Genomic DNA, 49400 nt, shown 5'->3' on the forward strand with positions numbered 1-49400 from the left:
TTTGTGGTCGGTTTTGCCTATTCCCACTCCAGCCGTTCCGGGCTGCTTGACGACGCGTTCCACTCTCACAACACACAGGCCGGGCAGGTCGCGGGCGTGCGCGTGGACGCCTGGGTCACACCGCCCGAATACACCGGAAAGGCCCCCCTGTTCCTCACCGGCAGCAGCAGGGACCTGCCGGATACCATTCCAGTCCCGCAGGGCAGCGAGATGCTGGTTCGCATTGTCGGCGGGACCGGCGGCGAACAGGTGATCTACCGGTCCGGCGATGAAGAAATCTCCGTCGCGGTCGATGATCCGGCCGCCGATTCGCCGGTTCAGCCGGTTGGCGCAAATGCATCCAGCTACCGCTTCGAAGCACCCGCGGACGGGATCCTCGAAGTCCGCAGGGGAACGCAGCTGGCCGAAAGCTGGCGCTTCGAGCTCATTCCCGATACCGCGCCGCAAATCGCCTTTGACGGCGGGCCCGGACGCGCGGCGAACGGGGCGCTCGAAATCGGCTTCGTACTCAGCGACGACTACGGCGTCCAGCGTGCCTTTGCCGAAATCGTCCCGGCCGAAACGCAGTCCGGCGACGCGAGGCCGCTCTACGAGCCGCCGGAATACCCGCTCACACTGCCGCGCAAGACGGCACGCGAGCGAAAGGGACGGGAAAGCCGCAGTCTGACCGAACATCCGCTTGCCGGAAAGCCGGTCAGGGTGACCCTTGTCGCCGAGGATTTCATCGGCCAGACGGGACGCAGCAAGTCGCATGAAATGATCCTGCCCGGACGGTTCTTCAGCAATCTACTCGCCGGCGCGGTCGCCGAACAGCGTCAGGTCCTGGCGCTCGATGCAAACCGCATCGACCGCGTCATCGACCTGAACGACGCCATCACCACCGCGCCCGAGGAAACCATCAGGAACAGCACGCATTTCCTGCTCATCAAATCGGCGCGCGCCAGGGTCAAGCAGGCCTGGGACGACGACATGCTGCGCGATGCCGCCGATCATATGTGGGACATCGCGCTGGGTATCGAGGATGGCGACCTTTCCTTCGCCGAGCGCCGGCTGCGCGATGCGCAGCGGGCCCTGTCGGAGGCCCTTGAAAACGGCGCTTCCGACGAGGAAATCCAGGCACTGATGGACGAGCTGCGCGCGGCGATGAACGAATTCCTGCAAGCCCTTGCCCAACAGATGCAGCAGAATCAGAATGCCCTCCAGCAGGTGCCGCCCGAGGCGCTGCAGAATATTCTGCGCCAGCAGGATCTTGACCGCATGCTCGACCAGATCGAGAACCTTGCCCAGTCGGGCGCCCGCGATCAGGCCCAGCAGCTCCTGTCGGAACTGCAGCGCATGATGAACAATCTGCAGACCGGCCAGCATCAGCAGGCTCCCGGCGACAATCCCATGCGCCAGCAGATGGACAGGCTGGGCGAACTGATGCAGCAGCAGCAGCAACTCATGGAGGAAACCTACGGTCTGGAACAGGCGCTTCGTGAAAGACAGCGGCAGGAATATTTCCAGAACGAGGAAGGCCAGCAAAACCGGAGCGGCGAGCAGGGCGAGATGACCGAGGAACAGTTGCGCGAGGCCTTGCGCCAGCTGCGCGAACAGCAGGAAGGCCTGCAGCAGCAGCTCGGCGAGCTGCAGGAAAAACTCGAGGAATTCGGCCTTGGCCAGAATGAGGGCTTCGGCGAGGCCGGCGAGGCCATGGGCGAGGCCGGCAAGGCGCTCGGCGAAGCCGAGGGCGGCACGGCGGTCGAAGAACAGGGCCGCGCGCTCCAGGCTCTGCGTCAGGGCGCACAGCAGATGATGAACCAGATGCGGCAGGCCATGGGCGAAAGCCCCGGTCAGCAGCCCGGAACGGCGCGCAGGGACCCGCTCGGCACGGATCCGCTCGGACGGCCGCGCGCCAATTCAGGTCCTGATTTCGGCGAGGATGTGAAGGTTCCCGAAGAGGCCGACATCCAGCGCGCGCGGCGCATTCTGGAAGCCATCCGCGAACGTCTCGGCGATGCCTTCCGGCCTGAAATGGAGCGGTTTTACCTGGAGCGGCTGCTCGACAACCGGTAGGGCGTTGCAGCGCCCGTCAGGCGGCGAGCGCCCCGGCCACGACCCCGCGAATATCGGGCAGCGTGAACGGTTTCGGCACGACATCGACAATGATATCGGAAAGCGAATCGGCGCGTTCGCGCTGTCCGGCAAAGCCGGTCATCAGCAGGATCTTGAGTTCGGGGAATTCCGCCGCGGCGGTGTGCGCCAGCTCGATGCCGTCCATCACCGGCATGCGGATATCCGACAGCAGGAGATCATAGGCCGTGTCTTCACGCAAATAGCTCAGCCCGTGTGCGCCGTCCTCGGCCTCCACGACGTCATGCCCGTCCATTCTCAATGCCCGGCTGACAAAACGACGAAGCGATTCCTCGTCTTCGGCAATAAGGATCTTTGCCATTCTTTCCCGTCCGACTTGTCCGAACACCGGTTGTCCGATGCTCTCCCTTTATCATTTGCGGCACCGCCGCCGCCCGCAGATATGTCCCGGCCCACAGCAAACCACTCAAACCTTGTCACAGGGTAAATGCGCATCCGTTGCGCCATCAAACATCATGCGCCGGACGACATTCGCCATTTCATGCTTAACAGAAGGTTGGCCGCACAAGGCCTATCCGGCATCCCCGGTCACGACGCCCACAAAGGGCAGTTCGCGAAACGCATAGGCAACGTCCATACCGTATCCGACGACAAAATAGTCCGGGCATTCGAAGCCGACAAAATCGGCATTGAGCGTGCCTTCCCGGCGGCTTGTCTTGTCGAGCAGCACCGCGATCGAGACGTTGCGGGCGCCGCGCTCATACATGAGATCGCGGGCAAATCGCAGCGTGTTTCCCGATTCGAGGATGTCGTCGATCAGCAGGACATCGCGGCCGCTGACCTCGCTGTCGATATCCTTGATGATCCTGACGCCGCGGCTCTTGGTCCCCTTGCCGTAGCTCGACAGCGTTATGAACTCGACTTCCGGCTCAAGTCCGGCCGCGTGCAGGGCGCGCAGCAGATCGGCGGCGAATATGAAAGACCCTTTCAGGATGGAAATGACCAGCAGGTCTTCTTTCGGTTCGGCGGCAATCTGTCTGGCAAGACCCAGATTGCACTCGGCAATCTGTTCGGGCGAAAACAGGATGTCGATATTCTTCCCGCGGACAACAGGCATATGGGCAAATCCGGATCAAGGCTCTTCAGCGGCACAGCCGGCACGCCTGACGCGCGGCCATCCCGTTGCCGGTGTAGAACATGCATCGGCAAAGGAAAAGGGGCAAAGGAAAAGCCAAAACGGAATTATTAGCGATGTTTCCCGGCATTATGGGCCCGGGCGGCGGGCGCGTTCACATCAGCGGGCGGTGCCGCCGCCGGCGAGCGATACGCTCAGATTGCCGTAATCGCGCACATTGCTGGGCACACGGACGCGAAACCGCGTGCTTTCGCCGGCCGCCAGCCTTTCCTTGCCGGCGCGGGCGTAAAGCGGCATTTGATCGCCCTGCGCCTCCTGCGCAGAGATTGTCAGCAAAGGCACATCCTGCGCATCGGTCGAGTGGTTCCTGATGACGCCGTGGACGACGAAATAGGATGTGTCCCACACACGCAGCGGATCGACGCTGACATCGGAGAGGCTCAGGCCGTCGCCCGCACCCGTCCCGCCGGAAAACAGGGCATGGCCGCCTGAGATCCAGAACGCCAGAAGGCTGACGACGGCGACAAGCCCCGCAAAGCCGGCAGCCGGGCGCTTCGCGACATCCTTTCTTCCAGACGGTTGATTTGTAAAAAAGTTCACGCCGCGCTGTGATTCCGTGGCGGTGCCGGAGAAATCCGTTGCCCGTACCTGCGGACGCACAACAGGCGCCGGATCGCGCACCGGTCTTGCCGGGCGGATGTCGTCTTCGACATGCTCGAACTCGGCATCGATGATGTCGTCCGCGAACGCGGGTCCGGACAATTTGACCCGGTGACCGGGTGTTTTTTCGTTGCTATGTCGCGAAGGCTGTTTCGCAAAACGATTTCGCGTACTATAGCCGAATCTGTGTTTGCCGCTGCCGCTTTGCATGAGCTGTCTGCTGTTCCCCTGGCCCGGCCGTTGCGGGAATTCCTTAGCCTTCGTAAACGGATTTGGTTAACAAAGAAGAAACCCGGCGGCTGGCGCGTGCACAAAAGGGCCGACTTTTACCCGGCATTAACCGTGGCGGCAGGGCGGGCGGGTATCGGTAATGCAGGAACGAGGCGGGCGTGATCGACTTTGACAATGTTGGACTGCGATATGGCATGGGACCGGAGATCCTGCGCGATCTGACATTCGACGTTCCGCGACGCTCGTTTCAGTTCCTGACCGGACCGTCGGGTGCCGGCAAGACGACGCTTTTGCGCCTGATGTTCATGTCGTTGCAGCCGACACGCGGTTTCGTGCGCATTTTCGGCCATGACATCACGGCGATCCCGCAGCAGGAACTGCCCAAGCTGCGCCGCCGCATCGGCATCGTTTTTCAGGATTTCCGCCTGCTCGATCATCTGACGACCTATGAGAATGTGGCCCTGCCCCTGCGGGTGCGCGGAAAGGACGAAACAAGCTACCGCACCGACGTTGTGGAGCTCTTGAAGTGGGTCGGGCTCGGCGACCGGATGAACGTGCTGCCGCCGATCCTCTCGGGCGGTGAAAAACAGCGCGCCGCCATCGCGCGCGCCCTGATCGACCAACCCGAAATCCTGCTGGCGGATGAGCCGACCGGCAATGTCGATGCACCGCTTGCCCGGCGGCTGCTGCGGCTCTTTATGGAACTCAACAAACTCGGCACGGCCGTTGTTATCGCCACCCACGATCTGTCGCTGATGGATCAGGTGGACGCGCGGCGCATGATCCTCTCGGGCGGACGGCTTGAAATCTATGAATGACGTAACGCAAAGCGAAACCGGCCTGCAGGACAGCCGGCGGGAAATCGTACTGAGACCGACGGCGCCGATCGTGCCGGCGTCGAACATTGCCGGCAGCTCGCTCATGCTGGTGATATCCATCATGTCGTTTCTCGCCTGCCTGACGTTGGGCGCCGTGATCATGGTGCAGGACACGGCAAGCAGCTGGCAGAGCCAGATCTCCCGCGAGATCACCATCCAGATCAAGCCCGAGCCGGGTCTGGACCTTGATGCGGAACTGATGAAGGCGCGTGACATCGCCCTGAGTTTCACCGGAACGACGGCCGCGAAGATCGTCGATGCGGCGGCAACCGCCCGCCTGCTGGAGCCCTGGCTCGGCGAGGGCCTCGACATGGAGGAGCTTCCGGTACCGCGCCTGGTCATCGTGACCATCGACGAGTCCTCGCCGCCGGATTTCGCCGGCATGCGGGCCGCGCTGGAGGAGTCCGTTGCCAATGTCTTTCTGGACGATCACCGCACCTGGGTGGACCGGCTGATCGCCATGGCCAATACGACGGTCATCATCGGGCTGGGGGTCCTCGCCCTCGTCTTCACGGCAACCATACTGACTGTAGTCTTCGCAACGCGCGGCGCGCTGTCGGGCAATCATCACATCGTCGAAGTTCTGCATTTCGTCGGAGCGGAGGCGAGTTTCGTCGCGTCCAAATTTCAAAAGCACTTCTTCCTGATCGCATTGAAAGGCGCGCTGGCCGGCGGTCTCGGGGCGACACTGTGTTTTGCGGTCGCCAGCCTGTGGGCAAGCGTCAGCCTGGCAACGCCGGAGAGCGACCAGGCCACAGCGCTTTTTGGCGGTTTTTCCATGGGTGCCGGCGGCTATATCGGCGCGCTGGCGATCGTGGTCATCACCGCCGTTCTCACCGCCCTGACGACGCGCATTACGGTGATCCGCACGATCGCGGAAATCGATCTCATCCGGTCCGATCCGACCTATTCGATCTAGATGTGAGTTCTCACCAGGTTGTTCACAGCGTTCTGGCGCTTGCCACAAAGGCGCTGTATGGAAGACTCATGAACACCGAACAAAGCGGCGAATCGGTATCCTCCGATCCGCCGCAAAAGCACGGCGGGGGCGTGCGCTGGCTCATGCGGCTTGCAGGGATAACCCTGCTTCTCGTCGCCGTGGCGGTGGGTCTTGTTGCCGGCAGCTTCCTTCGCTTTTCGCGCGACGTCATCGAACTGGCGCCGCCCGGGACGCTTGCCAAGGCTGACGGTATCGTCGTCCTGACAGGCGGAAGCCAGCGCATTGACCGGGCGGTGGAGCTTCTGGCCGACGGGACGGCCGCGCATCTGCTTATCTCCGGCGTAAACCCGTCGACCACGGGCAGCCAGATACAAAGGCTGACACGGGCGGAACCGGCGCTTTTTGAGTGTTGTGTCGATATCGGACATGACGCCATCGACACAATCGGCAACGCCAACGAGGCCGCCCTTTGGGTCCGCAAGAACGGCTATCGCGACGTCATCGTCGTCACCAGCAACTACCACATGCCGCGCAGTCTTCTGGAACTGAGGCGCGTCGATCCGCAGACAAACTTCATTCCCTATCCGGTCGTCATTCGCGACCTGACCCACCTGCGCTGGATGCAGGAGCCGGGGATTATGCGCATGCTTGCCGCCGAATATGCCAAATATCTCGGAGCACGGCTGCATCTGTCCCGCGGAACCCATTCGAGAGACGGGCTGCGTTCAAGCAACCGGGATGTGGCCGCCGGCCGGACCGCCAAGTCAGAGTAACTCAAGGGCGATTGACACCGCCCCGCCCATCGTCACAGTAGGCACTGAAAATCAATCTGGCCCGACTTGTCGATGCTCATTGTCCGTTCCGCGCTGTTTAACCTGGCGTTTTATCTCAATCTGATCGTCCGGATGATCATCTTCACGCCGCCCTATTTCCTCATGCGCAGAAAAGCGGCCTGGGTTATCCCCAAGAACTGGGTGCGTTCGAGCAACTGGCTCATGGAGCATATTGCGGGCACGACCCACTCGGTCGAAGGCCTGGAAAACATTCCCGAGGGCGGCTACATCATCGCGCCCAAACACCAGTCGTTCTGGGACGCCATCGGCCTGCTGCCTTACCTCGACGATCCGTTCTACATCCTCAAGCGCGAGCTCACCTGGATTCCGCTGTTCGGATGGTACGTCAACAAGATGCGCATGGTGCCGATCAACCGCGGCAGCCGTGAAAAAGTCATGCCGGCCGTGCTCGAGCAGACGAGGCAGCGGATGGCGGACGGACGCCAGCTCATCATCTATCCCGAAGGCACGCGGCGTCCGGTCGGCGCCGAACCCGCCTACCGCTACGGCATCGCCCGCATCTACGCGGAACTCGACGTACCGGTCATGCCGGTGGCGGCCGTTGCCGGCCTTTTCTGGCCAAGGCGTAAATTCCTGCGCTACCCGGGAAACATAAAGGTGCGTTTCCTACCGCCCATCCCGCCCGGCCTGCCGCCGGAGGAGTTCATGCAGCGCCTGATCGACGTGACCGAGACCGCCGTCGACGAACTGCTCGTCGAAGCGGTCGAGGACAATCCGGACCTTCCGCTGCCGGACCTTGCCCGCAAGAGATATGAGGAACTGACGAAACGAAAAACGCTCAGCGCGTAGGCGCGTCCATGCGCCGGGCCACATCCTCAAGCCAGTGATCGCGGATATTCATGTCTTTGAGATGCGCGACCGTGCTCGCGACATAATCGACATTGTGTCCGGATTGTCCTTGCGAAACGGAAACGCGCCGGGCCGCATCGTCGGCCGACAGATGCCCGGCAAACTGATGATGGCGCGTGTCGGCGACATAGCAAACCGCGATGATGCGCCGCCCGTCCGACAAATGAACCGGCGAGGTGCGTTCCAGATAGACATTGGTGACCAGTTCGCGCGCCCGCAGATAGGACATCACCGGCTCACGCTTGTCGCCGCTGACGCGGTAAACCATGCCGGTGCAGGAACCGCCCTGATCCAGCCCCAGCACCAGACCCGGCTTTTCCGGCGTTCCGCGATGAACGTGGGAATAGATGCAAAGCGCTCTGCGGTAGCCGAAAAGGCGTCCGCGCTTTGCCTCCTCGAAGTCAAATCCCGGCCGCCACATGAGCGAGCCGTAGCCAAAGACCCAAAAATCATCCATATCGTTGGTCAGCATCCCGAATACGCGGCCCTGCCGCGCTGGTTTGTCATTGTCAGGCAGGCCGCACAATTGGAGAACCGAATGGCAAGGTCAAGTGACAAATCGCCGGCGAACCCCTCGCGCAGATATCTGTGGCTGGTGATCCTGATCGTTGTGGCCATCGCCGGTTACACAACCGTCTGGTTCTACCTTGCCGGTCAGCTTGAAAACCGAAGCCGCTTCCTGCTCAGCGACCTGCAGAACCGGAACGTGTCGGCCGACTGCCGGGACCTCGACGTCCGTGGTTATCCGTTCCGGCTCGGCCTTTTTTGCACCTCGGTCGTTGCCCAGGATCAAAAGACCGCGACAACCGTTTCGACCGGCGGCTTCCGTTCCGCCGCTCAGATCTACAGGCCCAACCATATTGTCTCGGAGCTCGACGGTCCGGTGTCGGTCGAGGCGCACGCCGACCTTCTTGCCGATCTGAACTGGGACACGCTGCGCTCCAGCACCGTCTTCAATCTGGAAGGCCTCGACCGCGCCTCGCTGGAAAGCAAGGACTTCCGGGCAAATGTGACATTGGCGGGTGCCTCCGACCCCGTTGAGGTAACGGCTGAGACCTCGCAATTTCATGCCCGCCGCAACAATGCCGATCTCGACGCGGTCTTCCGCCTCAACACCGCGGTTCTGCGCTTCGGCGAACAGCTTGCAAACGCCCCCGCCCTCGATCTCCAGGCGGATGTGACCCTTGCCGACAGGGCGTGGCTTCTGACCGGCGGCAACCGGCCGCGGCATCCCTGGCGCGATCTCAGCGCGTCGCTCAACAACCTCAATGCCGATATGGACAATGGCGCGGGCCTCAGCATGGAGGGCCCGTTCTCGATCAATCAGGACGGCTATCTGACCGGCAAGTTCAATCTGGAAATCCGCAACATGCAGGCCTGGCAGGAGGTTCTGACGGCCGCCTTCCCGCATCTCGCGGAGGAAATCGGCAACGCGGCCGGTATTGCCGCCGGCATTGACAGCGGCAACGGGTCGCTGTCGCTTCCGCTCAATATCGACAACGGAACCGTCCGGATCGGTTTCATCCAGCTCGGCAAGCTGCCGCCGATCTGATCAGGACCCTTCTTCCGCCTGCCCCTCGGTCTGGGCGACATGGCGGCCGAAATCCGGAACGTCCACATCCTGGCCCGCCTCGATGATCGACTTGCGGATATGGCGCGTGCGGCTGAAGAGGTCGAACAGCTTGTCGCCGTCGCCCCACCGGATCGCCCTTTGCAGCGACGAGAGGTCTTCGGAGAACCGCGCCAGCATCTCAAGGATCGCCTCCTTGTTGTTGAGGCATACATCGCGCCACATGGTCGGATCCGAGGCCGCAAGACGGGTGAAATCGCGAAAACCCGACGCGGAGTATTTGATCACTTCGGACTTTGAGATGGTCTCGAAATCATTGGCCGTGCCGACGATGTTATAGGCGATGATATGCGGCAGGTGGGAGACGATCGCCAGCACCATGTCGTGATGCTCGGGATCCATCCTGTCCACCATCGATCCGCAGGCCTGCCAGAAACCGGTCAGCGTATCGATGGCCGCCTCGTCGGTGCCGGGGATCGGGGTGAGGATGCACCAGCGGCCGTCAAAGAGCTCCGCGAACCCGGCATCCGGGCCCGACTGCTCCGTACCGGCGATCGGGTGCCCGGGGATGAAGTGCACGGTGTCGGGAAGCACGGGGTTCATCTGCCCGACAACCGATTGTTTGGTCGATCCGACATCGGTGACGATGGCGCCCGGCTTCAGGCTGCCGGCGATATCGCGCGCCACCCTGGCCGACGCGCCGACGGGAACGCTGACGATGACAAGATCGGCGTCGCGCACGGCCTCCGCCCCCGACGTCGTATAGCTGTCGCCAAGCCCCAGATCGTGCGCGCGCTCAAGCGTCTCGGAACTTCTGCTCGTCACGGCAACGGTATCGGCAAGGCCGCGCGCCTTGATGACGCGGGCAAGCGACGAACCGATCAGACCGATCCCGATCAGCGCAATCTTTTCAAAACGGATATCACTCATGCCTCGTCCATGAACTCCCTGAGCGCCGAAAGCACGCCTTTGTTGGCTTCTTCACTGCCCACCGTCATGCGCAGCGCATTCGGGAAGCCATAGGCCGTGACACGCCGAAGGACAAAACCCCGGCCGGTCAGGAAAGCATCGGCATCGGCCGCCGTCCTGGACGTACCGTCGAAATGCACCAGCACGAAATTGCCGACCGACGGCGTGACCTTCAGGCCCAGCTCTTCGAAACCTTCGATCAGACGGCCGCGCCAGTCCTCGTTATGGGCAACGGCGCGCTCGACATGGTTGCGGTCGCGGATCGCCGCCGCCCCCGCGGCGATCGCGGCCGCGTTGACGTTGAACGGGCCGCGAATCCTGTTGAGCGCATCGATGACGGCCGTCGGAGCATAAATCCAGCCGATGCGCAGCGCCGCCAGGCCGTAGACCTTGGAAAAGGTGCGCGCCATGACGACATTGTCGCTGCCCGACACCAGTTCGATGCCGGATTCATAATCGTTGCGGCGCACATATTCCGCATAGGCCGCATCCAGCACCAGCAGCACATGTCCCGGCAGGCCGGCCTGCAGCCGCCGCACCTCATCGACCGGAAGATAGGTGCCGGTCGGATTGTTCGGATTGGCGAGGAACACGATCTTCGTCCGCTCGCTCACGGCATTGAGGATCCCATCGACATTCGCCCGGCAATCGGTCTCCGGAACGCTGACCGGCACGCCGCCGGCACCGGTGATCTGGATCTTGTAGACCAGAAATCCGTGCTCGGAAAAAATACCCTCGTCGCCGGGCGACAGGTAGGTCTGGCACAACAGGCCGAGCAATTCGTCGGACCCGTTTCCGCACAGGATATTGGCAGGGTTCAGCCCGTGCACTTCGGCGATGGCGTCCCGCAGTGCATTCGAGGCTCCGTCCGGATAGATTTCCAGATGATCCAGAACGTCCGACAGCGCCTTCACCGCATTGGGGCTGGGCCCGAGCGGCGTCTCGTTGGCGGAGAGCTTGTAGACGCGCCCGACACCGGACGCGGTTTCCTTTCCGGGCACATAGGCCGCGATATCCATCACGCCCTTCTTGGGTGCCGGCACTGTTCTGGCACTGGTCATCTTCACGATTCCCTGTTTGCGCCACGGGATCGGAACCGCGGCGAGCGGTAACAACCAGCGGGGCATAGCCCCATGGGGCCTGAATGTCGAGGCCCTGGCGGCGTTGCGGCAACCCCGGCAGCCGCATCCAACCGCACGAAGCGGCTGTGAACAATGGACAAAATCCGCGACGCAGGCACCAGGAAGCGCTTGCCGGACCTGCTGGCAGCATGCTGCAATGCGGTGTTTACGGACCCCGGCCGCACTGGAGACCTTCATGCTCGATCTTCTCATCACCAACGCCAATCTCCCGGACGGCAGAAACGGCGTCGACATCGCGGTCTCCAACGGGCATTTCGAGGCCATCGAACCGTCGATCGATGCGGAGGCGCAGGAGACACTCGACGCCGGCGGAAAGCTGGTCTCGCCGCCATTCGTCGATCCGCATTTTCACATGGACGCGACGCTTTCACTCGGCCGGCCGCGGCTCAACCGTTCCGGGACGCTGCTCGAGGGGATCGCGCTTTGGGGCGAACTCAAACCGCTTCTCACCCATGAGGCGGTGGTTGAACGCGCGCTGCGCTATTGCGACCTTGCCGTATCGCGCGGCCTTCTGGCGATCCGCAGCCATGTCGACATCTGCGATGACAGACTGCTGGCCGTCGATGCCCTGATCGAGGTCCGCGAAAAGGTCGCGCCCTATATCGACCTGCAACTGGTGGCCTTCCCGCAGGACGGGCTTTTCCGTGCGCCGCAAGCCGAGGAAAACCTGCTGCGCGCTCTCGACAAGGGCGTCGACATCGTCGGCGGAATTCCGCATTTCGAACGCACCATGCTCGAGGGCGCCGCATCCGTGCAAAGACTCTGCGAAATCGCCGCCGAGCGCGGATTGCCGGTCGACATGCATTGCGACGAAACGGACGACCCGCATTCGCGCCATATCGAGACGCTGGCCGCCGAGACGGTGAGGCTCGGCCTGCAGGGCCGTGTCGCCGGCTCGCACCTGACCTCGATGCATTCGATGGACAATTACTACGCCTCCAAACTGATACCGCTGATCGCGGAGGCCGGGATCCACGCCATTCCGAACCCGCTGATCAACATCACGCTGCAGGGCCGGCACGACACCTATCCGAAACGCCGCGGGCTGACTCGGGTGCCGGAAATGCTTGCCGCGGGCATCAATGTCGCCCTCGGCCAGGATTGCTGCATGGACCCCTGGTACGCGATGGGCAGCGCCGACATGCTGGAGGTCGCCCATATGGCCGTCCATGTCGCGCAGATGACGTCGATCGACGCGATGAAACAGGCTTTTGACGCCGTCACCGTCAATTCCGCCCGCGCCATGGGTCTCGACGATTACGGCATCGAAAAAGGCAAGCCCGCAAACTGCGTTCTCCTGCAGGCCCGCGACCCGGTGGAGGCGATCAGGCTGAAGGCAAACCGGCTCGCCGTGTTGCGCAACGGACAAATCATCGCGCGGACTGAGCCGCAGGTGGCGGCCCTCAGTCTTCCGGGCAGGCCGGATTCGGTCGATGCGTCCGCCTATGCGCCGGTGGAAAACCCTGCGGAGGAGAGCTGAGCATCCGCTGCGCGCAATCCCCGTGTTGACAAATAACGGGCCCCGCTACCATTTTGACCATTGGGACAAAATTAGAAAATCACGCGCTCTCAGGCATTCGCCTGGACAGGGAAACGTCCGCAATCCAGATGAACACAACCATGATAATGAATCTGACACGCAGGCATCTATTGGCGATTGCATTCGGGACCGCGACGGCGTTCCCCGCACCGTCCCTTGCCGCCGACAAGGCCAAGGTCGCCGGGATTTACCGCTAAATGAAAGGCAGCGTGCAAAGGGATGCGTCGACAGCCGCTTCGTCCTTGATCACGGAAACCTCCTGACCGGGCGCGAGGTCGGATGAAACGAGGCCGAAGCCGATATTGCGCTTGAGCCGGTAGGACCAGGCGCAATTCGTCAGATCGCCGACTTTGCGTCCGTCATGAACGATATCGAACCAGAGTGAAGACAGCGCCGCCGGCGTGTCGCCCTCAAGCAGCACGCCGAGCTGCTGGCGTTCAGGCCCCTCGGCCTCGATTGAACGCAGCGCCTTTATGCCGATGACATCGTCGTCCACATCAAGATCGACAAATCCGCCAAGTCTCACCTCGAACGGATTGGTCCGGTCATCGGTATCCCCGCCCCAGGAAAGCAGGCCGCTTTCGACACGTTCGCTCGGATTGGGGTTGCCCGGGCCAATATCGAAGGGAGCGCCCGCCTCCCGGACGAGGTTCCAAAGGGCCGTGCCTTTCGAGCCGTCGAGAAGATAGAGTTCAAACCCGCCCTGCTTCGACCAGCCCGAGCGGGCAACGGCAACCGGAATGTCCTCGATAACGGTCTCGCGGAACCAGAAATACCTGATATCGCGGACCCAGTCGCCGAAAAGCGCGGCAACGACATCCTCCGCCTTCGGGCCCTGAACCGCCAGCGGCGACGCATCCGCCTCGAAAACGGTCACGTCAAGGCCCCGCTCGGCGGCAATCGCACGCGCCCAGAACAGGATGTTCGAATCGGCAATCGAGAGCCAGAAGCGGTTTTCCGCGTGTTTCAGAAGGATCGGGTCGTTGATCAGCGTGCCGGCATGGTTGCACAGCGCCACATATTTGCCCTGTCCGATTCTGCACGAAGACAGGTCACGCGGCGACAGGATCTGTGCAAGGCGCGCCGCGTCCGGCCCGTAAAGCTCCACCTGACGCTCGACCGCGACATCCCACATGGAGACACCCTCGATGAGCCGCCAGTATTCCGCCTCCGGTTCGCCGTAACCGGTCGGCATCAGCATATTGTTGTAGGTCGAGAAGCTGCGCACACCGGCCTCGACGGTCGCGTCGAAGAAGGGAGAGGGCCGCATGCGCGCCGACGGTGAGATCGAGAACATCGCGTCTGTCCTGTCCGTTATGCCGCAGCCGATTAGAAGCACGTCGCGACGTCCGGTCAAACAAAGCTTTTGCAGCCAATGCCTCAAAAATTTTCACCCGCCGCCGTCCGCACTGCAGGACCGTCAGGCACCGGAATTTGCCTTGATGTTCGCCCTGTTTTTGTATGGATGGTCACGATCAAAGTCCGCACGGCAAAGCACGGTCCCTGCTCTACGCCAGAACCTTTCGTGCCGTATCGAGAGGCAACATGAGCACCAGCGGGTCGATCGGCGACCTTGAAAATCCGTTGTGCAGGTAGAATGCGGCAGCGTCCTCATCGAGCGCGTGAACCAGCAGCGCGCGCATTCCTGCCACATCGGCAGCTTTCAACGTCCGGCAAATTGCATCTTTCAAAAGCCCTCTGCCCAACCCCAGCCCCTGCCGGGAGCCATCAACCGCCAAACGCCCCATGAGCATCACCGGGATTGGGTCCGGCATATTACGCTTGACCTTTCCAGGCGTCTGCTTGCTTTCAATTGACCCGTTTGAAAGGCAGTAATATCCCACAACACGAACATTCTCACAGACCACGTAAGTCCGCGAGGCCCCCGAAACCTCGTTCTTGATTGCCCGTTGCCTCAGCCAGTTATCAAGGACAGGTCGACCACTATCGAACTTTGAAAAGTCGTGATCGGTCTTTACTGGTTGAGGTGGTGTTAAGGTCACCGCTCCCAAGGAGATGGTGCAAAGAGAACCTTCCCAAGGGCCTCTGTCGGTTCAACCGGTGCATCGAGACAAGCGACGAATTCCGCATATTCAGAATCGTCAAGAAAAAACAGTCTCTGATCCAATAGCGTATTCTCCGCCGCTTCCCGGGCGCTGTCGAGCATGAATTCCGTGCGCGTCTTGCCCAGGCGACGGGCTGCACGGTCGATCAGCGCCTTCTGCTCTGCTGAGGCACGCAGATTGATCGTCTCCCGAAGCGAAGTTGTCTCCTCACGCCGTGCTTGTGAAGTCATGGAACTCACTCACTTCCATCTGATTTGAGCTTTGCGGTCGGCTTGTAATGACATTGTATATATCGCCGTGTGCGCACAATGTAAAGACAAACGGCTTTCGAGCAAGCGAAAACAACAGAAAAATTCTCATAAGTATTTGAAAAATTTGGTGATCCCGACAGGATTCGAACCTGTGACCTATTGATTAGGAATCAATCGCTCTATCCTGCTGAGCTACGGGACCCCGCTCGCTGTTTAGCAAAAGCATTCGCCGCTGCACAGAGGTCAATTGACCTCAATTGGCGCTCAGCCCGTGAGCACGATATGCGGAACTCACGAAGCGCAACCGCCATCTTCTCGTCATTTCAGAAACGATAAAATTCACGGCAAGGTCGCGGTCTTCCAGTATCGGAAAAAAGAAGACCCCCGATGAAAGGGATCTTCAGCCGCGCCTGGGTAAAAGGTCAGGGGTAAGGCGCAGAAACAGATATATACGAACGGCTGTATCCGGAGGCCTTCTCACACGCCATTGGAGCCGAACCCGGCCCTTTATGGGAATAAAATCGTGATAGTGCACCTATGCCCGAATTTTAACGGGCAGTAGCAGCCCCCGACAACCGGTCCGTATCCTCCATGCGGTATTGCGCCAGCACGTCGGGGCAGGGATAAAGCTCGTCCATCGCCACCGACTTGCCGTTGTCCTGCACGATGCGCACATGCATGCGCCGCAGCAGCCGCGGACGCTTGACGCCGCAGGAATGGGCCAGCACCTCCACCTCGTGGATCATGTTCCGGCAGTAACCGGCCACGCGAACCGCCTTGCTTTCCGGATTGAGACCGCGCTGCAGCCGTTTGTTGTGGGTGGTGATGCCGGTCGGGCAGGTATTGCGGTTGCATTTGAGCGCCTGGATGCAGCCGAGGGAGAACATGAAACCCCGTGCCGACGTGACGAAGTCGGCGCCGGCGGCAAGTGCCCAGGCGACCTCGGACGGCGTGATCAGCTTGCCCGACGCAATGACGCGAATCCGGTCGCGGAGCCCGTATTTCTGCAGGATATCGACCACCAGCGGCAGTGCCTCCTTCACCGGCAGGCCGACATTGTCCATCAGCGGCATGGGCGCCGCGCCCGTCCCGCCATCGCCGCTGTCGATGGTGATGAAATCCGGCGCGTTCTCAATGCCGCGTGAGTGAATTTCCTTGCACATGGTCTCGATCCAGCCAAAAGCGCCGATCACAGCCTTGAAGCCGGCCGGTTTGCCGGTGACGGATCTGATCCGTTCGATCACATCGAGCATCTGCCCCGCATTGTCGATTTCCGGATGCCGGTTCGGCGAGATGGAATCCTCGCCGGCGGGGATGCCGCGAATGGCGGCGATCTCGGGTGTCACCTTCACGCCCGGCAGGATGCCGCCCTTTCCCGGCTTGGCGCCCTGGCTCATTTTCAGCTCGAACATCTTGACCTGTGGATGCGCCGCCACTTCCTTCAGCTTCTCGTCGCTCATCAGCCCGTCTTCGCCGCGCACACCGTATTTGGCCGTGCCGATCTGGAAGACGATGTCGCAACCGCCTTCGAGATGATGCGGCGACAGTCCGCCTTCCCCGGTGTTGAGCCAGCAATCGGCCATGCGCGCACCGTTGGAAAGCGCCCGGACCGCCGGAGTCGAAAGCGCGCCGTAGCTCATGCCCGATATGTTGAACAGCGACGGTGCGTTGTAGGGCTCGCGGCAATAGGGGCCTATCTCGAGCGGCACAAGCTTCGAGGCATCCTCCGACAAGGTCGGAAACGGACAGTTGACGAAGATCGCTGTTCCGGGCGGCATCAGGCTCTTGGTGGACCCGAAGGCGACCGTATTGTCCTTGCTCTTGGCGGCCCGGTCGATCCATTCGCGCTCCGCCCGGTTGAACGGCATTTCCTCGCGGTCCATGGCAAAGAAATACTGCCGGAAAAACTCGCCGAGCGTCGAAAACAGATAGCGGAAACGTCCAAGCACCGGATAGTTCCGGCGCACGGCATCGCCCGTCTGGCTGACGTCGAGGATAAAGAGCACCAATGCCACCAGCACCGCGGTGCCGATGGCAAACACAAAAAGCGTCGACAGGAACTGAAGCGTTCCCACGACAAACTGGTTCGAAAGACTGTCCATTTGCTGCCCCCTGCTAGCAGGTCGGCCACAGGTTAAACGCACCAGCGGGCGAGATTGCGGCCCGCCCGGCGCGCCATGGGCCGACCTTCACAGCATGCTATCCCTTGGCGGTCAACCGCAAGACATATTCGGGTGAGCGGATCGTGAATATCGCGCCCTTGCCGTCGCCGCGGTCAGAACGGCAGGCCGACATAATTTTCGGCAAGAGCCGTGGACGCGGCCTTTGACTGGACCAGCTGAAAAAACTCCGCCCGCTGTATATGCCGGTCAAAGCCGCTCATATCGGGAAAGCGGTGCATGACGCTTGTCATCCACCAGGAAAACCGTTCGGCATTCCATATCCGGTGCAGTGCTTTTTGCGAATAGGCATCAAGGCCGGCCTCGCTTTTGTCCGCATAATACGCACGCAGCGCCTCGAAAAGATAATGCACATCGCTTGCGGCGAGGTTCAGGCCCTTCGCGCCGGTCGGCGGAACGATATGGGCGGCATCGCCGGCAAGAAACAGCCTGCCGAAACGCAACGGTTCCGAAACCACGGACCGCAGCGGCGCAATGGACATCTCCAAAGCCGGACCGGTCGTCACCCTGTCCGCCGTGTCTTCGGGCAGGCGCCGGCGCAATTCGTCCCAGAATGCCTCGGCGGTCCAGTCCTCGGCCCTCTCATCCGCCGAACACTGCACATAATAGCGGCTTCGCGTGTTGGAACGCATGGAACACAGCGCGAAACCACGCCGGTGATTGGCATAGATCAGCTCGTGATGCACCGGCGGGACATCGGACAAAAGCCCAAGCCAGCCAAAGGGGTAGACCTTCTCGAAGGTCTCCATCGCACCGTCGGGCACGACCTTGCGGCATATGCCGTGAAACCCGTCGCATCCGGCAATGAAATCACAGTCTATCCGACGGCTTTGGCCCTCATGATCGAACGTCACATAAGGCCTCGATCCGTCGAAATCGTGGGGGAGCACATTGTCCGCCTCGTAGAAGGACTGCAGCCCCTCGGCCCCGCGCGCATCCATCAGATCGTGGGTAATCTCCGTCTGACCGTAGACGTGAACACGTTTTCCGCCGGTCAGGCCAAAGAGATCGATGCGGAGGACCTCGTCGTCGAACACCAGATCGAAGCCGTCATGCGGCAGGTTCTCGCGTTGCAGCCGCTCACCGACGCCGGCCTTGTCCATCAGCCAGGCCGTGCCCTCCTCAAGGACGCCGGCGCGGATGCGTCCGAGAATATGCGCCCTGCTGGAGCGGTCGAGAACGACATTATCGATCCCCGCCCGATAGAGCAATTGCCCGAGGAGCAGCCCGGCCGGGCCCGAACCGATAATGACGACTTGCGTGCGCATGGTCACGTCTCTCCCACCTCCTGCAAACGGCCCTTCCAGAAAAACAGGGACGCGCCGGTTCCGATTGCGATAACGAACATCAGGGACGACATGCCGATGGCGCTGTCATTGCTGAAATAGACAAGAAAGGAAACGATGGCCGCACCGCCCATCTGCGTGACGAACCCGAACAGGGAGACCGCGAAGCCGGCGCGTTCCTGATGCGGATCGAGTACGAGGCTCATCGCATTGGAATAGAACACAAGAAACGCCGCGTTGGACAGCGCCAGAATGACGGGCAGCATATAGACCGTCAGCAGCCCCGATACGGAAAGGAGCAGCAGCAGGCCGGACATCGCGATCATGACGGCAGCGGCAGCCGCAATCGACGCAAACACCCCGATGGACAGGATCAGGCGCCGGTTGAGGATCTGGCCCGCGACGATGCCCAGCCCGTGGAGACCGAAAAGCACTGCAAAGGTTATTCCGGTCATGCCGAACTCGGTCTCGTAGACCGGGGCCGCGCCGGTCAGGATCAGCAGCATGAAGGCCATCGCGAGGATCGATACGATCATGAAGAAACGCGATTGCGGGTGAGCGAACACCGCCGTCATGTTCGAACGAATCCGTATCGCGTGTAACGCCTGCTCGTCTTTCTGCGGCGACGTTTCCTCAAAATAGGCAAGCAGCACAAGCAGCAGCGTCGCCAGCACCCCAAGCGCGACAAAAATGAAGCGCCAGCCGGCAAACTCCGTCACCAGCGCGCCAAAAAGAGGGGCGAGCATGGGCCCGATGGCGAAAACCGCGGAAGCAAACGCCATCGCCCGTGCCAGTTCCTGACCGCTGAACAGATCCCGCAGGACAGCCCGGCAACTGACGATCGCCCCGGCGGCGCCCAGCCCCTGTATGATCCGCGCGACAAGCAAGGTGCCGATCGTGGGCGCCGCGATTGCCAGCATCTGACCGGCGAGCAGCGTGATCAGTCCGATAAAGAGCGTCGGCCGGCGGCCGAAGCGGTCCGAGAACGATCCCCAGACAAGCTGGCCTATTCCCGTCGCGAACAGAAAGGCGGTCACCGTCCACTGCACTTGTGTGAACCGCGTCGAAAACTCGTCCATCATCTGCGGAAAGGCGGGCAGGGTGATATCGACCGAAAATGCCGTCACGGACATCAAAAGCCCGCAATAGACCACGATGGCGCGCCGGCCCATCATGAGTGCGGGTCTCCCGCACTGCCCGAGCCCATCGCGGTCACGCTTCCGGCAAGGTCCGTCGCGATGCGCAAGGCGGCGCCGGCGGCGGCCACCATCTGCGGCAGCACCATCCATTCAAGTGTCCAGGCAGCGCCCGATCGCTCGTTTTCATGCACGAGCGCCGTGTGCATCCCCGGCAGCAATGTCGCATTGAAGGCCGCAAGCGTTATGAGCGTTTCTGCCTTCACCGGGTTTTTCTTGTGCGCCATGGCGGATGACCCGCCACCACTGGAAAGCGCGATCTCGCCAATCTCGTCTTGCGCCATGAGCGTGATGTCACGGCCGATTTTCCCGAGCGCGCCGGTCAGGCGCGAAAGCAGCCCGGCAAGGTCGGCAAGGGATTGACGGTCGGTGTGCCAGCATCCCTCACAGGAAAGCCCGAGCTCGGCTGCGAGCCGTTCGGCAACGTCAGGGCCGTCTGAACCAAGGTCGTCGAGCGTGCCGACGGCGCCGGCAAACTGCAGGCAGGCCACCTTGCCTCGAACCGCCGCAAGGCCGGCTTCAAGGCCTTCGAGCGGCCGGCGCCACGCCGCGATGCGGTCGCTGACGCGGATGGCGCGTGCCGCCTGCATGCGTGTGCGGCCCATCAGGCTGTTTTGCCCATGGGCACCGGCAAGCGCGTCCAGTTGCCCGCAAAGCGCACCCAAACGGTCGGACATGATCGTCAGCGCCGGACGCAGACGCAGCACCAGCGCCGTGTCGACGACGTCCTGGCTGGTTGCACCGAAATGGACATGGTCGCGGAAGGCCGGATCGACATTCTCGCGCAATTGCCGCACAAGCTCCGGCACCGCGACACCGTCGCGCGCGGTCGCTGTCTTGAGCGCTGCGACATCCGGCTTGAATGCCTCACAGGCCTTTTTGATTGCCGCCGCCGCGTCATGCGGAATGATCCCGGCCTCTGCCTCCGCCACGGCGAGAGCCGCCTCGAAACGCAGCATGGCCGCGATTTCGCCGGAAAGCGAAAAGCAATTCTGGAGCGCATCGTCGCCCAGCAGTCCTGACAGGAGCGGGTGTTCGAATACGGAAACGCTCATGGGCAAACCCCGCACACTTTCCCGCTCGAAGCAGAAGCGGGGCTGACGCCTGCCGGCCTATTCCCCGGGCAACAGATCGGCAAAAGCACGAAGTGCATCGGTGAAGACTTCCGGCTGCTCAATGCACGGCAGATGGCCGGCTTTCGGTATGACCTGATAGCGCGCATCGGGAATGAGTTTCGCCAGTTCGCCGACAAGCTCGGGCGGCGTCGACAAATCCTGGTCGCCGACCAGGCACATGGTCGGTACATCGATAACCGAAGCCTGATGGGTGAAATCGGCATCCCTGATCGCAGCCGCAGTGCCGGCATATCCGGACGCCGTCGTCCGGCACATCATGTTGCGATAGCCGGCCAGAGCCTCCGCCTCTTCATCGCGGAACGCGGCGGTGAACCATCGTTCCATAACCTGATCGGCGATCGACTCAAGCCCGCCCTGCTCAATTGCCTCGATACGGGCGTTCCACAGTTCGGCGGTGCCGATCTTGTGCGCCGTGTCGCAAAGGATCAACGCGCGCACGAGGTCGGGACGGACGGCATAAAGGCCCTGTGCGATGAGACCGCCGACCGAAAGGCCGCAGATGATCGCATCGCGCACGCTCAAGTGGTCGAGCAGTCCGGCAAGGTCGGCCACATGGTCGTCGATACGATAGGGCGACTCGCCGATATCGGACAAACCATGACCGCGTTTGTCATAGGTGACGATGGCAAAGTCTCCGACCAGCCGCACGATAACGTCACGCCAGATCCGAAAATCCGTGCCGAGGGAATTGGAAAACACCAGCACCGGCTTGCCCTCCGGCGCCCCGATAAGCTGGTAGTGCAGCGTCACCCCGTTGATTGTCGCAAATTGCACCGCACGCTCCTTTGTTCAGCGGCGATGAAAGCAGATTGGACGGAAGAGGTAAAATGAAAAAGCCCGGCCCACTCATATCAGGGCCGGTATGATTGGCTTTCAGGTCACGGCGCCTTTGACCTTGAAGCGTTCCTCCTGCCACTCGCCCGACCGAAGCACATCCCGCAGATGCTCGACGGCGTCGTAAACGTCCACAAAGCGCACATAAAGCGGCGCGAAGCCGAAGCGCAGAATGTCCGGCGCCCTGAAATCGCCTATGACGTCGCGCGCAATCAGCGCCTGCATGACAGGAAAGGCATCGGCATGTCTGAAGCTCACCTGACTGCCGCGCTTCGATGCCTCGCGCGGGCTCGCAAGCGTCAGGCCGAGACCCGCGCAGCGCTCTTCGACGAGTTCGATGAAGAGATCGCACAATCGCACCGACTTTTCCCGGACCACGTCGATGGACACCGAATTCCAGATGTCGAGCGCCGCATCCAGAGCGGCAAGCGACAGCACCGGCGGCGTGCCGGTCAGAAACCGCTGGATGGTCGTCGCCGCTTCAAAAGACGGCTCCATGGCGAAGGGGGCCTTGTGCCCGAACCAGCCCGACAGAGGCTGCGACACCTCTCCGTGCAGATGCGGCGCGACATAGATGAATGCCGGCGCGCCCGGACCGCCATTGAGATATTTATATCCGCAACCGATGGCAAAATCGGCATCCGCGCCTTGCAGATCGACAGGCAGGGCACCGGCGGAATGGGCAAGGTCCCATATCATCACGGCGCCGGCATCATGGGCGGCCTTCGTCACCTTTGCCATATCGTGCACCGCGCCGGTGCGGTAATTCACATGGGTCAGCATGACGACCGCGACGTCATCGCCGAGTGCGGCATCAAGCTCCTGTGGCGCATCGATCAACCGAAGCTCATGGCCCTTGTCCGCAAAGGCGGCGACACCCTCGGCGATATAGAGATCCGTCGGGAAATTGCCGCGCTCCGACACGATGACTCGCCGGCCGGGCCGCATCTGCAAGGCGGCGGCAACCACCTTGAAGAGATTGACCGAGGTCGAATCCGTCACCGCCACATCATCGGCGCCCGCTCCGATCAGCGGCGCGATCTTCGCACCCACCGTCCGCGGCATCGGATACCAGCCGGCCTTGTTCCAGGAGGCAATCAGATCCTCGCCCCACTCGGCGCTAAGGCAGTGCTCGACGCGCCTTGCAACGGCATGCTGCATGGGCCCGAGCGAATTTCCGTCGAGATAAATCAGTCCGTCACGCAGACGGAATGCGTCGCGCAGGCCGGACAGCCCGTCCTCAAGGTCCAGTTTGAGGGCTCCTTCCCGGTCCATCACGATCGGCTGCTCCATTGTTCGAGATCAGTTGCTTTAGGTTTAAAGTATTTTCGCACCGATTGACAATGCCTGACGCGCCCGGGCTCAAATAAAAGCCCCGGCGACATTGACGCGGCCCGCCGCATCTGGTTTCTCGGCGGCAGTGAAACATTTGAATTGCATTCCATGACGGAACGATCCGGGTCGGCCCCGCGCCGTATAAGCATATTTGGGTCGACGGGATCGATCGGCTGCAACACGCTGGACGTGATCCGGCATCTCGGCGGTCTTGAGGCCTACAGGATTTGCGCGCTGACGGGCCGGGACAATATCGATCTGCTGGCGAAACAGGCTGTCGAATACAAAGCGGACATCGCCGTCACGGCCAACGCCAACCGCTATCGGGATCTGAAAGAAGCGCTCTCGGGCACCGGGATCGAGGCGGCCGCCGGCGGGGCGGCGCTCATCGAGGCGGCCGGCCGTGAGACCGACTGGGTCATGGCGGGCATCGTCGGCATGGCGGGTCTTGCTCCGACACTCGCTGCCATACAGACCGGCGCCGATATCGCCCTTGCCAACAAGGAGTGCCTGGTATCGGCCGGCGAGCTGTTCAACCGGGAAATCGAGCGGGGCGGCGGACGGCTGCTGCCCGTCGACAGCGAGCACAACGCCATTTTCCAGGTGTTCGAAGCCGATCAGCGCCATTCCATCGAGCGGGTCATTCTGACCGGCTCCGGCGGGCCGTTCCGCCAGAAGAGCCTTGAAGATATGGCCGGCGTATCGCCCGACATGGCGGCGGCCCATCCCAATTGGTCGATGGGTCTGAAAATCTCGATCGACAGCGCCTCGATGTTCAACAAGGCGCTCGAGATGATCGAGGCCATGCATCTGTTCGACATGGATTGCGACCGGATCGAGGTTGTCGTCCATCCCCAATCGGTTATCCATTCCATGGTCGGCTACAGCGACGGTTCCGTTCTGGCGCAACTGGGTGCCCCGGACATGAGAACGGCGATCGGCTATTGCCTGACCCATCCCAGGCGGCCTTCACTGCCCGTGGAGCGGCTTGATTTCGCGCGGCTGGCCCGGCTTGATTTCGAAGCGCCCGACGAGACGCGTTTTCCCTCGCTGAGGCTTGCCCGCCAGGCGATGCGCGCCGGCGGCCTTTCCGGAGCGATCCTGAACGGCGCAAAGGAGGTGGCGCTGGACGCATTCATCGCCAGGCAGATCGGCTTCCTGGAGATGGCCGATATCGTCGAATCCGTCATGCAGACGCTCGGCGCAATGGATATGGCGTCCATCGACGCCGTTTTCGAGGCGGACAAGACCGCGCGGGTCCTTGCCGCGGAATGTGTCGCCGGCCGGACGTCGCGCTCCGTTGCCACGTGACGGCCACACCGCCGCATTCACGGTGCGTTCATCGCGTATCGATTATTGATTTGCCGCTTCGCGGTTAAGCCGGTTCAAGGAACCGCACGCGGAACATCCGTATTCGCTTCGCCGGAAAATTACCGCAAATGGGTGCAAGCGATGCAAAATATGTAGTGTGCAAACAACTTTCCTGCGGTGAGAAAGATTTCGGAGGCTTGAACATGAAAAAAATTCTCGCGCTGTCTATCGTAGGGCTTGCCGTCGCAGGCTGCACGCCGACGCAGCAGGGGGCAACCATCGGCGCGGCATCCGGCGCGGCCATCGGCGCCGTTGCCACGGGGACTGCCGAAGGCGCACTCGTCGGTGCCGCGATCGGCGGTGTCGCGGGCGCCGTCATCGGCCGCGTCGCGGAAAACTCGGACGATTGCTACTATCGCGACCGCTACGGACGCCGCTATACGGCGAGATGCCCGCGGGGCTACTGACCGGTCAAAGGCGCGCCGGCCCAATGCGGGCGCGCCTTCCTTACAGGAATATATCCGTGCCGAGCTGCTTCTCGACGGCGGCAAGGCCCTTGTTGAGATCCCCAAAACTCTGTTCGCCCAGCATGTCCTTCAACCCCCGTTCGAAAGCATGGGCGAGTTTCGCAAGGTTGCGGTAATTGCGCGCGCCTTCCCTCGTCAGCATCAGGTGCTCCACGCGCCTGTCTTTTTCATCCGTCGTCCTCGTCAGCCAGTTGCGGTCCTCCAGGGACTGAACGGCGCGGCTGACCTTGGTCTTGTGCATGGATGAATGGGCGCCGATGGATGTGGCCGTCAGCGTGCCGTATTGGCCGAGTGTCGCCAGCGTTCGCCATTCCGGCCGCGTCAGCCCGGCATGATCCTTGTAGATGGTCGCAAAACGGCGGCTGACCAGCTCGGCGGCACGATTGAGCTTGTAGGGAAGGAATGCCTCAAGCGAAAGCGGGACATCGTCTTGCTGCTTCACGTTATGCTCCGTTTGATAGTTACAAATTTAATTGTTACATACGAAACAAAATTAGAAAAGTTGTAATGAGGGATTCAAAATGTCTGATGCCTATATGCCGGGCTTCGGCAATGACTTCGAGACGGAATCATTGCCCAACGCCTTGCCCCAGGGGCAAAACAGTCCGCAAAAATGCAACTACGGTCTTTACGCGGAACAGCTTTCCGGCTCGCCTTTCACCGCCCCGCGCGGCACCAATGAACGATCCTGGCTCTACCGGATTCGTCCGAGCGTGCGGCACACGTCGCGTTTTTCCGTGCATGAAAACACCTATTGGAAGACCGGCCCGCATATCAGCGATCCGACCGTTCCGATCAGCCAGCTGCGCTGGAATCCGGTGCCGATGCCCAATGAAAAGACCGACTTCATCGAGGGCGTTCGCACCATGACCACCGCGGGCGATGTGCACACGCAGGTCGGCATGGCGACGCATGTCTATGTGTGCAACACCGCGATGGTCGACGACTATTTCTTCAACGCCGACGCGGAACTGCTGATCGTTCCCCAACTGGGAACACTCGAGATCTTCACCGAGATGGGCCGCATGACGGTCGAGCCGCTCGAAATCGCCATCATTCCGCGCGGGATGATCTTCCAGGCCAGCCCGGTCGACGGCGAGGCCCGCGGCTATATCTGCGAAAACTACGGAGCGAAGTTCACCCTGCCCGATCGCGGACCGATCGGCGCCAACTGCCTTGCCAACCCGCGCGACTTCAAGACGCCGGTGGCCGCCTGGGAAGACAAGGAGACCGGCTGCCGCGTCCATGTCAAATGGTGCGGCAACTTCTACGTCACCGAAATCGGCCATTCGCCGCTCGACGTGATCGCCTGGCACGGCAATTACGCGCCCTACAAATACGATCTGCGCACCTATTCACCGGTCGGCGCGATCCTCTTTGACCATCCCGACCCGTCGATCTTCACGGTGCTGACCGCGCCGAGCGGCGAAGAGGGCACGGCCAATATCGACTTCGTCATCTTCCCGCCGCGCTGGATGGTGGCAGAGCACACCTTCCGGCCGCCCTGGTACCACCGCAACATCATGTCGGAGTTCATGGGCCTCATTCACGGCCAGTATGACGCCAAGGAGGAGGGCTTTGTGCCCGGCGGCATGAGCCTGCACAACATGATGCTGCCGCACGGCCCCGACACGATGGGGTTTGAGAAAGCATCCAAAGCCAATCTCGGACCGGTCAAGCTGGACGAAACCATGGCCTTCATGTTCGAAACACGCTTTCCGCAGCATGTCACGTCCTATGCCATGAATCTGGAGACGCTTCACGACGACTATCTGGACTACTGGAAAGGTCTGAAGAAGCGCTTCGACGGAACAATTCAAGGGAACTGGGACTGACATGAAACTGGCTACACTGAAAGACGGCACGCGCGACGGGAAACTGGCGGTCGTGTCCAAGGATCTGGCCTATTGCACCATCGTCAACCACATCGCGCCGACGCTGCAGGCCGCGCTCGACGACTGGGCGAATGTCGCACCGCGCCTGGAGCGCGCCGCCGAGACACTTGAATCCGGCTCGCAACCGACCGAGCGGTTCCACGAGCACGACGCACACTCACCGCTGCCCCGCGCCTATCAATGGGCGGACGGCTCGGCCTACGTCAATCATGTCGAACTGGTGCGCAAGGCCCGCAACGCGGAGATGCCGCCGAGCTTCTGGACCGACCCGCTGATGTATCAGGGCGGCTCCGACGCGTTTCTGGCGCCGCGCGACCCGATCCGGATGGGTGACGAGGCCTGGGGCATCGACATGGAGGGCGAAATCGCCGTCATCGTCGACGACGTGCCGATGGGCGCGAGCATCGATGAGGCGCGCGATGCGATCCGGCTGATCATGCTGGTCAACGACGTCTCGCTGCGCGGCCTCATCCCGGCCGAACTCGGCAAGGGGTTCGGCTTCTTCCAGTCGAAACCGTCATCGGCCTTCTCGCCGGTTGCCGTCACGCCGGACGAGCTCGGCGAGGCATGGGACGGCGGCAAGCTGCACCTGCCGCTCCTCGTCGATTACAACGGCGCCCCGTTCGGCTGCGCCAATGCGGGTATCGACATGACCTTCGATTTCCCGCAACTGATTGCCCATGCGGCCAGGACAAGGCCCCTGTCTGCCGGCGCCATCATCGGCTCGGGAACCGTCTCCAACAAGATGGAGGACGGCGGCCCCGGCAAGCCCGTCGCCGAGGGCGGCGTCGGCTATTCCTGCATCGCCGAAATCCGCATGATCGAAACCATCGACGACGGCAAGCCGACGACCGGATTCATGAAATTCGGCGATAAGGTCCGTATCGAAATGAAGGACGGCGAGGGGCATTCCATCTTCGGCGCCATCGAACAGACCGTCGAACAGTACAAGAAGGACGCCTGACAATGGCCAAGGAATTCGCATCCCGCGGGGACATGACCGAAAAGACCATCACCTTTTCGGAAATCGGCCGGGATCTGTGGGCGTTTACCGCCGAGGGCGACCCCAACACCGGCGTCATCATCGGCGACGACAGCGTGATGATCATCGATGCGCAGGCCACGCCGCGCCTCGCCGCCAAGGTGGTCGAGAAGGTCCGCAGCGTCACCGACAAGCCGATCAAATATGTGGTCCTGTCGCACTATCACGCCGTGCGCGTTCTCGGCGCTTCTGCCTACGGAGCCGGGCAGATCATCGCCTCTGAAAAATGCCGCGCCATGGTGGCCGAACGCGGCCAGGAGGACTGGGACTCCGAATTCGAGCGCTTCCCGCGCCTCTTCCAGGGGCATGAGAGCATTCCGGGCCTGACCTGGCCGACCATGACCTTCACACGGAAGATGACGGTCTATCTCGGCAAGCGCCGTGTCGACCTGATGCATCTCGGCCGCGCCCACACGGCCGGCGACATTGTCGCCTGGGTGCCGGACGAAGGGGTCATGTTCACCGGCGACATCGTCGAATACCACTCCGCCTGCTATTGCGGAGACGGTCATTTCGGCGACTGGGGCGGCACGCTCGATGCCATCCTTGCCTTCGACCCCCGCGCCATCGCACCCGGGCGCGGCGACGCGCTGATCGGCGACGAGATGGTGAATGCAGCGATCGAAAACACCCGCGATTTTGTCGCCAGCACCTACCGTCCGGCAGCCGCCGTCGCCGCACGCGGCGGTTCGCTCAAGGAAGCTTGGGATGCGGTGCGGGCGCAATGCGATCCGAAATTCGCCGACTACGCAATCTATGAGCATTGCCTGCCGTTCAATGTCGCCCGCGCCTATGACGAGGCGCTCGGCATGGACACGCCGCGGATCTGGACCGCCGAACGGGACAAGGAGATGTGGGAGGCCCTGCAGGGCTGAGGAGCAGCAATGAACGGGAGGCCATTTTGAGCAAGATATTCGAAACGCCGCTCTATCCCTATGAGCGGTCCGCCGACCAGGACGCGGCGGCACCCGTGCGTCACCCGGTGATCGTCATCGGCGCCGGCCCGATCGGCCTCGGCGCGGCAATCGATCTTGCGCAGCAGGATGTGCCGGTCGTCATTGTTGACGAAAACGACAAGGTGAGCTGGGGCTCGCGCGCCATCTGCTACGCAAAGCGGCCGCTGGAAATCCTCGACCGGCTCGGCTGCGGCGACGAATTCGTCGACAAGAGCGTCGAATGGAAACTCGGCAAGGTCTTTTTCGACGACCGGAAAATCTATGAATTCGACCTTCTTCCGGAAGAGGGACACAAGCGCCCGGCCTTCATCAATCTGCAGCAATACCATTTCGAGGAATATATGGTGCACCGCGTCAGGACGCTGCGGGCTGAAGGCAAGCAGATCGAGATTCGCGGCAACAGCCGCGTCGCCGGCATCGAACCGCGCGACGACCATGTCGCCCTGACGGTGGACACGCCCGAAGGCTCCTACAAGGTCGAATGCGACTGGCTGATTGCCTGCGACGGCGCAACGTCACCGGCACGCAAGATGCTCGGCCTCGATTTCATCGGCCGCGTCTTCGAGGACAATTTCCTGATCGCCGACGTCATTATGGAGGCCGGCTTTCCGACCGAGCGCTGGTTCTGGTTCGACCCGCCCTTCAACCGCGACCAGTCGGCGCTGCTGCACAAGCAGCCGGACAATGTCTGGCGCATCGACCTGCAGCTTGGCTGGAACATTGACAAGGAAAAGGAAAAGAAGCCGGAAAACGTCATCCCACGGCTCAAGGCGATGCTCGGCGAGGACGCCAGATTCGAGCTCGAATGGGTCTCGATCTACACGTTCCAGTGCCGGCGCATGGAAAAGTTCCGCCACGGGCGGGTGCTGTTTGCCGGCGACTCGGCGCATCAGGTCTCGCCCTTCGGCGCGCGCGGCGCAAATTCCGGCCTTCAGGACACCGACAACCTGATCTGGAAACTGAAACTCGTCATCGACGGGCGCGCCCCCGGGAGCCTGCTCGACAGCTATGATTACGAGCGCATCCTCGGCGCCGATGAGAACATCCTGAATTCCTCGCGCTCGACCGATTTCATCACGCCCAAATCCGAGATCAGCCGCGTGTTCCGCGATGCCGTCCTCGATCTGGCGGAACGTTACGAATTTGCCCGCCCGCTGGTGAATTCCGGACGCCTGTCCGTGCCGAGCGTCTATGACGGCTCACCGCTCAACGGCGATGACAGCGCGCAGCTTCCGCCACGCACCAGACCCGGCGCACCGGTCGTCGACGCACCGGTGGGCGGCGGCTGGCTGACCGACATGCTCGGCAACCGCTTTCAGCTCCTCGGGATCAACACAAATGTTCCCGCAAACCTCGATATCGACGGCATCGCCATTGAGGGATTGCGGGTCAACACGATCGACGATCCGGCCGGTCATCTTGAAAAACGCTATCTGGGCGACGAGGAACAGGCGGTTTATCTCTTCCGACCCGACCAGCATGTCGCCGCCCGCTGGAGCGGCTATGACGAGGCGCTGGTGCGCGCTGCGCTCAACACCGCAACGGCCCGGGCTTGAGGGAACGTCATGAGCAAACTCAACACACACAAGAACATCGGCAATCCGGACGATTTCTATGCCGAACTGCTGGCCGCCCATGAGGGTCTGAGCAAGGATGAGAGCGACGCGTTCAACGCCCGCCTGATCCTCATCCTCGCCAATCATATCGGCGAGCGCGAAACGCTGCGCGAGGCGTTAAAGGCCGCCGCAAAGAGATAGATCGCGGATCGGGCCAGGATGGAAACACGCCAATAAAACCTGGATAGTTACATTCGCAACTATTATTGTTCCCGCAATTGAACAAGGGAGACAATGCAATGAAGATCGATCAAATCCACCACGTGGCCTATCGCTGCAAGGACGCCAAGGAAACGGTGGACTGGTACACCAGGATGCTCAACATGGACTTTGTCCTCGCCATCGCCGAAGACAAGGTGCCGTCCACCCACGAGCCCGACCCCTACATGCATCTGTTCCTCGATGCCGGCAACGGCAATATCCTCGCCTTCTTCGAGCTGCCGACGAAACCCGAGATGGGCCGCGACGAAAGCACCCCGATCTGGCTCCAGCACATCGCCTTCAAGGTCAAGGACCGCGACATGCTGCTCGAATACAAGGATCATCTGGAAAAGAACGGCGTGGAAGTCCTCGGGGTCACCGACCATTCCATTTTCCACTCGATCTACTTTTTCGATCCCAATGGCCACCGGATCGAACTGGCCTGCCCCGATCCGGAAGAGGACGCCATGCTCGAGCGGCTCGATGCGGTCAAATGGGACATGCTTGAAGAATGGAGCAGAACCAAGAAGGCCCCCAAACATGCCGACTGGCTGCATGCCAGAGAACTCGGTAAATAGGAGGGACCAAAAACGCGGCGCGCTGTTCAACGGGCGCCGCACCTTCCGGAGGGATACCATGAAGCCGGTCCTGTACGACTACTGGCGCTCCTCGGCGAGTTACCGGGTGCGCATCGCGCTGAACCTCGCCGATATCGACTATGATGCGGTTTCGGTCGACCTCCTGAAAGGCGAACATCTGGGTAAGGCGCATCTGTCCCGTCATCCGCAGGGCCTCGTCCCTGCACTGGAGATCGACGAACAAATATTCACCCAGTCGCTGGCGATCGTTGAATATCTGAACGAGACGCGCTCCTTTGCGTTTTTACCGGATAAGGCCCTCGAGCGGTCAAGGGTGCGCGCCCTCTCCTATATCATCGCCATGGAAATTCACCCCGTCTGCAACTCGTCCGTTGCTGCCGATGTGATGGAGCGCGCCGGCGGAGACGAGGCCGTGCGTGTCGACTGGATGAAAAAATATATCCGCAAGGGCCTTCTTGCGTTTGAGAAGAGGCTCAGTGACGGACAAGGCGGCACGTTCTGCCACGGCGATACGCCGACCATGGCCGATGTCTGTCTCATACCGCAACTCTACAATGCCCGTCGCTGGGGCGCCGAGATCGCCGATCTGTCACGCATCGCCGCCATTGAGGAAAACTGCGCCAGGCTCGAGGCCTTTGCCGCCGCCCATCCCGACCGCGTCCAGCCGGCCGGCTGATTTCCTTCGTCCTTGACAACAGTTCGAAAACTGCCTCTCCCGTATTGCATCGCAACAAACTTGGTCATATGTCGACATAATTGACATAATACCAGGCTTGGCTAATCTTCTCCGTGTGGTTGAATCAGTCCGGCACCGGATTGCGATGAACGGAGACGCCGCATGGCATCGATGCAATACACCGCCTTGACCGAGGAAACGCTGAGCAGCCGCATCGGCGCCATAGAGCCGATTGCGCAGCGGCTTGGCGGCGATTCGTCCGGATGGTCGATCAAGGAGGTGGGTGACGGCAATCTCAACCTGGTCTTCATTGTCAGGGGCGCCAGGGATGCCGTCATCGTCAAGCAGGCCCTGCCCTATGTGCGCATGGTCGGCGACAGCTGGCCCTTGCCGCTTTACCGAGCGACATTCGAGCATCACGCGCTTGTCCGGCAGGCGGAACGAGACCCCGGCTCGGTGCCACAGGTGCTGCATTTCGACGAGAGCCAGGCCCTGATCGTCATGGAGTATCTGACGCCCCACACGATCCTGCGCAAGAAGCTTATTGACGGCGAACGCGTGGAAGGTCTGGGAGAGTTTCTCGGTAATTTCTGCGCCCGAACGGCCTTTCGGGGGTCGGAACTGAGTATGGCCAGCGCAGACAAGAAAGCCGATGTCGGTGTCTTCAGCGGCAATGTGGCGATCCCCGCCATTACCGAAGCGCTGGTCTTCACCGACCCCTATTACGCTGCCGAGATGAACAATCACAATGCCGCCCTCGATCCCGTCGTCTCCGCCCTGCGGAGCGACGTCGCGCTCAAGGTCGCCGCCCAGCGGATGCTGCAGGCCTTCGCCTCCAATACCGAAACGATGCTGCATGGCGATCTGCACACCGGCTCGGTGATGTGCACGGACACACAAAGCAAGATCATCGACCCGGAATTCTCGCAATACGGCCCGATGGGTTTCGACATCGGCATGCTGATCGCGAATTTCCTCATGAGTTTTTTCAGCCAGCCGGCCCATCGCACCTCTTCGGAGCTCGCGGATTATCAGGGCTGGCTCATGGCCGAGACCATGACCGTCATCAGCCGGTTCAACAGCGAGTTCACCCGGCTGTGGAACACCGAAAGGACGGGCATGCTCTACCCGGCTGCCCTGTTTGAGGACCAGGGGCACAGCAGCCAGCCGGCGCTGGACGCCGTGCTTGCCGCCATCTGGGAGGATGCGCTCGGCTTTTGCGGCATAGAGATGCATCGGCGCGTTCTTTCCCTGGCGCACAATGCCGATTTCGAGACGATCGAGGATACCGGCGAGCGCGGAAGTCTTGAGGCGCGCAACCTGATGATGGGGCGTGACCTGATCCTGCAGCGCGCCGTATCGGATCCGGCCGGGCTGATCGAGAGACTGGCATCCCGCTATGCTGAGGAGGACGTGATATGAAGGTCGACGGCATCCACTACCGCTCCCTCTGGTATGACCATGACGATGCGGTCCTGAAAATCATCGATCAACGCTGGCTGCCGCACAGATTTGTCATCCAGGCGGTGCCGACACTGGAAGACTACGCCGCGGCGATCAAGGAGATGCGCGTGCGCGGCGCGCCGCTGATCGGCGCAACGGCGGCCTATGGCGTCGCCCATCAGATGGGCAAGGACCCGTCCGATGCGGGCCTCGATCATGCACGCGACGTCCTGATCCGGACACGACCGACCGCCATCAATCTGAAATGGGCGCTGGACCGGTGCCGGTCGCATCTGGCCCCGCTGGCGCCCTCGGACCGGGCGGCGGCGGCCTTGCAGCTGGCCCATGACATTGCCGACGAGGATGTCGAGATAAACCGGATAATCGGCGTCCATGGCCTGGAGCTCATCAAGGATATCGCGGCGGGCAAGGACAAGGGCGAGCCGGTCCGGATCCTGACCCACTGCAATGCGGGCTGGATCGCGACGGTGGACTGGGGCACGGCGACAAGCCCCATGTACCAGGCGCACGATGCGGGCATCCCGGTTCATGTCTGGGCCGGGGAGACGCGGCCACGCAATCAGGGCGCGCTCACCGCCTGGGAACTCGGCCATCACGGCGTACCGCACACCTATGTGACGGACAATGCCGGCGGGCATCTCATGCAGCATGGGCAAGTCGATCTGGTTATCGTCGGTGTCGACAGGGCGACACGCCAGGGCGATATCTGCAACAAGATCGGAACCTATCTCAAGGCGCTGGCCGCCCGTGACAACGACGTTCCGTTCTACGCCGCGCTCCCTTCGCCGACGATTCACTGGACGGTGCGCGACGGCATCTCCGAAATCCCCATCGAGGAGCGTGACCAGCGGGAAACGACCCATATCTGGGGCCGCAACGACCAGGGAGAGGTGGAACAGGTTCAGGTCAGCCCCGACGGAACGCCGGCGGGCAATCCCGCCTTCGACGTGACGCCCGCCCGGTTGGTGACCGGGCTGATCACCGAGCGTGGCATCGCACAGGCCAATGAAGAAGACATGCTTCGGCTGTTTGCCGAACAGCGCGAGGCAGTCTGAAGCATTGAGCGACTTGACACGAAACGGCAGCCGCAGACGGTCCCGGATCGAGGATCAGATCCTTGAGGTCGCCTGGTACTATTTTCATCAGGACCTCAATCAGGCGGACATCGCCGAGAAACTGAATATCTCGCGCTCGACCGTGGTCAATTACCTGGCCGAGGCACGGGCGCGCGATTACGTCCGGGTTTCCCTGCGTCCGAATGTGTTCACGCAAAGGGAAATCGCCGAAGCTCTCAAATCGGGATTTGATCTGAAGGACGCGCTCGTCGTGCCGGCGGTGGCCGATGATACCGCGCAGTCGCTCGCCCGCGTGGCGCGGGCCACCGCCGATTGGCTGCCGTTGCTGCTCGCATCCGGCGACCGGCTTGGCGTGTCGTGGGGCGAAACGGTCTACAAGATCTCAACATCGGCCGAGCGCCTCGATATGCCGGAGCTTCAGATCGTTCAGCTTGTGGGTTCGCGGGCAACGCCGCTGGGTTTTGCGGCGGAGGCCTGTTCATCGAACCTTGCCGAACGTTTCGGTGCGCACTGCATCAACCTGCACGCTCCGCTCATTGTCCAGAACCCAAAACTGGCAAGGCTGCTGAAGCAGGAGCCGGTTATCGCCGAGCAGTTCGACGCGATAGAAAACTGCAACAAGACGCTGTTTGCCGCCGGATCATGCACGGTCGAGAGCCATGTGGTCAAAAACGGCGTGGTCAGCGAAGAGGCGCTGTCCGATTATTTGAAAAAGGGCGCCCGGGCAGTCATCTGCGGACGTTTCATCGACGGCGACGGCCGCCCGATCCCCGGAGAAATCGACGATCGCATCATCGGAGCCTCGCTCGATACGATGCTGGGCAAGGAGATGGGCCTGCTGGTGTCGGCCGGCCCCGACAAGGTCGCCCCGATGCGCGCGGCCATCAGGGGCGGTTTCGCGACCCATGTCGCCACATGTTCGCAAACGGCGGAGGCGCTGCTCGACGCAGCCTGAAGCGGGGCGATGATCACACCAACATGACGTCCAGAAGCTGCGCGCGGGTGACGTCGTCCTTGCTGCCATCATAAACGACGCGCCCGGAATCGAGCCCCAGGAAACTGTCCGCCAGCGCCAGCAGCATATTGAGGTTCTGTTCGATGAGGACGATGGCGCAGCCTTCGTCCCGTCGCCGGCGGATGAAGGCCTCCATACGGGCGATGTTCTCCGGCTGCACACCCTCCGAAGGCTCGTCGAGCACAATCACGTCGGTCTCCTCCAGCATGGCGCGCGTGAAGGCGACCAATTTGCGCTCGCCGCCGGACATGGATCCGGCTTTCTGATCCTTGCGTTCGCGCATACGCGGAAAAAGGTCGTACAAATCGGCAAGCCGGTCACCGCTTCCCGCCAGGGAAAGGTTTTCAGACACGGTCAAATTGTCGAAGACCATCGATGTCTGCGGCATGTAGCCGAGACCGGTCCTGCGCCGTTCAAACGCCGCCATCGCATTGACATCCCGGCCTGACAGAAGCACCGAACCGCCGGCCATCGGCAACGATCCGGTGAGCATCCGGGCAAGTGTCGTCTTGCCGACGCCGTTGCGGCCGAAAATTCCCAGCACATGACCGGGCCCGACCGCGCCCGAGACGCCATGAAGGATTTCGACCCCGCCATAACCGCCCGAAAGATGTTCGAATTGGAGCGCGGCGGACATTACTTCGTGCCTCCCGAATAGACGCTCTGCACGGCGGGATCGGACCGTATTTCCTCATAGGTGCCGCGCGCCAGAACCTCGCCCTGATGAAGTACCAGAACCTGGTTGGAGAGGGACTTCACGATGCTCATGTCATGCTCGATGAGCAAAATCAGGCCACCATTCTTCTCCTGGAACCTTCTGACAAGCCGGGTCATCAAATGGGTTTCGTCCGGCGACAGGCCGGCGCAGGGCTCGTCGAGGAGCAGGATGCGGGGCCCGGCTGCGATCGTCATTGCGAATTCGAGAAACTGGCGGTGTCCCTGGGCGAGGGCTGATGCCGGGTCGTCCAGCCTGTCGGCCAGCGGAAATCCGTCCGTCGACAGCAATTCGTCAAGGGTCCCGCTTCTCCAGCCAAGCGCCGAAGGCCGGAAAAAATCGGCAGGACCGGCACGGCCGGCCAGCATGGCAAGGCACAGGTTCTGCGAAACGGTCAGCGACTGGAAGACGGAGGGCACCTGCAGCTTCCTGCCGATCCCGCCCTTGAGCGCCTGGTATGGCGGGCGGTTGGCGGCATCGCCTCCGTTGAAGGATATCGCCCCGCCGGAAACCGGCAGACCGCCGGTCATCGCATTGAGCAGCGAGGTCTTGCCCGCTCCGTTCGGCCCGATGATGCACAAAATGCCCTTGTCCGGCGTCGTGAATTGGACCCCGTTCAGGATACGGACCGGCCCGACCTTTACGCTGACGTCGTCGAAGTGAACAGCCTTTGCCGCATCGTCAAATACGGTCGCAGGAGGCTCGCTCAATGCCGCAGGCCCGGCTTTTCCTGCGGGCAGGACGCGCGACAATGATGTCGTGACAAGGTCCGCCACGCCGCCGGGCGCCTTCAAGACGACCAGGATGAACAGGCAAGCCAGAAGAACCTCCCAATACTGAAAACTGTCCCGCAGTTCCGATGTGAAGTAGCCGATCAGCACGGCTCCCAGAAGCGGTCCGAGCACATGATACCGGCCGCCGACCGCGGTCCAGATCACGAGATTCGCGGAGAGAAGAAACCCCGTCGATGTCGGGGTGACAATGCCCTGATGGTTTGCGAACAGGATTCCGGCAAGACCCGCCAGCACGGCGGACAGGGCAAAGACGGCGCCCTTGATGAGGTGGGTTCTGAAACCGAGAAGCTGCAGGCGCCGCTCATTGTCGGCGACCGCCCGGCCCACAAGCCCGACGGGAAGCCGGTCCAGCACCATCAGCACAACCGTGGACGAGACAACGGCTGCGACGATGACGAAATAGAACCCGCCGAACTGATCCAGCCCGCCGATGGTCCCGAAGCCGCTCAAGCCGTTGAAACCGCCGGTCAAGCCGGTTGCCGTTCCCGCCACCTGCTCGCTGATCATGACGAGCGCAAGCGTGATCAGCGAAAAGAAGGGGCCGCTGTCCGAGCGTCCCCTGAAGATCACCGACGCGACGACAAAGGCGATGAGGCCGGCTACGATCAGCACACAGATGAGCAGCAGGATCTGGAGGCCCAGCCCGTCGACACGCATCAGGATGATGGCGCAGGCATAGGCGCTCAAACCGAAGAACATGGCCTGCCCCAGGGGCAGGATCCCGGCGCGTCCCCAAAGATATCCGATCCCCTGAGCGGCAATGCCGTAGATCAGATAGAGGCCGATCTGATAGGCGAAATACGGATCGAACAGCAACGGCACAGCCAGCAAGACGGCCAGCAGGACCGCATTAACGAGCGCGATGGATACCATGGGGCCGCAACCACAAGAACAGGATGGAAAGCATCAAGATGCAAAGATAACCGTAGGTCTGATTGAACAGGGCGCTGAACACCGATTGGGTCCCGCCGATGATCGCAACACCAAGGAACAGGCCCTCAAGGCTGCCCAGACCGCCGACGACAAGCGAAAAGAACGAGCGCACCAGATAGTCGAGACCCATCATCGGCTCGATCCGGATGGTCGGCGCGAGCACCATACCGGCAATGCCTGCCGTCACCGCGCCAAAGACAAAACAGCCGGTGGAAAGCCTCTCCGTGTTGATCCCGCAGGCCTGTGCAAGCTCCGGGTTCTCGACCATGGCCTTGATTTCCGTGCCGACCGGCGAGCGGCGATACCACAGGGCAAGAGCTGCAAAGAACAGGATGATGCCGACAATAACCGCGATCCGGTAAACCGGATAATCCGTTCCGAAGACCGACATGGTTCCCGGCAGCGGCGAGGCCACGGATTGGTAGCCGCGGCCGAAGATGAGTTCGACGATTTCACGCAGCAGAATGGATATGCCCCAGGTCGCCAGAAGGCTGTCGAAGGGCCGCGCATAAAAGTGTCTGACGATCGTGCGCTCCAGCACGAAGGCTGTCAGGGCTACGGTGAGAATGCACACCGGCACCTGAAAGACGGCCGGCAGACCCATATTGGCCGTGATGACCGGGGCGTAAGCCCCGATCATGACAAGTTCGCCATGGGCCATGTTCATGATCTTCAACTGACCGAACACGATGGCAAGGCCAAGCGTTACCATTGCAAGAACGCTGACCTGCCAAAGCACATTCAGGATCAGTACGGACGACATATCCGGATGACCTTAGTTCGCGCACCCCTCGGATGTCACGACGCCGGGAAACGACTGAACGACCGTGAACGAGCCGCCCGTTCCGTCGGCAAGGTAGATGGTCTGCGTGACGTGACCGCCTTTCAGCATGCCTTCACCGCGCGGGGAATCATAGGTCGTTCCTTCCGCGGCGGCATCCATCGCGCCGACGTCAAGACTGCCTGCCTTGTTGGCGATGGCCGCCAGCAGTTTCAGCCCGTCATAGGCCGATTGGCCGAGCGTGTTGAGCGGTGCGGCATCATCGCCGAAAGCGTCCGCGTAAGATGCCGCGAAATCCTTCGCCGCATCCGTGTCGATCGAGGCAAAATAGCCGGCTGACGAATAAAGCCCGTCGGCATTCGCCTCACCGATGCCGGCGAGCGTATTCTCCTCGATCAGCGTCCCGAGCCGGATCGCCTGCTTGTCGAGGCCAAAACCGGCAAACGCCACGTTGAAGCCGACGGAACCCCCGCCGACCAGCGTGATCAGCACGCCGTCCGCGCCGCTTTCCTTGATCTTCTGCAGAGAGGAATCGAAATCGGAAACCGTGAAGGGAAGATATTCCTCGCCGACGACTTCACCGCCGGCATCGGCGATATAGGTCTTGGCGAGCGCATTGGTGTCACGCGGCCAGTTATAGTCGTGGCCGATCAGGTACCATTTGCTGGCACCCTTTTCCTGCATCAGATGCGGAATGACCGGCGCAAGCTGCTGGCTGGGCGTCTCGCCAGTCACATAAAGGCCGTCGCCGCAGGCATTGCCCTCATAAACAGGCGTATAGACATACGGAACCTGACCCTTGAAAAGCCCCATCAGCGCCGAGCGAACGGCGGAATCGTGCATGCCGACAAAGGCTTCGACGCCTTGGCCCTTCCACAATTTGAGGGCTGCCTGTGCCGCTTCCGCGGGCGGCACGCCCACATCCGCGAAGACCAGTTCGATAGTCTCGCCATTGATGCCGCCGGCAGCGTTGATTTCCCTGGCGGCGAGCATGGCCGATTTCCGGGTGGATGGGCCGAAGAGGCCTCCGGGTCCGGAATCGGGCACCAGCACGCCGACCTTGATGTCGGCAAAGGCGGTTCCCGCGAGCGCCGTTGTCGCCAGCGCGGCGGTCAGCACGGTTTTGATCATGGTTGACGTCATGGCGTCTTCCTCCTGTTCCCCTGATTATTGTGAGAGCGCTGCTTCGGCAGCCCGGGCAAGCGAGAGCAGATCGGCATCCCGGCCCGCCAGCCCGTCGAATTCGATCCCCACCGGAAGCCCGGTGACATTGCGGCAGGGCAATGAGATTCCGGGCACACCGAGGTTGGAACCAAGATCGGTGTTGCGGATATAGGTTGGAAATGTCGACACCTGCGCGCCGTTGAGTTCAACGGTTTCGTCAAGACCGATATCGCGGGCCCGCAGCGGCGTCGTCGGAAACACGATCGCCGACAGCCCGTGCGCCCTGAAGGCATCCTCATAGATCGCCCGCATGGCCGGCCGGTGAACGTCCATGGCCGCCCGGTAGGCTTCCTCCGGCATCGCATCGTCGCCGAGCTGACTGCCGATCGCACCGGCCACATCCGGCGAACCGATCGTTTCCACAAGCGCACCGAACGCCACATGCGGCGCATGTTCTTCAAGATAAGCCGGCAAGTCACGCATGACTTCGTAAAAGACGACCGGAAAGCTGAAAGCCTCGTTATGGGGCCAAAGATCCGCAAGCGTCACGTCGACCAGCGTTACGCCCGCCTTCTCAAGCGCCCGCAGGCTTTCCTCGACCGCGGTCTCCACCTCCGGTTCGAGGTTCTCGAAAAGAACCTCTGCGGGAACGCCCAGCCGCACGTCCGTCAGATCGGTTTTTCCGTTCAGCGGGTCCTGCCCGCTCAAGACGCCGTCGAGCAAAGCTACATCTTCGAGCGACCGCGCCAAAGGCCCGGCGGTGTCGCGCGTATGGGAGATCGGCACGATGCCGTCACCGGCATAGCGTCCGATCGTCGGGCGGAAGCCGACCACACCGCAAAGCGCGGCCGGAATTCTGCATGAGCCGCCAGTATCCGTGCCGAGCCCGGCCGGGAAAATGCCGGCTGCAACGGCCGAGGCCGTTCCTCCGGACGAGCCGCCGGGGATCTTCGAGGGATCATGCGGGTTCCGCACCGGTCCGGTCACCGCATTGTTCGATGTGATGCCGAAGGCCAGCTCGTGCATGCCTGATTTGGCGCCGATGATGGCGTCTTCGTCAAGCAACCGCGAGATTACGCCGGCATCTGTTTCGGGCGTACAGTCCTGCAGCGCGGCGGTGCCGCCGGTGGTCGGATAGGCCGTCGTGTTGATATTGTCCTTGACGATCAACGGCAGCCCGCACAGTCGCCCGCCTTCTCTCCTTGCCCGTTTTTCATCCGCGTCAAGCGCAAACTTGGCGAGCAGATCCGGATCAAGGAAGGAAACCGCATTAAGACCGACGTTCTCGCGCCAGCGCCTGACCGTGTCCTGCGCATATTCCCGCGCAGAAAGCTGCCCGGCATCAAGACGGCGCAAAAGCTCCGCGGCACCGAAATCAGACGCTTGTGCCATGTCTTCCTCCCTTATGGGGAAGAAGCCTAGCTAAGATGCTCCGGCAACGGCATCGTCATTAATGATGATTTTGGTCTGTCAGGTACCGCGCAAGCTGTGTACGCCGGTTGAGGCCCGACTTGCGGAAAATCGCACTGATATGGGTTCGCAGCGTCGGCTTCGAGATCAGCAGCTTTTCGCAGATATCCTCATCGGTGGAGCCGATGACCAGCATATCCGCGATCTCCGCTTCCCGGGCCGTGAAACCCAGCCGCTCTCTTATTTCACTGAACCGCAGAGCCTGTGCGTTCGAGCCGAATTTCTGCGCGCGGATCAGCGCGTTCACGAAACTCGGGCCGATGGCATCGACGATGAACGCGTCGCGTTCGGAAAAATCCTCGCCCCGGTCACCGCGCCATATCCGCATGTCGCCGATATTGGTGCCGCGGTCATAGGCAAAGTAGTTCAGCCCGTAACACAGGCCGTCGCGCTTGAGGAAATCGTTGAAGAATTCCGTGCGCACAAGCTGCTCGTGCCGCATGATCCGGCTGACGGGCGTCGCCCTGCGCCGTCTCTGCAATGTCGGCGTTATCGGGTCGCGGAACTGATAATAGCGCTCATAGCGTTCCAGATTGTCCCAGCTCATATTGACCTGGACCGCGGAGACGAATGTCTGCGTGTTCTCGTCCCAGATATAGGAGGCGAAATAGTCGGCGCGCAGCAGTTCCAGGAGCCGTTGCCCGACGCGCTGACGCACCTCGACATGATCGTAGTCGCCGCTCAGATCGCGCATGATCGAGAAGACCAGATTTGCTTCATGACTGGTCAGATTCATGCAAAGGCCCTCCCTGTCCCGTGTTCCGGCCGGCAAATCATAACCAAACCTGGAGCATTTGACGACTCGCCGCCGTCCCGGCCGCCATGCCGCACACATTCGGGGCAAAGAAAAACCCCGCCGTCTCGACAGCGGCGGGGTCGGATGTTCGCCTGCCGGAAATCCTATTCGGCAGCATCCACCTTAAGCACGCCGCGGCGGATCTGGTCTTCCTCGATCGACTCGAACAGGGCGCGGAAATTGCCCTCGCCGAAGCCTTCGTCACCCTTGCGCTGGATGAACTCGAAGAAGATCGGACCGATGACGGTCTTGGAGAAGATCTGAAGCAGGATCTTGGTCATGCCGCCGTCGACCACGCCTTCGCCGTCGATCAGGATACCGTGTTTCGCCATGCGCTCCAGTGGTTCGTCATGGCCGTTCACCCGCTCCCGGGATTTGTCGTAATAGGTCTGCGGCGGGCCGGGCATGAATTTGAGCCCGTTGGCGGCAAGCTTGTCCGTCGCATCGTAGATATCCTCGGTGCCGACGGCGATATGCTGAATGCCCTCGCCCTTGTATTTGCGCAGATATTCCTCGATCTGGCTCTTGTCGTCGGTCGACTCGTTGAGCGGAATGCGGATTTTTCCGCAGGGGCTGGTGATCGCGCGCGAGACGAGGCCGGTCATTTTTCCTTCGATATCGAAGAAATGAATCTGCTTGAAGCCAAACATCTCGCGATAAAAGTCCCACCATTTGTCCATATTGCCGCGAAAGACGTTGTGGGTGAGGTGGTCGAGATAATAAAAGCCGACGCCGTTCGGTTTCGGATCCTTCTCGCCCAGCCACTCGAACGCGCCCTCATAGGGCGAACCCTTTTCGCCATAGGTGTCGACGAAGTAAAGCAGCGAGCCGCCAATGCCGACAATGGCCGGGACATCCAGCGCCTTGTCATCGCCCTCATAGGGTGTCGCGCCTTTTGAAACGGCATGGTTGAACGCGTGATCGGCGTCGACCACCCGCCAGGCCATGGACGGCGCGCACGGGCCGTGCAGATCGATGAACCGATCGGCAAAGGAGCCCTTTTCGGCATTCAGGATGTAATTGACATCGCCCTGCCGCCAGACGGTGATGTTCTTCGTCTTGTGGCGTGCGACGGGCGCGTAACCCATACACACGAACAGCGCTTCGAGCTTTTCCGGCTCCGGGTGGGCAAACTCGACAAATTCGAAACCGTCGGTTCCGGCCGGATTGGCCTCATCGATCTTTGCCGGCGGTGCGTTGTGTGGAAACGGACCCATGCGAGCACTCCTCATCTGTTTATGTTTGTGTCATTATCTCGCAAATCTGCCGCACAATGCTTGCAAAATTCGCTCGCTTCGATATTTTTTCGCACAGTTTTCGCAGATAGATCACAAAATACACACAGATCATGCTCGACCAATTTGACCGGAAAATTCTCCGGGAGCTCCAGAAGGACGCCCGGCTGACCAATGGGGAACTGTCGGAGCGGGTAAACCTGTCACCGTCACAATGTTCGCGCCGCCGCTTGCGGCTGGAGGAGGAAGGATATATCCGCGGCTATTTCGCCGGCCTCGACCGCATGCGGCTCGACCTCGGGATCGTCAACATCATCACGGTGACGCTCGACACGCATAACCGCGACAACGCCAAGCGGTTCGCCGAACTGGTCAATCGGCTTCCGGAAGTTCTTGAGGCACACGCATTGACCGGTGAGATGGATTACATGCTGAAGGTGGTGACGGCTGACCTCAAAGCCCTTTCGGGATTCGTCAACGATATCCTGCTGCCGCATGAATCCGTCAGGCATGTCAAATCGGCTATCGTCCTTGAAACCATCAAGGACACACATGCCCTGCCGCTAAATTAGGTTTGCGAAACCGGCGCATGGATCAATTCGTCACGACGGCCTGGACAGTTACAAAAATAGGCATTTCCATGCCGTCCGCGCGGAGGCCGAACCGAAGGGCACTGACGAACAAGGCGGCGCAAGGCCGCCGCGGTTTAAAAAGGGGTACCTGGGAGAAAGCAGACAGGCCTGTGGTCATGCGGTCGGTCTGACTGCGTGAATTCATAACCGGTCCGATATGGATCGACCGGCACTTTTCATTTTACCTCCACCATCGAAACTGCTTTCATGCTCAAAAGCGTGCCGGCAGCCGAGGACATAAATGAGGGGACCGGCAACAAGTTTCAATTCGTTGCGGGATTTCAGGGAGGATACCGATGAAGAAACGCACACTGATGAAATCGTTCGCGGCAGCCGCCTTTGTCGCGGCAGGGCTTGGGGCGGGCATGCTGCCGGCCATGGCGCAGGAGGTGACGCTGCGCCTGCACCAGTTCCTGCCGCCGCAGGCCAATGTGCCCAAAAATGTCCTCATGCCCTGGGCGGAGAGCATCGAGAAGGCATCCGACGGACGCATCAAGGTCGATGTTTTCAGCGCCATGGCGCTCGGCGGAACGCCGCCGCAACTGATCGACCAGGCGCGCGACGGTGTCGTCGACATTGTCTGGACGCTGCCGGGCTATTCGCCCGGGCGCTTCCCCCGGGCCGAAGTCTTCGAACTGCCTTTCATGATGACCAATGCGGAGGCCGGTTCGCGGGCCTATTGGGAACTGTTCGAATCCGACATGAAGGACACCGACTTCAAGGACCTGAAGATCCTCGGCACCTGGATGCACGGACCCGGCATGTTCCATGTCCAGGGCGACGGCATCACCAGGCTTGAGGACATGCAGGGCAAGAAGCTGCGTGGTCCGACCCGTGTCATCAACGGGCTCCTGTCCGAAATGGGCGCGACACCCGTCGGCATGCCGGTTCCGGCCATACCGGAAGCGCTTTCCAAGGGCGTGATCGACGGCACCGTCATTCCGTGGGAAGTGACGCCGGCGCTGAAGATCCCGGAACTGGTCGGCACCCATACCGAGTTCTCCGGCGACCGCGCGCTTTACACGGCCGTCTTCGTTCTCGCCATGAACAAGGCCAGGTATGACAGTCTTCCGGACGACCTCAAGCAGGTCATCGATGACAATTCCGGCCTTGAATTCTCGGCCTTCGCCGGCCGCACCATGCAGGAATTCGACGCGCCGGGCCGCGAGATTGCCGAAAAGGCGGGCAACACCATCATCGTCCTGGACGATGCGGAAGTGGCGCGCTGGCAGGAAGCGGCACAGCCGGTTATCGACAACTGGATCGCCGAAATGGATGCCAGGGGCATCGACGCCCGCGATCTCTATAACCGCGCCAAGGCCGCGATAGACAAGAACACCAACTAGGGCCTGCGGGCGGGTGCCCGTTCTTTGAGCGCCCGCCCCGGCACAGCCCGAAACACCTCCGCCCGTTCGCAACTGCCCGCGCCCGCCCCGGCCGGCGGGCCACGTGAGTAGTGCGCAAACGGGCCACTGGATAACCGGAGCCCAGGATTGTCACGGCCCGCCAGGAGCGCGATAACTGACACTCGGGAAAAGGCCGACCGGGTCGACAGGGGCGACAAAGGCCGGATGGGGTAGCAGGATGGCAGAGCGAATTGACCGCTGGATACAGGCTCTCGCGCGCCTGACGGCTCTGGCGGGCGGTCTGGTTCTGACCGCATTGATCGTGGTGACGGTGATCTCCGTGTCCGGCCGCGCCCTGGTCTTCGCCGGCCTCGCTCCGGTTCCGGGCGATTTTGAGCTGGTCGAGGCCGGAACCGCCTTTGCGGTCTTCGCCTTCCTGCCCTGGTGTCATTTGCGGCGCGGACACGCGGTTGTCGAAATCCTCACCATGCATTTCAGCGACAATCTCGACCGCCTCATCGAGATCGTCGCCAATTTCCTGATGTTCCTGTTCGCGGCCCTCATCTGCTGGCGTCACTGGCTCGGAACCATCGACAAATACAGTTACAGCGAAACGACGTTCATCCTGCAATTTCCCATCTGGTGGGCCTATGCGGCCGGGCTTTTCGGCGCCGTGGTCTTTGTCATCGTGTCGGCCTGGTGTTTCCTGCGCAGCATCCGCGAATACCGCACCGGATCAAGTGTCGCCATCGGCGGAGAACTGCCGTGAGCAATCTTGAAATAGGCATCTGGTCGTTTCCCGTCCTGCTTCTCCTGATCTTCCTGCGCATACCGATCGGCCTTTCCATGCTCGCCGTCGGCGTGCTCGGCAGCTACATGATCAACGGGTCCTTCCTGATGATCTTCGGGCAGTTGAAGAACCAGACCTACGGAACCTTTTCCAGCTACTCGCTGTCCATCGTGCCGCTGTTCCTCCTCATGGGCCAGTTCGCCCGGCTGGGCGGCATGTCGACGGCGCTTTTCAAGGCGGCGGAAACATGGCTCGGCCACCGGCGCGGCGGCGTCGCGATGGCCGCGGTCGGCGCCTGCGCCGGCTTCGGCTCCATCTGCGGATCGTCGCTTGCGACCGCCGCCACCATGGGGCAGGTCGCCTTGCCCGAACTCAAGCGCTACGGCTTCTCCGGTCCGCTCGCCACCGGCACGCTTGCCGCCGGCGGCACGCTCGGCATTCTGATACCGCCCTCGGTGGTCCTCGTCATCTATGCGATTCTGACCGAGCAGAACATCGCCAAGCTTTTTGTGGCGGCGGTGGTTCCGGGCATTCTTGCCGCGCTCGGCTATATGCTCGCCATCTCGATTTACGTGCGCATCCGGCCGAATTCCGCCGGCACCCGCGAACGCGTGCCCTATGGCGAGCGTTTCCGTGCGCTGCTGGCGGTCTGGCCGGTTCTCGCCGTCTTCCTGCTCGTTGTCGGCGGCATCTATATGGGCATCTTCACGCCGACCGAGGCCGCCGCCGTCGGCGCGGCCGGCACCGGCCTCATCGCACTGGTCAATGGCGGGCTGACCTGGTCGACCCTCAAATCATCGATTCTCGACACCGCCAACTCCACCGGCATGATCTTCCTGATCATCCTCGGCGCGGCCATTTACAACGGCTTCCTGGCGCTGTCGCAACTGCCGCAGGAGGCAGCGCTCTACGTGACAGAACAGGGTCTGTCGCCCTGGCTGGTGCTGTCGATTATCCTGATCCTCTACCTGGTCTTCGGCTGTGTCATGGATTCGCTCTCCATGATCCTGCTGACGGTCCCGATCTTCTTCCCGATCGTCATAGGCCTCGATTTCGGCCTGTCGCCGGAGGAATTCGCCCTTTGGTTCGGTATTCTCGTGCTGATCGTCGTAGAGGTCGGACTGATCACCCCGCCCGTCGGCATGAACCTCTTTGTCATCAATTCCATGGCGCCGGACGTTCCGCTCGCCCAGACCTATCGCGGCGTCTTTCCCTTCGTCGCGACCGATCTTCTGCGGGTCGTTATCCTGGCGCTGTTTCCGTTCATCACGCTCGGCCTCGTCCGCTGGCTCTATTGATGCGAGCGGTCACGGCAGCGGCTCGCGGATCCATCCGTCCGCATAATCGATCCGCGCGCAGCCGGCGAAGCGGCGGATCCGGTCGAGCTCCGCCTCAAGACGTTCAAGGCGCCCGCGTCCGAGCTTCACCTTCGGCTCCGGCCAGAACGCGGTCACATCGAGCACACCCGAATCGCCGCGGCGTTTCATATCGATCCGCCCGATCAGCCGGTCCCCTTCCAGTAGCGGAAAGACATAGTAGCCGTATCGCCGCTTCGCCGCCGGTACGAACACTTCTATGCGGTAGTTGAAACCGAAAAGACGCTCGGCGCGCTTGCGGTCGCGGATTGCCGGATCGAACGGGCTCAGAACCCGGATACGGCCGGGCGGGTACGCAAGGCCGTCCAGCTCCGCCTCGATATCGGCGCGCGCGAACACCCGGTGGGGCCGCCCGCCCTGTGCCGTCTCGATCTCCATTTCTATCAGGTCACTGCCGAGTCTTTCCGCACACCATTTCTTTGCCTCGGCCGGCGTGATGCCGTCCCAGAAGGCGGCGATTTCGCCCGATGTGGCAAAGCCGAGACGGTCGAGCGCGCTGGAGCAGGCCCAGTCGATCGTTTCCGCCTTGCTATAGCGGTCCGTCCGATGTTCTTCGCCGATCACCCGTTCACTCAGGTCATAGACCTTCTGAAACCCCTCGCGGCGGCAAACGGCAAGCTGCCCCGTGCGCCACAGATATTCCAGCGCCGTTTTGGACGGATGCCAGTCCCACCAGCCGCCGTTGTTTTTCTTTTCGTCCTCGCCCATCTCCCGCGACATGGCCGGACCATTGCGCTCGATATGGGCAAGCACATCGTCGATTTTTTCCTCGAAACCCTCCCGGCGCCACTGGCGCCAGCGTTCGATCAGCCGTTCGCGGTAGCGCTCGAAACGCAGTTCCCAATAGGGATAGAACCGGCTCGGAATGATGGAGGCGTCATGTGTCCAGTGTTCAAACAGCGAGCGCTCTTTCTCCAGCAGCGTCTTGAGCTGTTTCGGCCGATAGCACTGGCGGCGGGAAAACAGGATGAGATCATGCGCCCGCGCCACGGTGTTGATACTGTCCAGCTGAACGAATCCGAGCCGTTCGATCAGCGTCTGCAACTCGCCCCGGCCGACTTTCCTCGACGGATCGTCGCAAAGGCCGTGGCGCTCGAGAAACAGCCTGCGCGCCTGCGCGTTGGAAAGGCGCGGCACCGCCTTGCCTGTGATATCAGCCACCGGCGACCTCCGGGATCGGTTTAAAACAAAACATGAACATCCTTAACCCGGTTCTGCGTCGAATGAAAGAGCTCCCGTAAGACGCTTGCATATGGGCGTCGATAAAATAGGCTGCAGGGCAATGGTGCGCGCCGATCTGGCGCGCCTTTTCCTGAGCCTTGGAGTTGTCGGCCTCATTCTGAGCTCCCCGGCACTGCCGCTGGCCGACGGCTCCGGCCTGCAGACGGTGTTCATTCTGGCGCTGGGGCTGCTTGCCTTCCTGCTTGGAACGGCAGAGGTCTTTCGCGACAACACGGCGCAGACGGTGCTTCCGCAACTGGTCGAATCGCGCGAGCTGGAACAGGCAAACGGCCAGCTGTGGAGCATCGAGCAGGTTATGGGCTCGTTTGTCGGCCCGCCGCTCGCCGGTCTCCTGATCGCCCTTGCCGTCCCGGCGCCATTCGGCTTCGATGCGGTCATGTTCGCGCTGTCGGCATGGTGTCTGTGGCAAATCGCCTTTCCGCCGACCGGTGCCGCAAGGCCGCGTGAACAGCATCTACAGGTTTTTCGGCTGGGGAATGATGCCTCTCGGAGCGGTCGCGGGCGGGGTGATCGTAACGGCGTTCGAGGCCGGTCTGGGGCGCGATCTGGCCTTGCGGATCCCGTTCCTGTGCGCCGCCGGCGGCTGCGCCGTTCTGCTTCTTTATGCCGTCGTCGCTCTTCGT

Annotated in this window: 48 protein-coding genes, 1 tRNA gene and 1 pseudogene; 24 read left to right on the forward strand and 26 right to left on the reverse strand. The window is 61.6% G+C overall.

The window, feature by feature from the left end; genetic code table 11:
- A partial coding sequence (locus AC5E6N_RS04335; protein ID WP_491746664.1) for a TIGR02302 family protein occupies positions 1-2055 on the forward strand: 2055 nt, incomplete at its 5' end.
- Between the two features lie 16 nt (positions 2056-2071).
- Here AC5E6N_RS04335 and AC5E6N_RS04340 read toward each other — a convergent pair.
- The 3 genes from AC5E6N_RS04340 to AC5E6N_RS04350 all read right to left on the reverse strand — a co-directional run bounded on the left by AC5E6N_RS04340 (position 2072) and on the right by AC5E6N_RS04350 (position 3970).
- Positions 2072-2434, reverse strand: coding sequence for a response regulator (locus tag AC5E6N_RS04340; RefSeq protein ID WP_491746665.1), 363 nt, complete (start codon positions 2432-2434; stop codon positions 2072-2074).
- 210 nt (positions 2435-2644) lie between these two features.
- Entirely contained in the window at positions 2645-3190 is a 546-nt protein-coding gene (gene hpt, locus AC5E6N_RS04345; RefSeq protein ID WP_491746666.1) for a hypoxanthine phosphoribosyltransferase, read from the reverse strand.
- 177 nt (positions 3191-3367) lie between these two features.
- Positions 3368-3970 (reverse strand): hypothetical protein, encoded by a 603-nt coding sequence (locus AC5E6N_RS04350; RefSeq protein ID WP_491746667.1) that lies wholly within the window; start codon positions 3968-3970, stop codon positions 3368-3370.
- Positions 3971-4257: 287 nt separating this feature from the next.
- Between AC5E6N_RS04350 and ftsE the strand changes: the two genes are divergently transcribed.
- The 4 genes from ftsE (at position 4258) to AC5E6N_RS04370 (ending at position 7560) form a co-directional block, all read left to right on the forward strand.
- Positions 4258-4917: a cell division ATP-binding protein FtsE gene (gene ftsE, locus AC5E6N_RS04355; protein ID WP_491690392.1), complete on the forward strand. Its 660-nt coding sequence runs from the start codon at positions 4258-4260 to the stop codon at positions 4915-4917.
- A complete protein-coding gene (locus AC5E6N_RS04360; RefSeq protein ID WP_491746668.1) occupies positions 4910-5896 on the forward strand; it encodes a cell division protein FtsX in 987 nt (328 codons plus the stop codon). The genes ftsE and AC5E6N_RS04360 overlap by 8 nt, the downstream gene beginning before the upstream one ends.
- 68 nt (positions 5897-5964) lie before the next feature.
- Entirely contained in the window at positions 5965-6690 is a 726-nt protein-coding gene (locus tag AC5E6N_RS04365) for a YdcF family protein (protein ID WP_491746669.1), read from the forward strand.
- Between the two features lie 72 nt (positions 6691-6762).
- Positions 6763-7560, forward strand: coding sequence for a lysophospholipid acyltransferase family protein (locus AC5E6N_RS04370; protein ID WP_491746670.1), 798 nt, complete (start codon positions 6763-6765; stop codon positions 7558-7560).
- Here the strand turns inward: AC5E6N_RS04370 and AC5E6N_RS04375 are convergent.
- The gene (locus AC5E6N_RS04375; protein ID WP_491746671.1) at positions 7550-8077 is read right to left on the reverse strand and encodes a gamma-glutamylcyclotransferase; all 528 of its coding nucleotides are present in this window, start codon (positions 8075-8077) and stop codon (positions 7550-7552) included. The genes AC5E6N_RS04370 and AC5E6N_RS04375 overlap by 11 nt on opposite strands.
- Before the next feature lie 81 nt (positions 8078-8158).
- Between AC5E6N_RS04375 and AC5E6N_RS04380 the strand changes: the two genes are divergently transcribed.
- Positions 8159-9172 carry a DUF2125 domain-containing protein gene (locus AC5E6N_RS04380; protein ID WP_491746672.1) on the forward strand — a complete coding sequence of 338 codons (1014 nt, stop codon included), beginning with the start codon at positions 8159-8161 and terminating at the stop codon, positions 9170-9172.
- On the opposite strand, the gene AC5E6N_RS04385 is transcribed toward AC5E6N_RS04380, so the two are convergent.
- On the reverse strand, positions 9173-10120 hold the full coding sequence (locus AC5E6N_RS04385) for a prephenate/arogenate dehydrogenase family protein (RefSeq protein ID WP_491746673.1): 948 nt from the start codon (positions 10118-10120) through the stop codon (positions 9173-9175).
- Positions 10117-11220 carry a histidinol-phosphate transaminase gene (hisC, locus tag AC5E6N_RS04390; RefSeq protein ID WP_491746674.1) on the reverse strand — a complete coding sequence of 368 codons (1104 nt, stop codon included), beginning with the start codon at positions 11218-11220 and terminating at the stop codon, positions 10117-10119. The genes AC5E6N_RS04385 and hisC overlap by 4 nt, the downstream gene beginning before the upstream one ends.
- Before the next feature lie 256 nt (positions 11221-11476).
- On the opposite strand from hisC, the gene AC5E6N_RS04395 reads away from it, so the two are divergent.
- Complete coding sequence (locus AC5E6N_RS04395) at positions 11477-12781, forward strand: amidohydrolase family protein (RefSeq protein WP_491746675.1); 1305 nt, start codon at positions 11477-11479, stop codon at positions 12779-12781.
- 253 nt (positions 12782-13034) lie between these two features.
- On the opposite strand, the gene AC5E6N_RS04400 is transcribed toward AC5E6N_RS04395, so the two are convergent.
- The 10 genes from AC5E6N_RS04400 to kynU form a co-directional block, all read right to left on the reverse strand.
- Positions 13035-14138 (reverse strand): glycine cleavage T C-terminal barrel domain-containing protein, encoded by a 1104-nt coding sequence (locus AC5E6N_RS04400; RefSeq protein ID WP_491746676.1) that lies wholly within the window; start codon positions 14136-14138, stop codon positions 13035-13037.
- Positions 14139-14349: 211 nt separating this feature from the next.
- Positions 14350-14844, reverse strand: a complete 495-nt coding sequence (locus tag AC5E6N_RS04405) for a GNAT family N-acetyltransferase (protein ID WP_491746707.1) — start codon at positions 14842-14844, stop codon at positions 14350-14352.
- Positions 14841-15137 (reverse strand): type II toxin-antitoxin system TacA family antitoxin, encoded by a 297-nt coding sequence (locus AC5E6N_RS04410; RefSeq protein ID WP_491746677.1) that lies wholly within the window; start codon positions 15135-15137, stop codon positions 14841-14843. Before AC5E6N_RS04410 ends, AC5E6N_RS04405 begins: the two co-directional genes overlap by 4 nt.
- A gap of 146 nt (positions 15138-15283) precedes the next feature.
- A tRNA-Arg gene (locus AC5E6N_RS04415) sits at positions 15284-15360 on the reverse strand.
- A 346-nt stretch (positions 15361-15706) separates the two neighbouring features.
- Positions 15707-17260, reverse strand: a complete 1554-nt coding sequence (locus tag AC5E6N_RS04420; protein WP_491746678.1) for an FMN-binding glutamate synthase family protein — start codon at positions 17258-17260, stop codon at positions 15707-15709.
- A 173-nt stretch (positions 17261-17433) separates the two neighbouring features.
- Positions 17434-18606, reverse strand: coding sequence for a 4-hydroxybenzoate 3-monooxygenase (gene pobA / locus AC5E6N_RS04425; protein WP_491746679.1), 1173 nt, complete (start codon positions 18604-18606; stop codon positions 17434-17436).
- 2 nt (positions 18607-18608) lie between these two features.
- Positions 18609-19799: a Bcr/CflA family efflux MFS transporter gene (locus AC5E6N_RS04430; RefSeq protein ID WP_491746680.1), complete on the reverse strand. Its 1191-nt coding sequence runs from the start codon at positions 19797-19799 to the stop codon at positions 18609-18611.
- Entirely contained in the window at positions 19796-20875 is a 1080-nt protein-coding gene (locus tag AC5E6N_RS04435) for a 3-carboxy-cis,cis-muconate cycloisomerase (protein WP_491746681.1), read from the reverse strand. Before AC5E6N_RS04435 ends, AC5E6N_RS04430 begins: the two co-directional genes overlap by 4 nt.
- Positions 20876-20932: 57 nt before the next feature.
- Positions 20933-21730: a 3-oxoadipate enol-lactonase gene (gene pcaD, locus AC5E6N_RS04440; protein ID WP_491746682.1), complete on the reverse strand. Its 798-nt coding sequence runs from the start codon at positions 21728-21730 to the stop codon at positions 20933-20935.
- Positions 21731-21829: 99 nt separating this feature from the next.
- Complete coding sequence (gene kynU, locus AC5E6N_RS04445) at positions 21830-23083, reverse strand: kynureninase (protein ID WP_491746683.1); 1254 nt, start codon at positions 23081-23083, stop codon at positions 21830-21832.
- A 150-nt stretch (positions 23084-23233) separates the two neighbouring features.
- Here kynU and dxr point away from each other — a divergent pair, with 150 nt between their 5' ends.
- Both dxr and AC5E6N_RS04455 read left to right on the forward strand, forming a co-directional pair.
- A complete protein-coding gene (gene dxr / locus AC5E6N_RS04450) occupies positions 23234-24436 on the forward strand; it encodes a 1-deoxy-D-xylulose-5-phosphate reductoisomerase (RefSeq protein ID WP_491746684.1) in 1203 nt (400 codons plus the stop codon).
- Positions 24437-24639: 203 nt separating this feature from the next.
- Positions 24640-24903, forward strand: coding sequence for a YMGG-like glycine zipper-containing protein (locus AC5E6N_RS04455; RefSeq protein WP_491690415.1), 264 nt, complete (start codon positions 24640-24642; stop codon positions 24901-24903).
- A gap of 40 nt (positions 24904-24943) precedes the next feature.
- On the opposite strand, the gene AC5E6N_RS04460 is transcribed toward AC5E6N_RS04455, so the two are convergent.
- Positions 24944-25405, reverse strand: coding sequence for a MarR family winged helix-turn-helix transcriptional regulator (locus AC5E6N_RS04460; protein WP_491746685.1), 462 nt, complete (start codon positions 25403-25405; stop codon positions 24944-24946).
- Between the two features lie 79 nt (positions 25406-25484).
- Between AC5E6N_RS04460 and hmgA the strand changes: the two genes are divergently transcribed.
- The 10 genes from hmgA (at position 25485) to AC5E6N_RS04510 (ending at position 35443) form a co-directional block, all read left to right on the forward strand.
- Positions 25485-26798: a homogentisate 1,2-dioxygenase gene (gene hmgA / locus AC5E6N_RS04465; RefSeq protein WP_491746686.1), complete on the forward strand. Its 1314-nt coding sequence runs from the start codon at positions 25485-25487 to the stop codon at positions 26796-26798.
- Position 26799: 1 nt separating this feature from the next.
- The gene (locus tag AC5E6N_RS04470; protein WP_491746687.1) at positions 26800-27822 is read left to right on the forward strand and encodes a fumarylacetoacetate hydrolase family protein; all 1023 of its coding nucleotides are present in this window, start codon (positions 26800-26802) and stop codon (positions 27820-27822) included.
- A gap of 2 nt (positions 27823-27824) precedes the next feature.
- Positions 27825-28775: an MBL fold metallo-hydrolase gene (locus AC5E6N_RS04475; protein ID WP_491746688.1), complete on the forward strand. Its 951-nt coding sequence runs from the start codon at positions 27825-27827 to the stop codon at positions 28773-28775.
- A 26-nt stretch (positions 28776-28801) separates the two neighbouring features.
- A complete protein-coding gene (locus AC5E6N_RS04480) occupies positions 28802-30412 on the forward strand; it encodes an FAD-dependent oxidoreductase (protein ID WP_491746689.1) in 1611 nt (536 codons plus the stop codon).
- 9 nt (positions 30413-30421) lie between these two features.
- A complete protein-coding gene (locus AC5E6N_RS04485) occupies positions 30422-30613 on the forward strand; it encodes a DUF2783 domain-containing protein (protein ID WP_491746690.1) in 192 nt (63 codons plus the stop codon).
- 98 nt (positions 30614-30711) lie between these two features.
- On the forward strand, positions 30712-31251 hold the full coding sequence (locus tag AC5E6N_RS04490) for a VOC family protein (protein ID WP_491746691.1): 540 nt from the start codon (positions 30712-30714) through the stop codon (positions 31249-31251).
- 58 nt (positions 31252-31309) lie between these two features.
- Positions 31310-31948 carry a maleylacetoacetate isomerase gene (gene maiA, locus AC5E6N_RS04495; protein WP_491746692.1) on the forward strand — a complete coding sequence of 213 codons (639 nt, stop codon included), beginning with the start codon at positions 31310-31312 and terminating at the stop codon, positions 31946-31948.
- 162 nt (positions 31949-32110) lie between these two features.
- Positions 32111-33370 (forward strand): S-methyl-5-thioribose kinase, encoded by a 1260-nt coding sequence (gene mtnK, locus AC5E6N_RS04500; RefSeq protein WP_491746693.1) that lies wholly within the window; start codon positions 32111-32113, stop codon positions 33368-33370.
- Complete coding sequence (gene mtnA / locus AC5E6N_RS04505) at positions 33367-34467, forward strand: S-methyl-5-thioribose-1-phosphate isomerase (protein WP_491746694.1); 1101 nt, start codon at positions 33367-33369, stop codon at positions 34465-34467. The genes mtnK and mtnA overlap by 4 nt, the downstream gene beginning before the upstream one ends.
- Before the next feature lie 4 nt (positions 34468-34471).
- Positions 34472-35443: a sugar-binding transcriptional regulator gene (locus AC5E6N_RS04510; RefSeq protein WP_491746695.1), complete on the forward strand. Its 972-nt coding sequence runs from the start codon at positions 34472-34474 to the stop codon at positions 35441-35443.
- Positions 35444-35456: 13 nt separating this feature from the next.
- Here the strand turns inward: AC5E6N_RS04510 and AC5E6N_RS04515 are convergent, their stop codons facing one another.
- The 7 genes from AC5E6N_RS04515 to hppD form a co-directional block, all read right to left on the reverse strand.
- Complete coding sequence (locus AC5E6N_RS04515) at positions 35457-36140, reverse strand: ABC transporter ATP-binding protein (protein ID WP_491746696.1); 684 nt, start codon at positions 36138-36140, stop codon at positions 35457-35459.
- Positions 36140-37885, reverse strand: coding sequence for a branched-chain amino acid ABC transporter ATP-binding protein/permease (locus tag AC5E6N_RS04520; protein WP_491746697.1), 1746 nt, complete (start codon positions 37883-37885; stop codon positions 36140-36142). The genes AC5E6N_RS04515 and AC5E6N_RS04520 overlap by 1 nt, the downstream gene beginning before the upstream one ends.
- A complete protein-coding gene (locus AC5E6N_RS04525; RefSeq protein WP_491746698.1) occupies positions 37863-38708 on the reverse strand; it encodes a branched-chain amino acid ABC transporter permease in 846 nt (281 codons plus the stop codon). Before AC5E6N_RS04525 ends, AC5E6N_RS04520 begins: the two co-directional genes overlap by 23 nt.
- A gap of 12 nt (positions 38709-38720) precedes the next feature.
- Complete coding sequence (locus AC5E6N_RS04530) at positions 38721-39869, reverse strand: substrate-binding domain-containing protein (RefSeq protein ID WP_491746699.1); 1149 nt, start codon at positions 39867-39869, stop codon at positions 38721-38723.
- Positions 39870-39893: 24 nt separating this feature from the next.
- Positions 39894-41282: an indoleacetamide hydrolase gene (iaaH, locus tag AC5E6N_RS04535; protein ID WP_491746700.1), complete on the reverse strand. Its 1389-nt coding sequence runs from the start codon at positions 41280-41282 to the stop codon at positions 39894-39896.
- A gap of 58 nt (positions 41283-41340) precedes the next feature.
- A complete protein-coding gene (locus tag AC5E6N_RS04540) occupies positions 41341-42096 on the reverse strand; it encodes a response regulator transcription factor (RefSeq protein WP_491746701.1) in 756 nt (251 codons plus the stop codon).
- A 164-nt stretch (positions 42097-42260) separates the two neighbouring features.
- Entirely contained in the window at positions 42261-43373 is a 1113-nt protein-coding gene (gene hppD, locus AC5E6N_RS04545; RefSeq protein ID WP_491746702.1) for a 4-hydroxyphenylpyruvate dioxygenase, read from the reverse strand.
- Between the two features lie 131 nt (positions 43374-43504).
- Here hppD and AC5E6N_RS04550 point away from each other — a divergent pair, with 131 nt between their 5' ends.
- The 4 genes from AC5E6N_RS04550 (at position 43505) to AC5E6N_RS04565 (ending at position 47457) form a co-directional block, all read left to right on the forward strand.
- The gene (locus AC5E6N_RS04550; protein WP_491746703.1) at positions 43505-43963 is read left to right on the forward strand and encodes an Lrp/AsnC family transcriptional regulator; all 459 of its coding nucleotides are present in this window, start codon (positions 43505-43507) and stop codon (positions 43961-43963) included.
- A gap of 356 nt (positions 43964-44319) precedes the next feature.
- Entirely contained in the window at positions 44320-45369 is a 1050-nt protein-coding gene (locus tag AC5E6N_RS04555; RefSeq protein WP_491746704.1) for a TRAP transporter substrate-binding protein, read from the forward strand.
- Positions 45370-45607: 238 nt separating this feature from the next.
- On the forward strand, positions 45608-46138 hold the full coding sequence (locus AC5E6N_RS04560; protein ID WP_491746705.1) for a TRAP transporter small permease: 531 nt from the start codon (positions 45608-45610) through the stop codon (positions 46136-46138).
- A complete protein-coding gene (locus tag AC5E6N_RS04565; protein WP_491690058.1) occupies positions 46135-47457 on the forward strand; it encodes a TRAP transporter large permease in 1323 nt (440 codons plus the stop codon). The genes AC5E6N_RS04560 and AC5E6N_RS04565 overlap by 4 nt, the downstream gene beginning before the upstream one ends.
- A gap of 9 nt (positions 47458-47466) precedes the next feature.
- Here AC5E6N_RS04565 and AC5E6N_RS04570 read toward each other — a convergent pair whose 3' ends face one another.
- Positions 47467-48687 carry a winged helix-turn-helix domain-containing protein gene (locus tag AC5E6N_RS04570; RefSeq protein WP_491746708.1) on the reverse strand — a complete coding sequence of 407 codons (1221 nt, stop codon included), beginning with the start codon at positions 48685-48687 and terminating at the stop codon, positions 47467-47469.
- 1 nt (position 48688) lies between these two features.
- A complete protein-coding gene (locus AC5E6N_RS04575; protein ID WP_491746706.1) occupies positions 48689-49231 on the reverse strand; it encodes a hypothetical protein in 543 nt (180 codons plus the stop codon).
- Here AC5E6N_RS04575 and AC5E6N_RS04580 point away from each other — a divergent pair.
- Positions 49221-49400: pseudogene (locus AC5E6N_RS04580) on the forward strand (MFS transporter); the annotation flags it as partial. The gene AC5E6N_RS04575 and the pseudogene AC5E6N_RS04580 sit on opposite strands and share 11 nt — an antisense overlap.

Source organism: Hoeflea sp. (assembly GCF_984452065.1).

What these genes read in the sequence shown, in the direction of transcription:
- AC5E6N_RS04340 (WP_491746665.1), bottom strand. Translation starts at nt 2,434, where the DNA reads ATGGCAAAGATCCTTATTGCCGAAGACGAGGAATCGCTTCGTCGTTTT.
- hpt (WP_491746666.1), bottom strand. Translation starts at nt 3,190, where the DNA reads ATGCCTGTTGTCCGCGGGAAGAATATCGACATCCTGTTTTCGCCCGAA.
- AC5E6N_RS04360 (WP_491746668.1), top strand. Translation starts at nt 4,910, where the DNA reads ATGAATGACGTAACGCAAAGCGAAACCGGCCTGCAGGACAGCCGGCGG.
- AC5E6N_RS04365 (WP_491746669.1), top strand. Translation starts at nt 5,965, where the DNA reads ATGAACACCGAACAAAGCGGCGAATCGGTATCCTCCGATCCGCCGCAA.
- AC5E6N_RS04370 (WP_491746670.1), top strand. Translation starts at nt 6,763, where the DNA reads ATGCTCATTGTCCGTTCCGCGCTGTTTAACCTGGCGTTTTATCTCAAT.
- AC5E6N_RS04375 (WP_491746671.1), bottom strand. Translation starts at nt 8,077, where the DNA reads ATGGATGATTTTTGGGTCTTTGGCTACGGCTCGCTCATGTGGCGGCCG.
- AC5E6N_RS04380 (WP_491746672.1), top strand. Translation starts at nt 8,159, where the DNA reads ATGGCAAGGTCAAGTGACAAATCGCCGGCGAACCCCTCGCGCAGATAT.
- AC5E6N_RS04385 (WP_491746673.1), bottom strand. Translation starts at nt 10,120, where the DNA reads ATGAGTGATATCCGTTTTGAAAAGATTGCGCTGATCGGGATCGGTCTG.
- hisC (WP_491746674.1), bottom strand. Translation starts at nt 11,220, where the DNA reads ATGACCAGTGCCAGAACAGTGCCGGCACCCAAGAAGGGCGTGATGGAT.
- AC5E6N_RS04395 (WP_491746675.1), top strand. Translation starts at nt 11,477, where the DNA reads ATGCTCGATCTTCTCATCACCAACGCCAATCTCCCGGACGGCAGAAAC.
- AC5E6N_RS04400 (WP_491746676.1), bottom strand. Translation starts at nt 14,138, where the DNA reads ATGTTCTCGATCTCACCGTCGGCGCGCATGCGGCCCTCTCCCTTCTTC.
- AC5E6N_RS04410 (WP_491746677.1), bottom strand. Translation starts at nt 15,137, where the DNA reads ATGACTTCACAAGCACGGCGTGAGGAGACAACTTCGCTTCGGGAGACG.
- AC5E6N_RS04420 (WP_491746678.1), bottom strand. Translation starts at nt 17,260, where the DNA reads ATGGACAGTCTTTCGAACCAGTTTGTCGTGGGAACGCTTCAGTTCCTG.
- pobA (WP_491746679.1), bottom strand. Translation starts at nt 18,606, where the DNA reads ATGCGCACGCAAGTCGTCATTATCGGTTCGGGCCCGGCCGGGCTGCTC.
- AC5E6N_RS04430 (WP_491746680.1), bottom strand. Translation starts at nt 19,799, where the DNA reads ATGATGGGCCGGCGCGCCATCGTGGTCTATTGCGGGCTTTTGATGTCC.
- AC5E6N_RS04435 (WP_491746681.1), bottom strand. Translation starts at nt 20,875, where the DNA reads ATGAGCGTTTCCGTATTCGAACACCCGCTCCTGTCAGGACTGCTGGGC.
- kynU (WP_491746683.1), bottom strand. Translation starts at nt 23,083, where the DNA reads ATGGAGCAGCCGATCGTGATGGACCGGGAAGGAGCCCTCAAACTGGAC.
- dxr (WP_491746684.1), top strand. Translation starts at nt 23,234, where the DNA reads ATGACGGAACGATCCGGGTCGGCCCCGCGCCGTATAAGCATATTTGGG.
- AC5E6N_RS04455 (WP_491690415.1), top strand. Translation starts at nt 24,640, where the DNA reads ATGAAAAAAATTCTCGCGCTGTCTATCGTAGGGCTTGCCGTCGCAGGC.
- hmgA (WP_491746686.1), top strand. Translation starts at nt 25,485, where the DNA reads ATGTCTGATGCCTATATGCCGGGCTTCGGCAATGACTTCGAGACGGAA.
- AC5E6N_RS04470 (WP_491746687.1), top strand. Translation starts at nt 26,800, where the DNA reads ATGAAACTGGCTACACTGAAAGACGGCACGCGCGACGGGAAACTGGCG.
- AC5E6N_RS04475 (WP_491746688.1), top strand. Translation starts at nt 27,825, where the DNA reads ATGGCCAAGGAATTCGCATCCCGCGGGGACATGACCGAAAAGACCATC.
- AC5E6N_RS04485 (WP_491746690.1), top strand. Translation starts at nt 30,422, where the DNA reads ATGAGCAAACTCAACACACACAAGAACATCGGCAATCCGGACGATTTC.
- AC5E6N_RS04490 (WP_491746691.1), top strand. Translation starts at nt 30,712, where the DNA reads ATGAAGATCGATCAAATCCACCACGTGGCCTATCGCTGCAAGGACGCC.
- maiA (WP_491746692.1), top strand. Translation starts at nt 31,310, where the DNA reads ATGAAGCCGGTCCTGTACGACTACTGGCGCTCCTCGGCGAGTTACCGG.
- mtnK (WP_491746693.1), top strand. Translation starts at nt 32,111, where the DNA reads ATGGCATCGATGCAATACACCGCCTTGACCGAGGAAACGCTGAGCAGC.
- mtnA (WP_491746694.1), top strand. Translation starts at nt 33,367, where the DNA reads ATGAAGGTCGACGGCATCCACTACCGCTCCCTCTGGTATGACCATGAC.
- AC5E6N_RS04515 (WP_491746696.1), bottom strand. Translation starts at nt 36,140, where the DNA reads ATGTCCGCCGCGCTCCAATTCGAACATCTTTCGGGCGGTTATGGCGGG.
- AC5E6N_RS04520 (WP_491746697.1), bottom strand. Translation starts at nt 37,885, where the DNA reads ATGGTATCCATCGCGCTCGTTAATGCGGTCCTGCTGGCCGTCTTGCTG.
- AC5E6N_RS04525 (WP_491746698.1), bottom strand. Translation starts at nt 38,708, where the DNA reads ATGTCGTCCGTACTGATCCTGAATGTGCTTTGGCAGGTCAGCGTTCTT.
- AC5E6N_RS04530 (WP_491746699.1), bottom strand. Translation starts at nt 39,869, where the DNA reads ATGACGTCAACCATGATCAAAACCGTGCTGACCGCCGCGCTGGCGACA.
- iaaH (WP_491746700.1), bottom strand. Translation starts at nt 41,282, where the DNA reads ATGGCACAAGCGTCTGATTTCGGTGCCGCGGAGCTTTTGCGCCGTCTT.
- AC5E6N_RS04540 (WP_491746701.1), bottom strand. Translation starts at nt 42,096, where the DNA reads ATGAATCTGACCAGTCATGAAGCAAATCTGGTCTTCTCGATCATGCGC.
- hppD (WP_491746702.1), bottom strand. Translation starts at nt 43,373, where the DNA reads ATGGGTCCGTTTCCACACAACGCACCGCCGGCAAAGATCGATGAGGCC.
- AC5E6N_RS04550 (WP_491746703.1), top strand. Translation starts at nt 43,505, where the DNA reads ATGCTCGACCAATTTGACCGGAAAATTCTCCGGGAGCTCCAGAAGGAC.
- AC5E6N_RS04555 (WP_491746704.1), top strand. Translation starts at nt 44,320, where the DNA reads ATGAAGAAACGCACACTGATGAAATCGTTCGCGGCAGCCGCCTTTGTC.
- AC5E6N_RS04560 (WP_491746705.1), top strand. Translation starts at nt 45,608, where the DNA reads ATGGCAGAGCGAATTGACCGCTGGATACAGGCTCTCGCGCGCCTGACG.
- AC5E6N_RS04575 (WP_491746706.1), bottom strand. Translation starts at nt 49,231, where the DNA reads ATGCTGTTCACGCGGCCTTGCGGCACCGGTCGGCGGAAAGGCGATTTG.